The following is a 57,306-nucleotide window of genomic DNA, read 5'->3' as shown; positions in this document are numbered from 1 at the left end:
TATCAAGACTATAATAAATTATTACTTATTTCAAAATGAGGATCGTGTAAGCTAAGGCGAGAGAAATTTAATTAAAGGATTTTTGTGTCAGTATCAATATATAACTGCCTTGAGCGTTTGTTGAAAGGCTTTGTACTAATTTTCTTGATTCAAACAATATGCTAGACTTTAACTTAAAAATCTTTGTAAGTGATCACGACTGAAAGGTGTTTTCATGCATTTTTTACCTGAGTGCAATAAGTGTAGTTCATTGAGTTTCCAAAATTGATAATGAAGAAAAGCATTACTCGTCTAATAAAAGCAATTCAATACTCCTGTGAAGGAATAAAATCAGCTTTTGTATCAGAAGTTGCGTTTAGACAGGAGTTACTGCTTTTTATAATATGTGTTTCAACTTTGTTTGTTTTAGATGTAAGTAATTTAGAACGTGCAGTAATGGTAAGTAGCCTATTTTTGGTGTTAATTGTAGAAATTATTAACACTGCTTTTGAAACAACAATTGAGCGTATTTCCAGTGAACAACATATACTTTCAAAAAAAGTGAAAGATCTAGGTAGTGCAGCAGTTTTTCTCTCATTAATTAATTTCTTGATAACATGGATGATAATATTGATATGAATGTTGTTAAGATATATTTTCAAATTCACCGATTAAGACTTGCATGTCTTGTGGTAAATCAGAAACAAATTCTATATATTCTTTACTTTTTGGATGATATAAGCCTAGCGTGTGAGCATGTAGTGCCTGTCTATTGAAATTACGGATAAAGTCAGAGTTTTTAGCATGTTTTTCACTTTTACTACTATTTTTTCCGTAAACTTGATCACCAACTACAGAATGTCCTATGTGGCTCATGTGTACTCGAATTTGGTGTGTTCTGCCTGTCTCTAAAGTACATTTAACCAGGCTTGCTTGCCCTATAATTTTCTTCACTGAATAATGAGTGATTGCTAATTTACCTGCTGTTTTTGTGACACACATCATTTCTTTATTACTGCGTTTTGGAGCAATATGGGTTTTTACTGTTCCTTGCAGATTAGGTAATGCTCCCCAAATTACTGCTAAGTATTCCCTTTTTATTTTACGATTTGATAGCAGTTCAGACAAGAAGCTGTGGGATTGTTCATTTTTTGCAATTACCATGAGTCCACTAGTATCTTTATCAAGCCTGTGAACAATTCCTGGTCTTGTATTTGTATATGGAATTTTGCCAAGGTGAGCGATCACTGCATTCAGGAGTGTATCATTGTTTGTTCCAGCACCTGGGTGTACTGTTAATCTACTTTGTTTACTCAGAACTATAATGTCCCCATCTTCGTAGATGATATCAAGCTTTATATTATAGTTAGGTTCAATTGATGTGGATATGTCAGGTTGAACGAGATGTACTATATACTCTTCACCTGGTTTTACTATGTGGTCATTATTAATTATCGGCGTGCCAAATAATGTTACCCGCTCATCTTGTATCAATCTTTGCGCTTTACTGCGTGATATGTTGCACTTTTTAGCTATGTAAGTATCTAGCCTTAATTTTTTTTTCGTCACTATTAACATTTAAGGTTATATCTATGGTCACTACCCTGCGCAAGCTACTTTGAATGCTGCATGAACATCTGGATTCACAAAATCAACTTTTGTACTAGGTTGAATTTGAAGGCCGTCTTGTTTTTTAATATGGCAAATTATTTGAGAGCCATCTTTCCAGTAAATTATTATTTTATTATCAAAATCCCGTAGCGTTAACTCCCTCTTTTCCTCTTTTTTATCTTTTTCTTCTAGCTTAATAGACTCTAATAAATAATATAGAAAGTCACTTGCTTTACCGTTAACTTTTTTTCTCCATTCATCCATTTTTTCTTGTTCAGATAATTCTTTTTCCAATTTTGCATTTTCTTGCTCCAGCTCTTTCATCCTTTTTTTTGATTTTAATAGTCTATTTTTTTCTTTTGCTTTTTTCTCTTCATCCCGTTGTTTGTCAAAAGGAGTAGCAGTAATACTGCCTTCACTGCTATTAGGTTCATTTGATTGAGTCTGTTTATTCTTTAATTCCTCTAGTTCATCTTTTACTTTTTTTAGTTCTTCTTCTAATTCCTTCTTTATCTTTTCCGCCTCTTTTTTTTGCTTTTCCAACATATCTATAAACAAAGGATCATCACTAACTGTGCTTTCCCCAGATTTAAAAAAGCCAACAAATCTGCTTGGTTCAAATCGCTCAACCTTATCTTCAGCGATTTTAATAGCATTATCTAAACTAGAAAAAATACTTTCAATGTTTAGTGAACTTGCTCTTTTTACCAGCCCTTTAGCTTCACTTAAAATGGGCGAGATTTCCTTGTGCAACTTATCTAAATCTTTTTTGATGTCTCCTCTAATTCCTTGTAGATGAACAAGTGTTTCTTGAATTTCATCATTTGCAGGCTTTAGAAGGCTATTATCAAGTAGATCTTTAACTTCATCTAGCTGCTTATCAAATGAAGCAACAATTTTATCTGTAAAATCAGTCAAGTGCTTATCAAGTAATTTTATCAATTGAGATATAGAATCATTTTCTTCCTCATCTTTTGTCTTTTTTTCTATTACCGATACAACCCCACCTCTTCTGAATGGAAAGAGAATATCCAAATTGTTAAACTTTTTAACAATATTATGATTATTGTTTATCTCATTGTTTTTTAGCTTGCTGAATGTTATACATATCCCAACAATAGCAATGATACTAGCCAGTGCAACTATGGCCCATTCCAAATCCTGAATATTGGCAAAGCTCAGTCTATTTTGTATTAACGCACCAACTATAATTACAGCACTAATTACATATGGTATGGTAAGAAAAATTGCCTTATTCTTATTCTCTTGTCTTTGATCATCTAATATTTTTTTTTGATTTTCAGAGATTGGCAAAATTATTGAAAAGCTTGCTTTTTTGTGACTTGTAAAACTTAAATTTGGTTTTATCTCTATTTTTAGAGCATTTTCAGCAAGTTCACTTATCTCGTTGTCTTTGCCACCTCTAATTTTATCATTTATTAATTCCTCTATCGGCTTTTTTCCTTCTTTTATCTTCTGCTTATGCATATATCTCATAGCAGAAGAGGCTGCAAAAGTTGTTAAAAGAATAATAGAAACCAAAGTGTAAATTGGCATGAATGTTGGGTTAAAAATATCTGTAATAAAGCTTAAATTATTACTAGTTATTATTATTGCAGCTACATAAGCCAAAGAAAATTGAAGCCAAGTATTTACAGCTGCTATAGGTAGAGTGTTACTTACGGAATATTTCTTTGCTGCATGCCATAATCTAGGGAAAAAACCAATAGCATCATCTATTTTGGCAAAATTATGATCTACTTTAACACTTAAAGGATTTATTATATCTAAAGGCATAAACTTCCTAGCACCTAATTAATTATATACTAATAACACTTTTAAAACAAGTTTTTTGGCTTATGCCAAGGACGATTAGAACGGACTTTGCTAACCTTTATGCCACTATTTGCTAGCCAAACAGAGTGTGTGCCATATGCCTCTAAGTCAGAGTATTTGATGATTTTAGTATTGCAAGCTGGATAGTTAAACTTGCTTAACTGAATTACTAGATCGACATTGTTACAATTTTCTAAAATATCTTCTCTTTTATGAGCTAGCAACACTGACTTATTATTTCCTTTATTATATGTACAGTCATAATCATTACATTTTAGCCTTTTGTTTGAATTACTGAATTTAGTGTGATTCAAAATTTGATTCTGCCCGTTTTGTTTAGCCCATGTTTTGACAACAAAGTTCCTATTTTTCCTGGTAAGAGAATATAGTAAACTGTCATCTTCTTTTACAGCAAGATTATCAATACTGACCAGGATGTCAGGGGTTCTATACATAGCGCTAGAGAAAATACCCAGCACAATAAAGAAAATTCCAAAAAAACGCCAATTCCTTTCCCACAAGCATAGCCACAATAACCCAAGTGTTATTATAATAATTGATGAGCCAGGAAAAGTGCGAGTGGGAATAACCAAATACTGAAGACTAGCGATTGCATTTGTTATACACAAGATACTGTCAATTGGGCGCTCTATAAATGGCGCTATAATCCATTCAATACCTAAAGGAATCAATAAAACATAAATTATTCCAAGTGGAATAATAATGAGTGTAACTATTGGTATAGCAATCAAATTTGTGATAATGCCACTGATTGAAAAATAGTTAAAATTGTATATTGTGTACGGAACAGTTGCTAAACTTGCTATGACTGAGCTGATCATTATCGACACAAAATATTTTATTATTTTTATTTTGAATAACTTATTAGCATTGATCTGATAGCTGGCAACTAGTGCCAAAACAGCAGAAAATGACATTTGAAAACCTGGCTTTAAGATTGCTTCTGGCTCCACTATGAGTATCACCGAAGCAGCAAACGCAATTGCTATTAATCCTCGATATTTCCTTTCTATGATTATTGCAACAAGTACCAAGATCACCATGATGTAGGCACGCTGAGCAGAAATTTGCATACCGGTAATCAACAAATAAAAGGTAGTTGGCAAGATAGTAAAGAATGCAGATATTTTTTTAGTGTTATATTTAAGAGTCAAAGTTTCAGATATTGCAAATAAATTACGGAATACTATAAAAAATAGACCAGCAACAAACGATAAATGTAAACCAGATATAGCGAATAAATGTGCTATACCTGAATCTCGTATCGCATTCATAGTTTTTTGATCTATCCCGTCTTTTTTGCCAATTAATAATGCAGAGATTATGTCCGCGTGTGGCTTTTTGGTATTTTGCTGTAGGTTTTCATAGATATATTGACGGAAAGATTCTATATACTCTTGAAATTTTCTTGCTTCAGCCTTTTTGTACAGGACTATTTTGCTTGTTGCAAAGCCTGTTGCACTTATTTTCTGATAATATGCTATTCTTGCAAAATCATATGCATATTCCGAAGGCGCAATTTTTGGAGGAAAGAGTTTTGCTGATAATTTTACTTGATCCCCTATTTTAATGCCTTCTTCCGCTTTTGTTTTAACTGATATTCTGATGTTATCCAGCTTGAACTTCGTGTTTTTTATTTCATAAAGCAAAAATTGTTTATATGAGCCCCTATCGTTAATATCCTTCACTGTAGCAACAATATCTTTCACATACCTTTCCTTATCAAGAATATGAGTATTAACTGAATCTGTTCTGAATTTGCTGGCTGTAAATCCTATGAGCACTGCAATTAAAGAAATGCATAATATTGCGTATTTCCTGTATAATATTGCAATCAGAATTAGTATAGGTGAAAGCAAGAGAAAAATAGATATAGTGAAAGCACAGCTTGGTTCAAAATTTAATGAGAAATAGGTTAAAATTCCTGCACACTGAAAAATAGGGAACCACAATATCAAGTTATATTTTTCATTGCACAGATTGTTATGTATATAATTTACTATCATGTTAAGAAAGGTTAATAGATATATAAATATATGTAATAGTGTGATTTTATTCTTTTATTTATTATTATTACGCATATAATAATAAATAAGCAACGACGCGGGATGGAGCAGCTCGGTAGCTCGTCAGGCTCATAACCTGAAGGTCGTAGGTTCAAATCCTACTCCCGCAACCATCTTTCAATTGTACAAATATTGCGATTTCTTTTATTATAATAGCAATGTTATTTCTAACTCAAAGCTTGTTTTTGACCTGTAGGCTCAATCGTAACATTCAGTAAAAAACTCAGGGTATTTATTGACAAAATTATAGCGGCTGCATGCCTTTTTTCTTTTTTCTTATTACATCAATAATTTCACTATACACTTTATTGTTGTCTTTATCTGCAATTCCAGTAATAACATTACATCTATTAGATTCTTTTATAGCTATTTCTTGAAATCCTTTTCGAATTTTATGATAGAAATCAATGCTCATTTCTTCATACTTATTTTTATCCTTTGCTCTGCTGAGTCCAACTTGAACATCAATATCTAAAATAAATGTGATATCTGGATATTTAATTTCCACTAATTTGTGTAAGTCTCTTATTAGACTCAAGTCAACACCTAGTCCATACCCTTGATACGCAATAGTTGAGTCAATAAACCGATCACAAATCACTATTTTCCCTTCTAAAAGAGCTGGCAATATTAATTTTTTCATATGTTCGTGCCTCATCGAGATAAGCAGCAAGAGTTCAGAAATAGGATCAATATTATCCTTAAGTAGTAATCCTCTTATTTTTTCTGCAAAATCAGTACCACCTGGTTCTCTAGTCAATACGACATTATTTTCACCGTGAATTTGCTTGAAATAATTTGCAAGTAACTCAGACTGTGTTGTTTTACCAGAACCATCTATTCCTTCAAAGGTTATGAACATAAATTTTATAATTACAATGCTAAATGCAAACAGTTTACATAGAAACCATTTGACATTTAAGCAATAAGATCATAAATTATGGTGTACAATTCTCTATGAGCTATGGTTACGCTAGACACTCCTAAGATAAATTTAGACTTTACTGCAAAGAATTTCAATCTCCTGGGAGTGGATAACAAATATTATACATTAAGTGACTGCTATGGGGAAAATGGTCTCATTGTAATGTTTATATGCAATCACTGTCCTTACGTTCAATCAATTATTAGCAATCTAGTAAACGATGTTAATTTGTTAAAAAAAGATTATCAGGTAAACACCGTTGCAATCATGCCAAATGATGTAAATGAGTACCCAGAAGACTCCTTTGAAAACATGATTAATTTTGCCAAGGAAAATAAGTTTACATTTCCATATTTGATTGACAATAACCAAGAAGTAGCTAAAGAGTATGGTGCTGTTTGTACCCCTGATTTTTTTGGCTTTAATTCCAAACTAGCCCTCTGCTATCGCGGGCGTTTTAACAACACAAAAAAAGAGAAAGTTCAAAATTACGAAGTAGGAAGTAGTGATTTATTTCAAGCCATGAAATTTATTGCAGAAACTAGCAATCCTCCAGTTGACCAAAAATCAAGCATTGGTTGTTCAATAAAATGGTCTAATTCTACAGGTTGAATATTATGCACAGCGGCTCTCAGCATTTGTTTGATATTATAATTTTACTCTCTGCTGCTGTGTTTATAGTCATAGCGTTTTGGAAAATGAATATTAGCCCAGTACTTGGTTACTTTGTTGCAGGTGCGTTGATTGGTTCTCATGGGTTTAATCTGATAAATTCAGTTGAAGTAATGGATAACTTTGCAGAGTTTGGCGTAGTTTTCCTATTGTTCATTATAGGTCTTGAATTGACATTTGAACGCCTTATCGCTATGCGTAGGCATGTGTTTGGGTTTGGTTCCCTTCAAGTTATAGTTACCATGATAGCAATATGGTGCATTGCTCTTGCCTTTGGAGTAAATACAAACATGGCAGCAGTTATCGGTGGTGGACTTGCACTATCCTCAACAGCAATAGTGTTGCAGGTTCTGCAAGAAAAGGGTTCTCAAGCAAGCCAAGTTGGTAGATTGTCAATAGCAGTGCTACTAATGCAGGACTTTGCAGTGGTACCTCTAATAGTACTAGTGCCTCTGCTTACTGGCAATTCTGAACACAGCTTAATAAGCTCGTTGGCAGGCTCATTAGTGCAAGCAGCTATTGCATTGGTGTTGATATTTGTAACTGGTAGGTTATTACTGAGGCCATTGTTTTCGGTTATTGCCAAAATGGAGAGTAATGAGATCTTTATATCAACAACACTTCTGATAATATTAGGATCAGCATTTATTACTGAACAATTTCATTTATCAATGGCATTAGGCGCATTTGTTGCTGGGTTACTAGTTGCAGAAACAGAACACAGGAATTCGGTAGAGCATGCAGTATTGCCATTTAAAGACTTATTTCTTGGTTTATTCTTTATGACTGTTGGCATGTCTATTGATATTGACCTTTTACTCAATAAGTTACCACTCGTTACTTTATTATCAATTATCCTTATCGTTTTAAAGACGTCCATTATATATACATTGTGTAGATTTTTTGGATTTAGAAGTGCACCTGCAATACAAGCTGGATTACTGCTTGCACAAGGCGGTGAATTTGCATTTATTTTATTCCGTTTAGCAGATGAATTAGATGTACTATCAAGTGAAATCGCTCAAGTGCTTATGATGGTAACTACAGTAACTATGGCTTTTACTCCTCTTTTATCGGGAATAGGAGACTGGATAGCAAATTCATTTAGCACTGAAAAAATAATACTAGACGATGAAGCAATCGAAACAGACACACAAGATCTTTATAACCACGTAATAGTTGCCGGGTTTGGTAGAGTGGGATATATGGTAACGAAAATGCTTACTGCAGAGCATTTAAGTTATGTTGTTGTAGATATTCAATCAAAAATAGTGAAAGAAGGAAAAAATGACAGTTTCCCTATATATCTTGGAGATGCTACAAGATATGAAATTTTAAAATCAGTAGGAATAGAAAGAGCTCAAGCTCTTGTGGTTTCAATAAAGAACGAAGTCACTATAAAGAAAATAGTTTCTCTAGTTGCAACAAACTTCCCGCATGTAAATATTATAATACGTTTACCAGATTTGAATAATGTGGAGGTTTATAAAGATCTAGGGGCTAGTAAAGTTATTCCCGAAACGTCTGAAATTGGATTGCAGCTAGGTGGAGCAGCATTAAGTTTAAGTGGTATTAGCGAAAGCGGAGTTACATCTTTAAAAGGTAAATTCAGAAAAGGCAACTACAGTATGTTAAAAGACCTTGGTAGTGATAAAGATGAATAATCCTCTATCACTTTAATTAGTGATCAGAAAAACACATTTAATTAAGCAACTATACTCTCTAGAAAGGTGAAATTGACCTTATTGTAACTATGAACAAAATAATAATAAAAAAATTTGGTGGTACTTCGCTAACTGACTTAAATCGAGTTGCAAATCTAATAAAAAACGATATTGAAAAAGGTTATAATGTAATTGCTGTTGTATCTGCTGCTGCAGGATTCACTGACCAAATGGCTTTTCAAGCCAGGCAAATTTCAAATTTAAATTGTAGACAAGAGTTATCAGAGTATGATGTCCTGCTTTCAGCAGGAGAACAAATCTCTTGCGGGTTATTAGCTATCACTCTTCTGTCTGTTGGAGTTAATGCTAAATCATGGCTCGCCTGGCAGTTACCAATTGTAACGGATAATTTTTATTCTGAGTCTAAAATAAAAAAGATAAAAATTGACCATGTAAAAAGATCTTTTGCTGAGGGTTATACTGCTGCAATCATTGCTGGTTTTCAGGGTATACACGATGATAGAATCACTACTTTTGGTAGAGGAGGATCTGATATCTCAGCAATTGCCTTTGCTGTAGTCTTTGGTATTAGGACTTGTGAAATTTTTACTGATATTGACGGAATATATACAGCAGACCCAAAAATTGTTCCAAGGGCACGCAAGCTTAAATCTATCTCTTACAATGAAATATTGGAGATGTCGTCATCTGGTGCTAAAATATTGCATAATCGTTCAGTACAACTTGCAATGAAGCATAATATTAAGGTGCAAGTGTTATCCACTTTTGAGGAAGTAGAAGGCACTACAGTACTACACGAAAAAGATGTACTGGAAAGATACTTAATTACTGGAATAACTTATAGCACTCACGAAGCTCTTGTAACTTTTACTAACTTTGCAAATACTCTGGATACTTTAAGAGATATAGCAGGAGCAAACGTTAAAGTTGACATGATACATGGGTCAAGCTTTTTGATTTCTAAATTTGATGTTGATTTAATGACAAAGTTATTGAACAAAAATGAAAATTATGTCGTAAACAATAATATAGCTAAAATTTCAATAATTGGTATTGGTGTTATGTCTAACACTGAAGTGATGTATCGCACACTCAAGGTTTTAAGCGAAAAAAAGATAGAAATACTTGCTGTCACAATGTCCGAAATCAAGATCAGTATAGTTGTTCAAAAAAAACACGCTGAGGCTTTAATTAGAGATTTACATACCGAATATGAGCTTGATGTATGACAGCACGCTTGAAATTTATTTACTTGATAATTCAAAAAACTTGAAAGAGCAAAGATAGTTATTGAAATTATCTTGATTTACATCGGTTATCCAAGTTTGACATTGAATGCTTAACACCTCCTCCATTAACACCTTTCTGTAATCTTTATCCAGATGCGACATTATATCGTCAAGCAGAAGAAGAGGTGCTTTATTGTAATGAATACACCTTGCTTTTACACTAGATAAGATGATAGAAAGCAGTAATAGCTTTTGCTCTCCAGTAGAACAAAGATTTATTGGCATGTCCCCTTTTTGGCAAAAAACCCAAAAATTATCATTATGTACAGAAAAGGTTACTCTACCAGTTAATGAGTCTTTTTCTCTGTTTTCCTTTAGACGATTCTGAAAATATTCTGCAGTATCGTTCAAAGTTAGCTGACTGCTAAATTTCAAACTTGCCTTTGGAAAAAACTCACAAGAATGGTTATCAATTGTGTCTTGTAATATCTTTAAAACAGATGATCGCATACGTAAAATATCAATTGCATTGGTAGCCATGACGTTTTCAAGACTAGAGAGCCAACTTTCGTCCAAAATATTCTCTCTAAGCAATTTACTTCGCTCATGCTTAGCTTTTCTATATTTCATGTAGCAATAGGTGTAATTTTCTTCAAATAGTGAAACTATACGGTCTAAAAATTTTAACCTGTCACTTGGAGAATTAAGAAGAATATAGTCCATTTGTGGAATTAGCCATATTACATTAGATATTCTATACAAAGATGAGTAGCTTGACTGCGTTTTCCCATCAATTTGTATTAATTTCTTATTAAGATTCTTTCCTATACCAATTGAGTTAAGCTCTGCTCCATTGAAAAAATCATAATACACTACCCAACTTTCATTACTGCGCCTATTTTGCATCTCATTGATTTTTGCTTTTTTCATTCCGTTGCTTTTAGCAAGCAATGAGATTGCTTCAAGTATATTAGTTTTTCCAATACCATTTTTGCCAGTTACTACAACTGGTCTATCATCTAAATCCAGTTCAAAGTTTGAATGACTACGAAAGTTATATAATTTCAGTTTTTTTATATAGCAATGGGTAGTCATTCTTTAATTTATATTCTCCTTACTTCTTCTAGAACCTCATCAACATGTCCACTAACTTTTACGTTTTTCCAGATCTTCACTACTTTACCTTTTTTATCGATTAAAAAAGTAGTGCGCTCTATTCCCATATACTTTTTGCCAAACATGCTTTTTTCTACCCAAACACCATATTTTTCCAACATTTCAGCATTTTCATCAGAAACTAAAGAAAATGGCAAAGAATATTTTTCTTTGAAGTTAGCGTGGCACTTAACGCTATCTTTTGATACACCAATTATCACTGTGTCAAGAGAAGAGAAATTTTCTATTTTGTCTCTAAAGCCTTTTGCCTCCATTGTACAGCCCGGAGTATCGTCTTTAGGATAAAAATAAAGGACTACATTTTTTTTATCAAAAAATTCACTCAGCGATAAAATTTCGCCAGAATCTGTTGGCAAACTAAAATCAGGTGCATTATTTCCTACTGTTAATTCCATACTTTGCTCCATTATTAACACTTTTATGGTACTATAGTATATTGTAATAGGAAGGGAGGATAAATGAAAGTAGCTTTTCAAATGGATGAAAATATAAATTTTGAAACTGATACTACATTTGCATTAATAAAAGAAGCGCAGAGGAGAAAGCACGAAATTTTTGTCTATGTTCCTAATAATCTAGCACTCAAGTTAAATCAGTCAATTGCTCTTGCTCAGAAAGTCAGCGTTGATGATTTTGGTTTTACTTATAAAGAAGATGTAACTATAGATTTGAATGAAATGGATATCATACTTATCAGGCAGGACCCACCTTTTGATATGCGGTACATTACAACAACCTATATCTTAGAAAAGACTACTGCGTTAGTAATAAATAATCCAACAGAAATAAGAAACTGTCCTGAAAAATTAATTACTTCACTATTTCTAGAGCTAATTCCTCCAACTTTGATCACTGAAAATATATCGATGATTAGAAATTTTTGTCACGACTATCAAGATATCATCTTGAAACCACTATATAGCTATGGAGGAAATGACGTAATAAGAATACAAGACCAAAATAGCATTCAAGTGGTAGTCGATCTCATGATTGCAAAATATGAATGTCCTGTAATTGCACAAGCATTTTGTAAAAAGATAAATACAGATAAAAGAATACTGCTACTGGATGGAAAGCCAATAGGAGTAATGAAGCGAGTTCCAAAGTCTAGCGGAGAAATCAGAACAAATATGAGGCTTGGAGCAAGTTTTGAATCTATTGAAATGAATGATAGAGACACTGAAATATGTAATAAAATCGGTCCTGAGCTAAAGAAAAGAGGGCTAATATTTGTTGGTATTGATATTATAGATGACTTCCTTCTTGAAATTAACACAACTTCGCCTACGGGAGTAGTTTATATCAATAAGTTGTATAGTAAATCACTAGAAAAAGAACTATGGGATGCATTTGAAGAAAAAGCAATTCGTCAACTAAGTTCTTGAGCTATTGCCTTAATAAATTCAGTAACTCCATTCCTTATTCTTGTTTTCTTAGTATTATTAGCCATATCACGCAATTTTTGACAATTTTGCAATAAATCAACTAGCAACTCTCCTAGATTCTTTTTCGCGTTACTATTTTGCTCAACCATTACAGCTGCTCCCGAATCTTCAATATGTTTTGCATTATAAAATTGATGGTTATCTTTTGAGTGAGGATAAGGAATATATACAGCAGGACGCTCAGCAAGAGTAATCTCTGCTATTGAAGTTGCCCCCGCTCTGCTAATTACCAAATGAGCATTGGCCAGTTTATTTTCCATATCATCGAAAAACTCACTTAACTCACAATCAATTCCTTCACTTTTGTATAGACTCTTGACCTTGTTTATATTTTTCTTCGTACATTGCTGCGTTACTCTAATCCTCTCTTTTACTTCAACAGGTAGATCACAAATTACGCTGCTCACTACATCATCAAAAAAATTTGCACCCTGACTGCCTGCTATTATTAACACGTTTAAAACTGTTTCAGCTCTAGAATAGCCTTGTGCTTCTATATCGACAAAATTTCCTGTAAAAACGCATTTACTACCTTCTGCATACTTAGTCTCTGGAAAGCTAGTTGCAATTAATTTTGCACTCTTGAAAAAGAATCTATTTACTCTCCCTAAAACTGTGTTTTGTTCATGTAAAACTATAGGTATAGAAAGAATCTTTGCTGCAAGAAGAGTTGGAAAAGAAGCGTAGCTACCAAAACCAATGATTAGCTTTGGTTTTAATTTTCTCGTTTGATACAGTGCTAATACACAACTATACATTAACAAAAAGAGAAACTTCAATTTGTTGCCACTTGGCTTGCACAATGGTAAAATATAACTTTCTATATTGATGGTTTTTTGATCAGTGAATAATATACAATTGTGCCCTTGTACCTTTAGTGCTTTTGCTAAGGTTATAGCTGGAAAAACATGCCCACCTGTACCGCCTGTTGCTAGAATAATAGTCATCTGTAAGTAGTAATTTGATAATAGATTGTTAATTATTTTTTAATACTTTGCATGTAAAATTTTATCAAGCTTTATGATAGTTGAGTTAAAAATGCCTAAAAGTAGTGACAGTAAAAAAGAATCTAACGTAAAAAATAAGCCTCAAGAGCAAAGCAGAAGCGGAGGTTTATTAAAAAACATAATAAAAGCTCTCTTCAATTCGGTTGTTGATCTACCTCAACAAGAACAACTCAATAAAAATATTGATAGACAACAAGGTTTAGATAGTAAAAGAAAAAGCCCAGAGGATCTTAATCGGGAAAAAAAGCTTGAAGTGAAAGAAGCAGCTGAAGGGTTAAAAGAAAAGTTAGAAAAATCTGATATTGGTAATCAATCTATTAGAATTGAATCGCCTAATCAGGATACTTGTAGCTCCAAAACGATAGAACGTTAGTTCAACTATTCAGCGATTCACCATCTGCAGCAAGTACTGACTCATGTATCATCTCTGAAATGGTTGGATGAGGAAAAATCGTAGATTTTATGTCGAAGTCTGTTCCTTCTAGTTGCTTTGCAAGAGCAAAATTGCTAATTAACTCTGTTACTTCCGCACCTATCATGTGGCTACCCAGAAGTTCGCCTGTTTTTTTGTCTATAATTGTTTTCACTAAACCTTCAGTTTCACTTAGTGCAATAGATTTACCATTAAAGTTGGAGTGAAATTTTCCTACTTTTATATCGTATCCACTTTTTATTGCCTGTTCCTCAGTAAGGCCAACGCTTGCTACTTGCGGATGAGAGTAAGTGCAATTTGGTATGCACTCTTTTTTTAACTTATGAGCATTTTTACCGGCAATTTTCTCAACACAGATTACAGCTTCATGACTTGCTTTATGCGCTAAACATGGGGGACCAGCTACATCACCTATTGCATACACACTTGATTCACTTGTTTCATACCACTCATTCGTTTCAATGAAACCAGAAGAACTCAACTTAATTTTTGTATTTTCTAAACCTATATTTTCAGTGTTTGCTTGAACGCCAACTGCAACAATCACCCTGTCAAATTCTTTGCTCTCACCACTACTTAGTAACACTTGAGCAAAGTCTTTATTTTTAGTCAAAGCTTTTACGCTACTGTTTGTATATATTTTTATCCTTTGTTTTGTGAATATTTCTTGTGCTAAATTTGAAATATCTTTATCTTCCAGCGGCAAAATAGTGTCTTTTACTTCTATAATTGTTACATCAACTCCCAAAGTACTATAAAAACTTGCAAACTCTATTCCTATCGCACCAGAACCTATGATTAGTAGAGATTTTGGTAACTTCTTTGGAGTCATAGCGTGCTGCGCATTCCATATTAAATCTCCATCTACTTCGATTCCAGGAAGATTTCTTGCCCTTACACCTGTTGCTAAAATGATATGCTTGGAAGAAATTTCCTCCTCCTTTTTGTCATTAAGAATTTTTATAGTACGATTACCTGCAAGTTTACCGAAGCCTTGATGGACTTTGATGTTATTTTTTTTCATCAAATACTCAACACCACTTGATAGCTTATCAACAACGTTCCTTGAATATTTCACTATTGATTGTATATCAAAACTTGTATCCTTTACTTTTATGCCAAATTCTTCTGATCTTCTTATTAATCTATAAACTTCAGACGCTCTAAGTAGCGATTTTGTTGGTATACATCCCCAATTTAAGCATATACCACCCAAATTTTCCTCCTTTTCAACAATTGCAGTTTTAAACCCAAGCTGCGCCGCCCTAATTGCTGCTATATAACCACCAGGACCGCTGCCTATAACTGTAATATCATACTCATTCATCAGTTTTTTTCGTGTGTAAAAGACTATATATAACAGATGGAACCCGTATGATCAATGCTCAGGTGTATAGAAGCGACTTGACAAACCTTCCCACGTTCCTTATCATATCAATAAGAGTATTTATCCTTGTTTTTAATCTCTGCAGATTTAACAACAAAATTCAGTAAAAAACTCAGATATTTATTGGCAAATTACAAAAAATTATAGCGGCTGCATGTCTTTTTTTATTTTTTCTACATTCAGCCAAAACGCGCTTTAAATAAGCGTTAGCACATTATTACAACGCCAATTTACATTATTATAGGGTCAAAACTCACTACTGGGGGATTCTTTTGCCTTTTTTCTATTTGGTAAATTTCTTAATATTTGTAGCTAAAATTTCAGGATGTCATTCCAGCACTTCTTATTACCTGTTCTGGATCCCAGTATCTGGGCACTGGGATGACAAAAACATAAGATGACACCGAAGGGGCTACTCGCATCTTTTTAGCCCAAATCACAATGTTCGTACAGCTGTGACTAGTATGACACCTTCCTTATACAAAAAATTTTTTGATAAAAAAACTGGATTTCAATACTGAGATTACATCCTTTCTAGTGGAGATTGCTCTCAAATCACAATGTTCATACAAATATACTTTATGAATTGCGTTTATAATCTCTAAACACTTCATTAATAGTGTGCCAAGCTTCGACAGCGTTCGTGTTTGTGGTAATATCAGCAAGAGCCTTCCATAAAGCCCAGGCACGGCCACGAGTCCAAGTGCTAGCATCCAACGGAAGCATTGCACGGAAGATTTTTCGGCTTTCTCCTCTAAGCAGCGTCCAAGCAATCATTAGATCGCAAGCGGGATCGCCGATCCCCAATCCTCCAAAATCAATGACGGCACTCAATTTTCCTTCTTGCACCAATAGGTTGCCAGCGCTAACGTCACCATGGACCCACACTGGCAAACCTTTCCAAGCGCTTGCTAGCGCTGCTTACCAGAGCTCGATTGCAGCATTGGCATCTATTCTATCTTTTAGAACGGCAATTGCTTGCTTTGTCTCAGCATTATAGGTTGTTAGTACCCCTCCACGATAGAAATTATGTGGTCCGGGAAGAGGCCCATCTGTAGTATCTATGCGTTGTAAAGCAGCGAGAAATTGAGCAAGGCTGGTTGCAAAGTTATTCAGATCTGCTATGTGCACAGATGCAGCGGTGTTGCCATCAATCCATTGGTAAATAGACCATTGCCATGGGTAACCCTCACACGACTCTCCCATTGCCAAAGGCTTTGGAATTGAAAGTGGCAGTAAAGGTGCCAACCTGGGTAACCACTTTTGTTCCTTTTCCACCTGCATTGCATACTTTGCAGCGCTTGGCATACGCACAAGCATGTGATCACCCAGACGAAATGTTCTATTGTCCCATCCACCGGGCACGATTTGGCAGATAGACAGATCTTTAAATTGCGGAAACTGGGTGACAACTAAGCGGTGTACAAATGCAGCATCTACTCTTGCTACTTTTTGCACCAATTGTGCCTTAAATTTCTTTCTTTACAATATATCCTACCTGATACAAACAGGGCTACTATAAGATAAATAAGATTCCATGTTGCTAATGAAACACCAAAAATATAATGAGGCCTGTCACAAGACGGAGAGTAATTGGGGTTTAATAGATTATTTCTCAACTCTTCTATGCTAACGTTACCACTTGCTTGCTCTGTACAGCCTAAAACATCATGAAATAAGTGGAGTTCAAGACCTACATGATAAAAAGATATTATTGCACCAATGAGATAGCTGCAAAACATCGCATAGATTAGGATTTTGTTGTCTTTGAACATGTACGCAACTGCAAGTAGCCCTGTAACATAGTAAACTACTCGCTCGTATATGCATAACTTGCATGGTAGCATATTGAAGAAATACTCTAGCACATATGCAAAAATCAGAGCAGCGGCACTTGACAGCAAAAAGATTGTAGAACTGTTATTTATATCTGACATAATTAACGAATTACCACAACAACCGAAAAAGTCAACTTTTGTTTAATAATGTTCTATATAATTATAAAGCGACACATATCACTCTATAACTTTTTTATCTAGCCTCTATGTATGTATTCACAGCTAGATACTGATTTAGTTTGCATACTAGTTACAACCCTAGTATCACTATCTATTTTTGCAATTTCTTCTTTGGTATACAATTCATCCTTGTTTTTCGTCCAGCTATTGTCATATTGAGTATCAACTTCTCCTCCATTGGTTTTAAACCCAAATGTTTCTTGCATAAGCAATCTTGCTTCTTCCAAACGTCTGTTGTAACGTTTGTTAGAATCTTGATAGCTAGATATAAGAAGAAGAACGTCATTAGAAAGAGTGAAATATACTATCTCTTCCATAATTTTGTAAATCTCATGTTCTGATAACTTAAACAAAGGATAATCTTTTTGAAACTTATTCTTTACTTCATTGTAAATTTCCATAATTTTTACTCTACCATCATAGCTTAGAGCAATGATAGCATTTTCAATACTTGCTATACCATCATAGTCATAACCTTTTCTGTCATTTTCAGCAACCAAAAAGCCATGCACAGCCTGAATCTCACCAACTTTCTTATCTTCTTTAGGTAAGATATCAAAATCAAAATAGATCATAGGAGATTTCAATACCAACAACATAAATATACGCATACTGTCTATCTCAACACCAAAATTTTACTTTCTGGAATAGAGTATAGATCTTTGAAATATTGAGATACAGTGTATAAAGGACATTTAGATAGTTCTGTTTTCTTATCTGTTTGTAAGTGAAAGCTAAATTCATACTCTCCTAAATCCAGCTCATTAAAGTCTATAAGCTCTATGTTTTTGTTTGGGTTAAACTCTCTGTTTGATATTTTATTCTCCAACTCTTTACGTTGCGTAGGAGTAAAACCAGATCCATTTATTACTAATTTCACTACACGCGTATCTTCCCTTTTTGCCCAATTGCTCAATCTTTCCAAATATTTTTCTGGAATCGGGTATCCATATCTTTTTGGAAGCTACTGAAATACTAAAGGTGTATCAACCGTGAAAGTATGTGGAGATCCAGGCCTTAAATCTTGTCCTTTATAATTCATAGCAAAAGTACTAAACAAGTTAATACTTTACTATATAATATTAATTTATCAACTACTTATTTAAGTAATATTATTTACTTATTAATAATATTACTAAGATAAAAAAGTATATTATTAGTAAAACAAGATTATCTACTTTACATAGGGGTTTTTATTCTTTTTCAAAAGCAATCTAACTGGTACACCTTCAACAAAGAAGTTTTTTCTAAGACCATTAGTCAAATAACGTTTATAACTCTCATCAACACTTTCCGGGACGTTGCATACCAAAGAAAAAGCTGGAGGTTTGGTGCCAATTTGAGCAATATACTTCATTTTAATCTCTCTACCTTTTATAAGTGGGTGAGAATGTTTTTCCACAGCATCTATTAGCCAATTATTCAGTTTTGCAGTGCTGATCTTCTTGTTTAAGGATTCACTCACTTCAAGACACTTATCTATCACATCACCACAGCGCATACCTTTCAATGCAGAAATTGTTACAGTTGGCACTTCCAAAAATAACCGAGTCACTTCCTGTTGTTTGACAAATTTTATTAACTTACTTCTGTCATCCTTACCTATTAAATCCCACTTATTTAAAACAATGATAATTCCCTTCCCCCCTTTAATTGCAGCTTCAGCAATTGATAAATCCTGCTGCTCAATGCCAAGCAAGGAATCTAACATTAAAATCACTACATGAGAGCGCTTTATTGACTCTATACTTTTTTCAACAAATCTTGATTCTAAGTTATCAACAACATTTGCCTTTCTGCGGATTCCCGCAGTGTCGATGAGAGTGATTAATTTCCCATTATGGTCGTATGAAATATCCACAGAGTCACGCGTGGTACCGGGTTCTGAGCTTACTATTAGTCTATTTTCTGCAAGTAAACTGTTTAAAAAAGTTGATTTTCCAACGTTTGGGCGACCGATGATTGCAATCCTCAGTCTAATGGACTCACTTTCAGGCAGCTCAGTGCCTTCGCTAAGACCTTCAATAACACTAGCTAATGCATCATAAAGATCAATCATACCAAGATTATGTTCGGCTGAGATGTACACCGGACCTATGAAGTTGAAGAACTGCAAATAATCAACATTTTCCGATTTATGACTTTCGCATTTGTTTGCTATTAGTATTACAGGTTTGTTCGTTTTTCTCTTCAGCCACTTTGCAAACTCTTTGTTCTGCTCGTTTTGCACTTTTGCATCAACAAGAAAAAAAATTACATCTGCGCTTAATAAAGAAAACTCTATTTGTTCAATAACTTGTAGTGAAAAACTGGTTTGGTCATTCCATCCTCCTGTATCTATAACTTTAAACTCTAAATCACTAATTCTTCCAATTCCTTCACGCCTATCTCTCGTTACTCCTGGAATGTCACTAACTACCGCTGCTTTTCTTCTTACTAGCCTATTAAATAGAGTTGACTTGCCTGCATTTGGAAGGCCTATTATGACTATTTTCAGCATAGTTTAAGAGCGTATTTTATAAATAGTAAATTATAATCAAAATTTTTTAATTTAACTATTGACTTGATAGATTATATACCTATCCTAAAATTAGGATATTTTATCTTAAGTTTATTATGTAGAATTGGAGGCGCTATGCATAATGCAAATGAAACTTTAATAATGAATTTCGATCAAGTTGCTCAATTAACTCCTAAAATTTATAAATTAGGGACACCTTATAACAACAGGACACGTATATATAACTATATAACTTTAGCTAAAGCATTGGAGAATCTCAATGATCCATCCCGGTCACATGAAAATAAGGAGCTTTTTTTGAGTGACAATGATGAAGAAACTAAGAAATTTCTGAGTGTAATTCGAAAAGGAATTGCTGAATATACAGGTAATGATTCTATAGATGTGAGGTTGAGAGGAAAAGAAGATAAATCATTTACTGCATGGGTATCGTTAAAAGAAGGCAGAGGTGAGTTAAAATTTGATAACTCATTTCCTGGTAAAGCCTTAAAGGATAGTAATCCAAAAATTGGAGCTTTTACATTGGTATCTCCAGAAGATAAAAGGTTGGTGCGTGTTTCACAAAGTGATGATGGTGTAAGGCTTTATCAAATACTAAATGAGTCTTGTATAATTAAATTTAACTGGAAAGTGGGTGATAGAGATTGCAGTATTGCTTTAAATATTAGTGGAAATGATAACGTATTTTGTACTGATTTAAGTGATAATATAAGTCCTGAGGACTTCGAGGAAAACAAAGCTGTAAAAATAAAAATTGGCTATTATGAGAATAAGAAGATGGATAAATATAATGACATGACTCTAGCAAAATTGGTCTCATTGGCTTCAAACTTACAAGGAATTGAAAGAGAAGTTATAACAATTAATCCATCAACAGGTGTAACAAGTGCAAGTGCACAGAATGTTAGTGAGTCTCAGCATTCTCAAAATATTAAATAGAAATTGCTAGCGCATTAATTATCGTACACATACACCGTTGCATGCAGTAACGGTGTATGTGTATAATCAATAGGATTTGTAAGCTCAATAAAGTTTACAACCAATTTGAAAGTTATTTTACTACATGCAAGACTCTGAAATACTAGAAACTCTAAAGATCAAAACATTAGAAGCCGAAAAAGGAGGAGGTCCTGATAGAGTTAACAAGCAACATGAAAAAGGAAAGCTAACCGCTAGAGAAAGGCTGAGTATATTGCTCGATGAAAATTCATTTCAAGAGTATGATAAGTTTGTGAAGCATCACGCAACTGATTTTGGCATGCAAAATGCTGATTTTTTAGGTGATGGAGTTGTAATTGGCCATGGTACTATTCATGGCAGAAAAGTTTTTGTTTATTCTCAGGATTTCACTGTCTTTGGTGGATCACTTGGTGCATCACATGCAAAAAAAATATGCAAAATTATGGATATGGCAATTAATGCCAGGATTCCAATTATCGGACTAAACGACTCTGGTGGAGCTAGAATTCAAGAGGGAGTAAATTCCCTTGCTGGTTACGGAGAAATTTTTCAAAGGAATGTAAATGCATCAGGCGTTATACCACAAATCTCTCTAATCATGGGCCCATGTGCTGGCGGTGCAGTTTACTCTCCAGCGCTAACCGATTTTATTTTCATGGTAAAAAATAGCTCATACATGTTTATAACCGGACCAGATGTAGTGAAAAAAGTTACCTATGAAGATGTAAGCCACGAAGATCTTGGTGGAGCAAAAATTCATACAAGCAAAACAGGAGTAGCAGATTTTGCGTTCAATAACGATGTTGAAATGCTGCTGAGAATCCGTGAATTCCTTACCTTTTTACCAGTAAATAATCAAGAGTCAACGAAATCTGTACCAATCTGCAACTTAATTGATGATGTTGATGAATCTTTGAACACTCTAGTTCCTAGTAATCCTAATACTCCTTATGATATGTATGAACTTATTGAAAAGGTGTGTGATGAAAGGAAATTTTTTGCACTAAAACCCGATTTTGCCCGTAACATCATAATTGGCTTTGGCAGAATTGGAGGAAATACTATTGGTGTTGTTGCAAATCAACCTATGCACCTTGCAGGATGCTTGGATATTGACTCTTCAAGAAAAGCTGCGAGGTTTGTAAGATTTTGTGACGCATTTAACATTCCCATCATCACACTTATTGATGTTCCAGGTTTCCTGCCAGGTACAAATCAAGAATACAATAATATAATACAACACGGAGCGAAACTGCTTTACGCTTATGCTGAAGCGACCGTGCCGAAAATTAGCCTTATCACTAGAAAAGCGTATGGTGGTGCATATATTGTTATGAACTCAAAGCATTTAAAAGGTGATATAAATTATGCTTGGCCAACTGCTGAAATAGCTGTAATGGGCCCTGAAAGTGCAGTTGAAATTATATTTAGGCATGAAAAAGACCAGCAAACGTTAATCAAAGAATATAAAGAGAAATTTGCTAATCCATTTTTTGCTGCATCACATGGATACATTGATGACATTATAGTGCCAAGTAAAACAAGGCATCACTTTCACAAAGCACTAGAGCTACTTAAAAACAAGAAAGTAGAAAGAATATGGAAGAAGCATGATAATCTTCCTTTGTAACTTTCCTCTCAGTCTTTATTGTAAGGTCTACAGTGCCGTTACACCAAGTTGGATTACCAATAACGCTAACTTTTGGGTTCCTTTTTTCTATAATATATTCTTATAGCTAAAAAATTACTTCCGCATATTCTAAATCTGATTATAATGACAATTAGAGATACTTTTAGAGCTCAAAAATTTATCTTTGTCTGCAGACTTTTTTTTATTAAACAATCAAACTCATAAAAAAATGTAGCGTATCCTCTTCAGCGTATGTGGGTGCATACACACATACTTAATTTCTGTCGTATGTGCATTGCATTTTTTTCTAATCTTTTTTTTCAAAGGAGGATTTTATGTCCAGAATTCCAGATATTTGACGTTTACTTTAGCTAATAAAAACCAACTGGTACCTGCGGTTTTTATAGCCTCAAAATTTCAATCAAAATTCAACTATCATTCAAAGAAACTTATAGTTATTCTTAGTGTTATTACTGTAGTAACAGCGCTATGATGATAAGAATATACAATCCTTTGTAACTTTCTTCTCAGTCTTTATTATAAGGTGTTCAATAATATGGGAAGAGTAAAGTTTTAAAGAGATAATTAAAATTATCCTTATCACCTACTTAGCAATAAATTATATTTGCTTAATCGTAATTACTTACACTTCTTCAATGTCCTGTTTTATTTATGGCAAACATTAAGCTTAAAAATGTACACAGTCTATTAAATTATATTATTTGTTTTTTCCTTATATACATTCAGTATATGCATTCTGCTATTGCTTTAGATAACTCTTCATCACATTTAAAAAACTCACCTGATTTTTTACCTTTTAGAAAACCTTTTGATAATATAGAAAAAATTATTAGAACTGACAATTTTAGAAGTTTTGATCTTGATAAAAGAAATAAGCTTTATACCAATGCTCATAATAGTATCAGTCTTGTAAATATTATTAATAAAATTATCTTAGCTCAAGATAACTTATTCATACTAGAAAGTAAGCCGTATAATATAGTACTTGTTGATAATCCCAATCTTAGTAGAACTACAGGTGCTGCAGGAAAGGACTATGTAATTATTGAGGGAAGCTTAAAAAAAAATATCAAAGATTATACTAGAGTGATATCACATGAATTAATTCACAGATATATAGGACATATAATAGAGCAAGACAACGATAAGAAAAATGAAATAAAATATAAGTGGTTTTTTGAAGGATTTACGGAATTTTATGGAGTGAAAACCTTACTTGACACGAAACTTATTGATAAAGATGAGTACTTAAAAATAATTAATATTACTTTAAAAGAGTATTTTAATTCTTTAATACCTAATATTGATTTCGAAAAAACAAATCAAAAGCATTTACTTGATCAAAACATAAGCATGTTGAGTTATAACAAAGGTTTTATTCTTGCAATGATAATAGATGAGAAATTAAATGAGGTTAGTAATGGAAGGTATAACTTATTGACTACTATAAATAATATAATAAGTGAAATAACTTCAAAGAAAGTTAATTTTAATGTTGACTTATTTGCAAGTCATTTAAAACATTACTTACCAGAGTCCCTTATAAAAGACATCATAGCCTCTATAAGAGATTCTAGCATACTTCTCAGTCTATTACCCAGTAGATTACTAAATAAAAATTTAACTTTCCAAGATACTGATAAGTATAGTGATATATGCTTTAACTTAACCAGAAGTCTAGAGCTACAAAAGATACGTGGGGTTAAATTAGGTAGTGATTGCCATAATATGGGACTCAAGGATGGTCAAGAACTAAAGTGTTATAGTATTGACTTTAATAGTGGTAATATTAAGTTAAAAGTCCTTGAAAACAAGATACCGAAAGTTATACATTTGAAAGCAAATAAAATGACGAGTAGCATTCCAATATATAAATAGCTCAGATAAATGCTTGACAAAAGCTATAGTAAACCTAGACTTTGCTATTTTAAGGCAAAATAATTATGGTAAACAATAAAGAAAAACAAGTGGATTTATTATTAGAGCTTCTTAGCGCTAATATCGGTCAAGTTAGTAGTAGTGTCATACTTAAAAGAATAGAAAAGCTTTCAGATAATTTTCATGGTAGAAATAATCACAATAGCCATTGTCAGTTTGATAGAGATGGTGGAGGGCATGGTAATATATGCTGGGCAGATAAGATAAAAGAAGACCTGACTGAGAACTATCATAAAAAGGATAGAGAAATTTCTATATAACTTTTCATTAGAGCTATTTTACGGTAATTATTCAAGAGTTGAAGGATTTGGCAAAAGAAGTCCTTTTGTATTACCGTTAATATGTGTTTCCAATAATGGTAATCTCGGCCCACTAGATGATTTGAGAACATGTGTCCCTCATAAGTTTGTTGAATATAACATAAGCAATACTAGTTGGGCTAAGTTCTCATCAGATAAATTTTTTAATAACTTTTTGAGTGATATGGAAAACAGGCCTGACGATTGTAAGCAGTGTTGTTATGAAAATATTTGTGGTGGGGGAAGTTATGGTAACAGGTTTAACCCTGCCAACGTAAGTTTTAATAATCCTTCAGTATATTGTGAGGGATTTTTGGCAAAGGATTATACAATTTCTTTTAATGCATGGATTTTCTAAAGAAAAATTACGGCAGGTATTATTGAATAGTAATACTGAAAAAGCAGCTTAATGGTAGTGTATAAAAGGTATTTACTAGACGTTTTTCTATAATCTAATTAGCATCTAGAGGATTGACTTTATGAATATCGTCCTCTAAACTGCCGTTACCAAGATTCGAACTTGGGACCTCGTCATTACCAATGACGTACTCTACCACCTGAGCTACAACGGCAAGTTCACGTATTATGATAATGAATAACATGAAAAAAAATAAGGAAAAAGAAGAAGAGAGAAAAAGATTGGCAAAAGCTTTAAAGCAAAATATTCTAAAAAGAAAAAAACAGCAACAGAGTAGACAAGATGCCAGAACTCCCAGAAGTGGAAGTCATCTCTAACTTCTTATTTGATAAAATCAAAAATAAGAAAATAAGCAATGTTACAGTCAATAATTGGAATTTGCGTGTACCAATAACAAAAAATATTGATGATTTGCTAAAGGGCAAAGTTATAAATGATATCAAGCGTAGAGGTAAATATATAATCTCGAATATAGATGCTAGTATGGCTGTAATCATACACCTTGGCATGAGCGGAAAGCTTATATATGTTGAAGACAATCAAGCACAGAACAAACATGATCATGTGATATTCTTATTTTCTGACAACACTTCACTAATCTTTAATGACCCAAGAAGGTTTGGATTAGTGATTGTTTTAAACAGAGAGCAAGAACTAAATTTTTTTAATAACCTAGGAATAGAACCCCTCACAGATGAATTTAATGGAAATTATTTACAGAAGTTGCTACAGAGCAGAAAAGCAAATATCAAATCAGTATTAATGAATAATAAGCTAATAGTTGGCGTAGGTAACATATATGCTTCTGAGAGCTTATTTAGAGCTCGCATATCACCACTTAGGCTAGCACAAGATTTAACATATATAGAGTGCGAAAAACTTGCTATCGAAATAAAAAATACTCTGAGTGATGCAATTGCTGCTGGTGGTTCAACACTGAAAGATTATGCACAACCATCTGGATCTGCTGGATACTTTCAAAATAACTTTTACGTATATGGTAAAGTGCAAAAACCTTGCAGAATCTGCAACAATATCATAACACTTATACGACAAAATGGTCGTAGCACTTATTTTTGCAATGCATGTCAGAATTAAATTTTATTTTTGCATATGACACTCTTACCTGAAAAAGATCCTTTTGATTTGTTTTCAAAGTGGTATCAAGAAGTACTTAATTCTCCGTGTAAGGAGCCAACTGCAATGACGCTAGCAACGTGTAGCAAAGACTGCATTCCATCTGCAAGAGTGGTATTACTAAAGGAGTATAGTAAAGAAGGTTTTGTGTTCTTCACTAACGCAAACAGTAGAAAAGGAAAAGAATTGACTGAGAACCCCAAAGCTGCACTCGTATTTCATTGGACAGAATTTTCTAGACAAGTACGAATTGAAGGAGAAGTTAGGCTTCTAAGCGGCAAAAAGGCTGACGAATATTTCTCCTCTCGAGCACGCGATAGTCAAATTAGCGCGTGGTGCTCAAAACAATCAAGAGTTCTGAAAAATTGGCAAGATTTTGAGCAGGCTATAGAATTGAAAGAGAAAGAATTTCACAATACACAAGTTTCTCGTCCTGACTTTTGGGTGGGATTTTGCGTAATCCCAAAGGTAATTGAATTTTGGCAAGAAGGTGAATATAGGAGACACACTAGATTTAGATATACTCTTGTTGAGAAAAGCAATTGGAAAGTGGAACAATTATATCCCTAACGTTAGAGAAAGCTACTCTGCAGATCAAAAATAAAGATTTATTGTCATCCTGATCAAGTAACTTTTTATGGTTTAAAAACTTGTTGTATGTAATGTATTGTAATACTTACGCAAAATATTTTAGTGCATTCTCAAATATGAGCATTCCATCACCATATTTTGGCATAGCCACTCCTGAACGTTTACATTTTTCTTTTTCAAGAGGCCAGTTGTCCTGCTGAGTAAAAAATATTCCTCTCTCTGGGTGAGGCATTAAAGCTAAAACTCTACCACTTTTGTCTGACAAAGCTGCCAGGTCGTATATAGATCCGTTTGGATTGTAAGGAAATTGTAAATTTGCATAGTCACCATTTTCATCAACGTAACGCAGTGCAACGGAATTATTTTCAATCAATTGATTCAAAGTATCTTGATCCATAAAAAATTTGCCTTCCCCATGAGCAATAGGGAGATATAGTTCACTCAGGCCCCGTAGCCAAACAGAATTACTCTGCGGATTAACTCTCACTCTAATCCAACGACATTGGTAATTACCTATATCATTAGAGGTTAAAGCTAGATTAGAGAATTCTGGAACTAACTTTACTAATATCTGGCAACCATTACATATCCCTATAATAAGCTTATCCTGAGATAAGAAATTTTGAAATTCGTCTAACAAGTTGTTTTTTATACGCAAAGCAAACGCATTACCAGCACCAGTGTCATCACCATAGGAAAAACCTCCTGGAATTGCAAGTATATTGCTTAATTTCAGTTCACTTGGATTATCTATAATATCATTAATGTGAACGATTTTTACTTCAATATTATTAATACCAAGCTTTCTGCTACATTCCATAAATGCAAATGCAGTTTCTTTTTCGCAATTTAAGCCATAACCAGATAGGATTGTAATTTTCATGAATCAAAAAACTCGAACTTTCTTTTTACAAAATTTGCTATTAAATTCAAAGCAAATAGCATTAACAATAAAGCTATAATTGCAATGGCAGCAAGCTCAATAAATGCAATTTCAGGACTACTTGACCATATGTATATTTGTACAGGTAAAACAGTTGCCGGATCGAAGAAGGATGTAGGTGTATCAGCAATAAATGCTACCATGCCTATCATAAGTAAAGGGGAAGATTCGCCTAAAATCCTTGCAATTGCAAGCACTGCACCATGTATTATCCGTGGCAACGCAATCGGTAAAGAGTGATCCAATATCACCTTGATGTGAGGTGCACCTAGCGCAAACGCTGCATCTTTTATTGCAATAGGAACGTTTGTAAAGGCATTTTTTGTTGCAATAATAATATTAGGCAGCATCATAAATGAAAGAGTCATCCCGCCAACAAGCGGTGAAGAACGGGGTAAACCAAATATGCCCAAGTAGAGAGTCAGTCCTACCACACCAAATATTATCGAAGGCACTGCAGCAAGGTTATTCATGCTAATTTCTACAATACTGGTTATTAGCCTATTTCTAGGCATAAATTCATAAAGACAGATACCTGACATAATTCCTATTGGCAATGCCAACGCTAAGCATACTATAATTGTCATTAATGAACCGATAAATGCCCCTAAAATCCCTGCATTCTCAGGCTCACAAGAATCAGACTTAAGAAACAGAGACTTATTAAAAAATTTTCTTACTCTTCCCTTCTCTTTTAACCAATCAAGTAATTTAGCATAATGATCATTCAAATGTTTATATTTATTTATTGAATTAATTATACTTGACGCGGTAAACCAGATCTCATATTCACCACTATCTTTTACTTTCTTATGAAAAAATTTCTCTAGTTCTTTGTAAGAATTACGACTTAAAATTTCGTCACCGTCTTTAAAATCAGTTCCTTCAAACACCTTACGTAAAGAATTGTTGAGTAAGCCAATGGACTTATATCGTAAATCACCAGGATTATTAGTTAAAATAAGATCAGCATTTATTTCAACTGGTAATAAAATTTTCGTTACTGTTAAAGCACTGTAAGAGTTAACTAATATACTTAGTAATATACATATAGGACACCCAATTGAGACAATCAGTGCTGTAAAAGAGCAAAAGCATAAAATGTTGTTCTTTTTATTTTTTCTTTTTACACGAGCATGTACGCGCTTAGATTGAAGTAACTTAAGAAAGTTTTTCTTTATTATACCCATTTACTTTTCTTTACATGAGGATTTGAAAAGACTTTCCCCTTTTTCCAGTGCTTGAACTGAGATCTAACAGGCTTTGCCTGCAAATAATTTTTATATTTTCCATGAAAGCACAAACCAAAAGGAGAATCTGGATCCCAGTGTCAAACATTGGGATGACACCACAGCAGGAGGGAAAGTACAGTTGTGCGCCACACACTGGGATAATAAGAGAGAGTTTTGAGATGATACAATTGACATCACTCCCTATTGTATCTACTTAGATTTTTTTTTAACATAAGTAGTACGTTCTTTGATCCTTGCAGCTTTCCCAAATAGCTTGCACAGATAATATAATTTTGCTCTACGGACCTTTCCCTTTCTCATCACTTGTACTGAAATTAATGCAGGAGAGTAAACAAAAAATTGTGATACTATACTTTCTCCATGACTTACCTTTCTAACTGAAAAAGAAGAGTGTAATCCACGATTTCTTTTTGATATACATACGCCCTCAAATATCTGTATACGCTCACCCGTACTATCAACTACCTTAAAAGTGACCTTCAAATCATCGCCAGGACAAAAAGCTGGCATCTCTTTGGCTAACCTTTGTATTTGTTGTTCGTTAAATTTTTCAAGTAAGTTTGTCATTTATCATCTCCATTCAACAATTCAGGTCGACGTTCCTTTGTTCTAACATATGACTGTTCCCTTCTCCAATCACTTATTTTTCTGTGATTGCCAGACAACAGAACCTCAGGAACTTTGTACCTACTCCACTGCTCAGGTCTAGTATATTGAGGATATTCAAGTATACCACCACTATAACTAAAACTTTCTTCAGCAACGCTATCGAAATTATTTACTACACCTGGAAGAAGCCTAATACATGCATCAAGAACCACCATCGCAGCTGGCTCACCTCCCGAAAGTATATAATCTCCAATACTTAACTCATAAGGAGTATACACATCAATTACTCTTTGGTCAACACCTTCAAATCGACCACACAATATTGTTACATGAGGAATTTCTGTTAACTCCTTCGCAATTCTCTGATTAAATTTTGTACCAGATGGAGTCATATAAATAAATCTAGTATTTTTATGAGCAGAAAGCACATTATCAACTGCATTACCAATCACATCTGGGCGCATAACCATCCCTGCTCCACCTCCATATGGAACATCATCCACAGTTGAATGTTTATCTTTAGCAAAAGAACGAATATTTACTATTTCAAGATTCCATATTTTTTTTTCCAACGCTTTTCCGGCAAGAGAATAGTTCAAAAACCCGGGGAACATTTCTGGAAATATGGTTAATATTGTAACACTAAACGTCATTAGCAAATTTGTAGTAAACTAAGCAGCAATTTGATATTATCTTATAGTATACAGCTAAATTAATCATGTCACTGAATAAAACGATATACGAAGGTAAAGCCAAAGTCATTATTGAAACTGAAGACTCATCAACTGTTATACAGTACTTTAAAGATGATGTTACAGCGTTCAACAAGGAAAAATATGAAATTATTGAGGGCAAAGGAATAATTAATAATCATGTTAGTGCTTTTATCATGGAAAAGCTTGAAGAAGCAGGAATTAGCACGCACTTTATAAACACTCTAAACGAAAGAGAACAGCTAGTCAAAAAGCTCAAGATAATACCTCTTGAGGTAGTGGTTAGAAACATTGCAGCTGGCAGCTTTTGCAAACGTTTTAATATCAAAGAAGGTGAGGCACTTACATCTCCTATAATCGAGTTTTTTTACAAAAATGATGACCTAGCCGACCCAATGGTGAATGAAAATCACATATTATATTTTGGTTGGTTATCCCATAAAGAAATGGAAGAAGTTAAAACTACAACTTTAAAGATCAACAAAATCTTAGTCGACCTATTTTCAAATGCAAATATATATTTAGTTGATCTCAAGTTAGAATTTGGCAAATTGATAAACAACAGCACTAAAATCATTTTAGCCGATGAAATCAGCCCTGATAATTGTAGGCTATGGGATAAAAATACTCATAAAAAGCTAGACAAAGATGTTTTCCGTTTAAATCTAGGAAACTTAAAGGAAGCATACTCAGAAGTTGCAAAAAGACTGTCGGTAAAGTTAGACTAACTAAATACTACTCTATCAAGTGGAGGCTGACATGCTTCATCAAGTTTTCCAATAATCTCAATTTTTTCTCCACGCTTTTGGAAATGGCTTTCCACATCCTTCATATTATCGGGATCTACAATCAGTACTATACCTATGCCGCAATTAAATGTTTTTAACATTTCTCTCTTTTCTATTTTACCTTCTTCTTTCAGCCATAAAAATATATCTGGCCATTTCCAAGAATTAATATTTATGTCTACAAATAAATTTCCTGAGAGAATTCTTGGAATATTGTCTATTAACCCGCCACCTGTTATATGCGCAATGCCTTTTACCTTTGGCATAATAGGCAACAAAGAATCAACATATATCTTTGTTGGCTTAAGTAATATTTCACCCCAAGATTTATTATTCCATGGAGATATATCATTATAATTTATACCTAAGCTTTTAAAAATATGGCGCACCAAAGAAAATCCATTTGAGTGAATTCCATTTGATTCTAAACCAACTACACAGTCACCTGCTTTCATTATACTACAATTTGGAAGAATTTGCTTTCGATCAACAACACCAACCACAAACCCTGCAAGGTCATAGTGATTGTTACCATACATTCCAGGCATTTCTGCAGTTTCTCCACCAACTAATGCTATTTTAGATTCCTTGCACCCTTCTGCAATGCCCTGGATTACAGACAATAAAACGTTTTTGTTTAAAACGCCTGTTGCAAAGTAATCAAGGAAAAATAAAGGTGTTGCTCCTTGTGCAAGTAAATCATTTACACACATTGCAACTAAGTCTATACCTATAGTATCATGCTTATTCACCTCTTGAGCTATTAATAGTTTTGTGCCCACTCCATCAGTTGAGGAAACAAGTACTGGATGGTCGTATTTCTTACTCAGCGAAGAAAAGTCAAACAATGCGGAAAATGATCCTACTTCACTAATTACTTCTTCTCCTTTAGTCTTTTCAATAATAGGTTTAACTTTTTTTATTAGTTCATTATATAGTTTAAGGTCTATTCCAGATTTAGCATAAGTATTCATAACGCCTTCACAAATCTTATAATTATTAATACTACATTAATGCTTTGACACAAAAAGCGCAACGAAACTTTCTCTTAAATTGACTACTACATGCCTACCAATATAGGGTTAACTTAAATCATTTATACTTTTATCCAATGAATAAAAACATAATGTTAATAACAGAGTGCCTATCAGGACGAATTCTTCATGATTTTGCTAGTTCTATGCAAGGAATAGTGGGTGGATTGGAAGAGCTTGAAGAAAACAACCCTAATATGCAAAACGAAGCATTGTCATTGCTTAAAGAAAGCTCCGATGATTTAATATATAAATATAAAGTTATGAAGCAAGCGTATTCTCATTCATCAGATAATTGCAGCTTTGTTAAGACTAAATCCAATATAGAAAATTATTTATTAAAAAAAAAGTAAAGCTTCAGTGGAGAGTAAGTGAATGTCCTACAGAAAACTTAATTGAAAAAATAAATAAGATAATTTCCAATATGGTGATAACTATAATCAGTGCAGTGGCACAAATTGAATTAGTGTCTATTTTACTGACTAAAACAGAAGATAAAACACTACTCACTATAAAAGTAGTAAATGAACATAAATCAATAAGTACATTATTAGTGAGCAAATTAACAAAAAAAAATGATATTCGTTTGGATACAAAAGACATTATTATCTATATGACTTCTTTACTGTTAGAACAGTATAACACTAAAATCAATTGCACTTGTGAAAGTAATTCACTGAATATAGGCTTAACTATAACTTGAGATGGCTTCATATTTCATAAAAGGGAATCGATACTATAAATTTGAATCTTGGATAAGGAAAGGAAAAATTTTGTGGAGTAACTTAGACATAAAATCTGTAGTTAATTTCTTTGCAGGGAGTGTTAAATAAACTGTGTCAAACCGAGAAGTAAAAATAAAATAGAAACAAAAAATGGAGGTTTGACACAGTTTATTTAACACTCCCCTTTTTCCTGCAGTAATGAATTATTATGAAGCTTGCATTTTCTGTCGCTTACTACTGGGATAGCTTAACAGTTGCAGTGCATGTCTATCAATGATAAAATGAAGATCAGTTTATTTTGATACTATGATTAGGGTACTCTTTGTTGCACTATTATTTTTTTGTGGTGGTTATGCACTTGCAAAACAGGAACCAAGACCAATAGCTGGTGATAACCACATAAAGGTAATGAATTATAATCCACAGGCTATACATAAGTACACGGGCTTTTATGGTTATCAATCCAGCATATTGTTTGAGCCAGGGGAGGTAATAGAGAGTCTTTCAATGGGTGATGCAACCGGTTGGCAACTCCTTCCTCAAGGTAATAGATTATTTATTAAGCCTATAGATGATATTGCCGATACTAATGCAACTATAATTACCAATAAAAGAGTTTATTATTTCGAATTTCATGCTGAAGAAGCAAACGGGCTAGATGATCCAAGGTTAGCATATGAAGTAAGGTTTCTTTATCCACTGTTCAACAGTGATGAAATTTATTCAACGAGTAACGGTGATATTCTAGAGCAAGCTAGTCATACCACTATCCCTGATATAAGTGATATTGAGGTTATAAAGAAAGGCTTGAATTTTAACTATTCCATCTCGCACGTTAAAGGCAGTCAATCAATAATACCAATTAAGGTTTTTGATGACGGAAAATTTACATATCTACAATTTAATAAAATAAACTCTGATTTCCCGGCAGTTTTTATGGTTGATTCTGCAGGATATGAATCCTTGATAAATTTTCGTACAGTTGATGACTACCTGATAATTGAAAGAGTAAGCTCGGTATTTACCTTAAGAAACGGATCAAGCACAGTCTGCCTGTTTAATGAAAACATACCTTTCAAAAAAGGTAAGTGATTAAAGGCTATAGTATTCTTATAGGTGCAAAATTCTTTCTATGGTGCTTCGTAATTCCATGAAGGCCAATAGCGCTGAGGTGTTCTTTTGTTCCATATCCCTTATTTTTATACCAATTATATTGAGGATGTTTATTATGCAATTCTTCCATAAGCCGATCTCTTGTAACTTTTGCAACGATTGAAGCAGCTGCGATTGATATACTTAAGCTATCACCATTCACTATAGATTTTACTTGCCATTTTACTTCAGGTGGTTGATTACCATCAACTAGCACATAATCTAGTTCTAGATTCAAGTTTGCCAACGCACGTTTCATTGAAAGCTTTGTTGCTTGCAAAATATTGTATGAGTTTATTTCTTCTACGCTTGCCATTCCTATACCAAATTTTGCAACAGACGTTATTTTTTCGTATAGAACTTGCCTACACTTAGGGGTTAGCTTTTTTGAGTCGTTTATTCCATCAATAACCGTATCTCTATCAGTAAATATTACAGCTGCAGATATCACTGGACCGGCAAGCGGACCTCTTCCTACTTCATCTACTCCTGCTATAATTCCTGATAATGTATCTTCTAATGTGAAATCTGGATATTTCATAGTTCCTATAATAAGAAAGTTAAAGCAAAAATCGAACAAGCAATAGAAATTATCCAAAATTTTATAACTATTGTATTTTCTGACCACCCTTTCTTTTCAAAGTGATGATGTATTGGTGTCATAAGGAAAATTCTTCTTCCTGCTCCATATCTAAATTTTGTATATTTAAAATATGATACCTGAATAATCACAGATAAAGTCTCTATTACAAAGATTATTCCAATAACGGCAAAAAGCATTTCTTTTTTAATTAGAACACTAGTGAGTCCTAAAGCTGCACCGATTGATAGGCTTCCAACATCACCCATAAATATTTTTGCTGGATGTGTGTTAAACCACAAGAAACTTAAAATAGCTCCTATAAATGCAATGCAGAATAAAGTAATGTTTACATCTGTCTGAGTGATGTATGCAATTAGCCCCAAAAAAGCAAAGGAAGTAATGGCTTGAGTTGCAGCAAGGCCATCTAGGCCATCTGTAAGATTCACAGCATTAGAAGAGCCGACAATTACAAATGCAGCAAACGGAAGATATAGATAGCCAAGGTCGATTGCTACTTCTCTAAATAGAGAAATTTTTGTAAAACCTTCAGCAGATTGTAGCTTAAGTATAAACATACAGACCAGAGTAACGACAAACTGAATAAGTATTTTGGTTTTTGCACTTAAACCTCGGTGGTGATTTGTCTTCAATTTTAAATAGTCATCAATAAATCCAAGTAGAGCAAAAAATAGAGTTATAAATACCAGCAATGAAATTTCTGGTGTTAATTGAGTCCAAAGCAGGATTGGTAATAAAGCAGAAGTTAGTATTATTATTCCACCCATAGGTGGTATATTCTTTTTTGTTATTAAATGACTTTCTGGTCCATATGATCTGATTGGTTGTCCATCTTTACTTATCTTTTTTAGAAGTTTTATAAAATAGGGAAAGAGAATAAACCCAAAAATAAATGAGATAAAAAACGTCTTTGTAGCTAAGATCACCTGCCTATTCAAAATTAACTAGATATTATACCAAAAGCTTTACCTAATCTCAATTTATACCTTTTTATCAGCTCATTTTATTTGGAGTAAATTTAGTTATTGATTAGTTATAGCAAAGTTTGCATACTGATATTTAGTTAATGGTAAGAGGTGGCATATGTTAGATTATATTAAAAAGCTTTTGTGGGCTACTACAGTACCTGATAATGAGAGTAGAGTTAAAAGTTCTTACACGCATATAGTAGAGAAACCTTCTTTTGGTGATGCAGCTTCAAAGTTGAGTAAGGAAGAAAGGTCAGAAGAGCATCTTGTTCTTCTAAAAGGTAAAGGCAATAGCTCTGGTACAACTGTAACAGAAGGATCGTCTAGTATTCAGAATGCAGTATCAGGCAAGAACAAGCGTGAATATATCAAATTAGACAGTGATGAAGAATGGGATAAATTCTTTGAGTTACAGAATGATCCAGACACTAATACTACAAACAAAGAACCTTTTTCTTCGAAGAAAGGAGAATCTCACTATCATGGTAAAGAGATTGTAGGCAAGATTGCTGACCAAATTAAGGCAGAGATATCGAAGGTATATACCATAGAGTCCATAATGATAAAAGAAGGCAAAAGGGAAGAGAATATTGTTTATCCTACTGTGAGAGTTGTGCTACATGCCAATAAAGAAGGAGTAGATATAGCTAAACTTCTAGGCGGTAGTATATGTAAAGAGTATGGTGTAAGAACAATTACATTTTGTCATCCTAATCAAGAAAAAAAGAGAGGGGCATGTTGCTATATTAATAATGATAGTGATAATGAGGAAAGAGTTTATGAAATAATTAGTGGGTTATATGAAATGACTTTAAAGTGGTATGTTGATGGAAGAGAATGCAAAATTAAAGTTAACATTGATGGTAATAATGGTGTAACTCTCCTTGAAGGCAACGGTGTTACTGCAGAGCAGTTGCGTGCAAATAAAGAAGTCAAAATAGGTAAGAGACGTGAACCAAAATCTTTATATGAAGCGTTAGTACCGCAATTGCAACAAAAGAGCTCTGAATCAGTCAAGGTTTTACAGCAGCCTTCAACAGATGTAACAAATGTGACAACAACACCAACTTCTACTTCTCAGAGATGTAGGTATCCTCTTATCTAAATAAGGAAAAGCGAAAATAGTATGAGTTGCTTGCAAATGTAAGTAACTTGTACTTCTATGATGAATAACACAATATTACCAAGAAATTTCTATGAACGGCCAACTTTAACCGTAGCTGGGGAGCTGCTAGGCAAGATGCTGAAATTTTCTAATTTTAGTGGAATAATAACTGAAGTTGAAGCGTATATAGGAATGGATGACCCAGCTTGTCATGCAGCAAGAGGCTATACTAATCGAACCTCAGTAATGTTTGGTACGCCAGGGTTTTCGTACGTATATTTTATATATGGAATGTACTATTGTCTAAATATTGTAACAGAAGCAGAAGGATTCCCAGCAGCAGTGTTAATACGAGGATTAAAGCTCACTGAACCGCTTGAAGCAAATTTAGGCGGGCCAGGCATACTGTGCAAAAAATTAAACATTACAAAAGAACATAATAAACAAGACCTTACTATAAGTCATGAATTTTGTCTCTATGAATATCACCTCAAACCAGATTATGTGTGCACTCCAAGAATCGGAATTAGTAAAGGCAAGGAGAAATTTTGGCGATTTAAAAGTTGCGTTTTAGCAGACATGCCTAAAATCACACTCAACAATAAATATTAGACCTCCTGCATAAACTAGATAAAAAGGCAAATAGCCTTTTATGTTTACCAACAATAGACTTCTTGGATAACCTAAGGATATTTTTTGATCTTCTATGGGGGAGTTGAACATTCCCTTTTTATAAAACTTTTGCATACTCCTATTTAACTTTAATAGCTCTTTATCTTCCTGAAATCTGGATGTTTTATCAATGCATCTTCTATTCAGCCGTTAGCAAGAACTTTCACTTATTCCATAGCTTTGCACTATATGGAAATATGTACGGTATTTACACAAATATTCGAGTGCTATTAATAAATATATTTGGTTTTCCTCCTCTTGCCTTTTTCTTGGCCTCTTCCTCTATTAAAATTTCTATTATTTTTCCAATGTTTTTCTTTTTACTCCTCTTAGTCTTCGAAGCTTCTCTTCATCAAGTTTACTTATCTGCTCAAAATTTATACCTTCCCTAATATTGCTTCTACTACTTGTTTCTTAAGTTATCCAAGAAGTCTATTGTCTGTTCAGATACGAGGTAGCTGCTGCCATTTGAAATATTTTATTCACCTAAAATTACATTCTACCTATTTTAAAAGTAGTTTAAAAAAACTTTATAGACTGCATACAAAAGACCTAACATCTTTAGCAATGCCTTCATAAATCCTTACTAAATCCTCACTTAGTATTGAAGGATTTCCACAATCAGAAGCACTACATATTTGCGGATCTAGAGGAACTCTGCTCAAGAGTTTGACTCCCAGCTCTTCAGACATTTTTTTTGCACCACCTTTTCCAAATATGTGTATTTTTGAATTATCTTGAACAAAATAGCTCATATTTTCCACAATGCCGATAATTGGCACGCTGAGCTTTGTGAACATATCATAAATTTTTTGTGCATCGATTAAAGCAAGCTCCTGTGGAGTTGAAACTATTATTGCTCCAGTTAAACTAAAATTCTCCATCAGACTTAAATGTACATCGCCAGTGCCAGGCGGTGTATCAATGATTAAATATTCTATATCAGACCACCTTGTTCCCATTAGCAAATTGTAAAGTGCTTTTGTGATCATAGGTCCACGCCATATTACTGCGCGGTCCTTATCAATAAAATAGCCAATTGAAATAGTATAGAGACCATGTTTCTCTATAGGCATTGCTTTACCACTCTGTATTTCTGGTTTTAATTTCTCAGTGCCCAACATTTTAGGAATCGAAGGACCATATATATCTGCATCAACTAGCGCAACTTTATGTTTTAATTCTGCTAACGAAAGAGCTAGATTTAGTGCAACTGTCGACTTACCCACACCTCCTTTACCAGAAGCAACGACAATTATATTTTTCACTCCTTCGATATGAAGTTTAGCTTTTTGTTGCCTAGCTTGTTTTTGACCAGTAGCAACTACAGTAACCTTTCCTACTCCCGGTATCGCCTTAACAGCTTGCTCACAATTTTTTCTTAATTCTTCATTTGGCTCAGTAACTTCAAGAGCAAAAGCAACATCTTTACCCTTAATAACAATTGAGGATACTACACCAACATTCTTACCACTTTTCTTCTCTATAACCTTTTTTAGGCTCTCTCTTACGATTTCCTCATTAACCTGTGTAAAATTTTTCCAGAACATATGATGAAATTTTTTCTATTGGTGTATACTAACATAGAATAATTAAACTGCACTGACTTTAAAACGAGGTTACAAGAATATGCTAAATCATCAAAATTTAACACGAAAACAAAAAGATTTGTATTTTTAGCTAAAAAGATCTATATGGAATGGAAGGAGCATCAGCGATATCTTGGAAGCAGTTTCAGGAAATGATTTACTAAAGTTCTTATCACTTGATATACTACACAATTTCCAAGAGGTGGGGAACGCACTTTAACACTACTTAGCCTAGCTATACATAGAGACAATAATGAATGTGTTAATTCTATTTAGAACAAGCTCAAAACAATGGTATACTACAAGATATTCTTACTGCTCCAAATATTATAAACTATCAAAATGGTTTGATGTACACCTTAACATCGCTTGGCTTTGCCATACATCATAATAAGGGAAGGTATATTAATGTTATTTTAACAACAGCCCAAGAAAATGGTATATTACAAGATATTCTTTCTTCTAGAAATATTGTACAGTATTTAAGTATTATAGCGTGTACTTTAACGCCACTTAACTTTGCTATATATAAAGGCAATAACGAATGTATCAATTCTATTTTAATACGAGTTCAAAACAGTGATACACTACGAAATATCTTTACTTCTAAAGATATTGTGCAGTTTCCAGGCGTGACGTATGTCATTAAACCATTTGCCTTTGCTATATATAAAGGTAATAATGAATGTGTCAATTCTACTTTAATACGAGCTAAAAATAGTAGCATGCTACAAGATGCATTTACTGAAGTAAGTACTGTACTGTTTCCATATGGTAGATATACTTTGAATGCTTGTGAGCTAGCTGTAGTTGTTAATGAGAACAATGCTAGTATTAGGACTGCATTAGATAATGTATCTATTTCTTCTAGGTATGTTAGAGAAAATAGCAAAGTTAATTAATTTCTTAAGTAACTCTTTCTTGCAAGTACTACTTTTTTATGTATCTGTTCAGGCAATGGCGTTAACTTAAGAGAATGAATTAGCAAGCTCTCCTAAAGACATTATGGCGTTTAGGCTTATCTACTTTATTGCGGCTATACAATCTTCACGTTAACTTTAGTGCGTATTTTAAAAAGGGCTTGAAAGTTTTTTGGTGCTAATAAGCACCTGATAAAGTTTCTGTCTCATTACACCAAATAAAACTGAAAAATTTAAACGATACTCAGCAATTTGATCTGGGTTCCAAGGCTCTTGTGCATTACACATATGAAGTATTGCACATGACCAAGTTTGCACAAAATTCTTGTTTCTAAATTTATCCCAGAAAAATTCTCTAATTCTGCTTCTACTTTGAGTCGTTTATAGCACTCCTCTATGTGACACTTAATAGATAAGCTTTACTGATATCTTCTTTATTGAAATAAAATAGAAACCAAAGGTCCTATTTTTTACAGTATTTTATTCCTTAACATCTTTTCTTAAGTTGACGCTATTGGGCTTTGTTGCATCGCTATCTACGATGAATAAAAGATAAAATGTAGAATATCAGTAGCTTATTATTCTAGCATTTATAGTAAGGACAATCAGTAAATATCTAAATTTAAGTAAAAGAAGTTTTACTATCATTCACTAATCTAGCTAGAATTCAAGAATTTCAATGCTTTAGCTATTTTAAGTAGAATTAAATTTACTAGTACAAACAATAAATTACTATTCTTAAATTTAATCAGATAGATTGCAAAAAATAAGATTTTCAATAAGCTGCTTGTATAGTTAGCCTTTCATAGATAGTGATGCAACAAAGCCCGCTGGAATCTAGTTCATATTATATATTTATCTGATAAGTTCCATGTATGTGTAATTTATTTAAATTGACTTCTTATCATATAATTAAATACATTATTGAAAATTAAAGGTAAGGTTATAGCAATGGAAATTTCAAATTGGCACGAATTATTGAGTTTAGTTAATGTTGACAAAGATTTAAGCAAAGATAACGTAATTGAAAAAATACAAAATGAGCTGAAAAGATATTCAAAGGAATATGAAGAGTGGGAAAAGTCTGGCTTTGATATAAATTATGTGTTTAAAGATGGTGAAAAAGCGACTCTTTTGCACTTGGTGGCTTCCTTTAACCTAGAAAATATAGCGAAGGCTCTCATGGAAAAAAGGGCAAATGTTAATGAAAAAGATGTAAAAGGAGATACTCCTTTACATAATACTACTTATCTTGATAGTATAAACATAGCAAACGCTCTCATAGAAAAAGGTGCAGATGTTAATGCAATAAATATATGGAGAAGGACTCCTTTACACTATGCTGCTTTATTTCGCAGTATGGCCATAATAGATGCTCTTGTGGAAAGAGGTGTCAATGTTAATGCAGTAGATATGTGGGGAGAGACTCCTTTATACTATCTTAATTGTCCAGCAATTAAGAAAGGGTGGATTGCCGGTGGAGTAACTGCATTATTAGGTACTGCTATATCTATAGCACTTTTTACAGCCGGAGCAATTACAGCTGAGTTAATACCTATAGTTATAGCAGTAGTTGCAATTACAGCAACAGCATTAATAGTTGGCAATGCTATATATAAATTGTCAAAGCCTGACACTCAAGTTGATAAACCAATCTCAGCAAATCGACAGCAAGAAACTGCTAGCGATAGTAGGGTTGCCTAGCGATTCTGCCACAGTGTCAGCTGCTTTAATGATATCCATTTGTTCCTATAATTGTCTTTTCTTGGCTACCTTATTTTGCTATTCTGCTGAACAGAGACAAATTTACTTTCTTACTTCACTCACTAAAATTTTAATATGTCGTTTCTTTCCTGCAGATAATTTTATAAATGGCTGACCTTTAAAGCTTTCAGAGTTTATTGTATAGTTAACATCGTTTATAGTATTATCATTAACTTTGCATCCATTGCCTTGTATTAAACGCTTTGCCGCACCTTTTGAAGGTTCAAAACCGGTGTCATACAGCAGGTCTATCAAGGGTATACCATTTGCAATTTGTTCTTTTGTAATAGTGTAACCAGAAAGCAATGAACTGTCTTCATTTTCAAAAGCAGAGATTGCAGCAGATCGTGCAAGTTCGGCTTCTTTGCAACCGTGACATATTTTCGTCACTTCTGTTGCCAAAACCTTTTTTGCTTCGTTTGTTTCTTGATCCTTCAAGGACTCTAGTTTTTTAATTTCATCAATTGGTAAATCAGTGAAAAGTCTCAAGAAACGACCAACATCTTGATCATCAACATTGCGAAAATATTGCCAGTAATCATAAGAATTTAGCATGCTGCCATCAAGCCATACTGCCCCACTTTCAGTTTTGCCCATCTTTTTTCCTTGTGCGTTTAATAAAAGAGGTGTGGTAAGACCAAACAGCTCAGGTAAATTTAACTTTTTGCTAAGTTCAATTCCGTTTACTATATTTCCCCATTGGTCTGACCCTCCAATCTGGAAACGACAGCCATACTTTTTATTCAACTCGACAAAATCATAGGCTTGTAACAACATGTAATTAAACTCGAGAAAGCTTAGATTTTGCTCCCTATCTAGCCTAATTTTCACACTATCAAAGCCTAACATGCGATTTACAGAAAAATGTGTCCCTATATCACGCAAAAAGTCTATATATTTTATGTTATCTAACCAATCTGCGTTGTTTACTATGATTGCACCAGTTTTTCCATAATCGAAAGATATCATCTTCTCGAGGGTTTTCTTTATACCAAGTATATTTTGATTGATATCTTCTATCGGCAAGACGCTTCTTGCTTTGTCTTTACCAGATGGGTCACCAATTTTTGTTGTGCCACCTCCAAGTAGAACTATTGGCTTATAACCGAATTTTTGTAGGTGACGGAGCATCATGATTTGAATGAGACTGCCAATATGCAAACTTGGTGCCGTACAATCAAACCCAATGTATGCAATTATATAATTATCTTGTGATAATAGCTGGTCTAACCTATCAATGTTTGTACATTGATATAGGTATCCTCTTTCTTGAATGAAGTTTAAAAACTCGGATTTATGTTTCATAATATGTTATTTTGTGTGTAAACGGTGTTGTTAACGATGGTGTCATTCCAGTGCTTGACGCTGGAATCCAGTTTATTATGAAATTTCATCAAAAATGTTGTATAGTGTGCTCGTTTATGATTAAGTTTTCTAGATTCCAGCGTCAAGCACTGGAATGACACCACCAACTTCATAAGGGTTGCCTTCAAAATTACAACATTTGAAAGTGTATACCAGCTACCTGGATAATCAATTCCATAACTCTTCTATCTTATAATATTCTCTTACTTCTGGCCTGAATAGGTGAACCATTATACCTTGAAAATTCACAATCACCCAGTTACCTTCATCCATACCTTCTACATCTATTTTATCATATTGCTTGAGATTTTTCATCACGTGCTCAGCTAATGCTTTTACATGGCGGCTCGAATCACCGGATGCAATGATCATATATTTTGCAATGACAGTTTTATTCTGTACATCAAAAGTAACTATATCTTGACCTTTGTTTTGATCTATTACATCTACAATTGCATTTTTTATTGATTCTGTATCACCATTCATTATTCTAAATTATATAATTTATCTGTAATGATACACTCAAAATTTCTGAATATGAACTATTTTTGATATGTTTCTAGTGTAACGTTTATAATACATATATTTGTAATATATGATAGTTTTCTGATGGTATGATCATTTACTTAATCGGATTTCCGGGTAGTGGCAAACTTACGATTGCAAAAGAGCTGTGTAATATTATTGATGGGGTGATAGTAGACAATAACCTGTTTAATAATATTATATTTGATATGATTGACTTCAGAAATGCTGAGGTTACAAGTGAAATATGGGAAAAAATTTTTGTGATTAGAGAGAATATGTTAGCAATATTGGAAAAATACCATATAGAATCAAAGCATTATATATTTACAAACGAATTGATAAAAGGTGATTCCTATGATCAAAAAGTATACAACTCAGTGGTGAATTTAAGTAAAAAAATGAACGTGGAGATTCTCCCTGTGGTGTTATATTGTAATAGTGGAGAACTAGTAAAGCGCGTTCAATTAAAGGAAAGAGAGCAGGAGAGAAAAATTACTGATTCAGATTTTGCTATGAGAAGAATTAAAGGAAAGAAACTATTTGTCCCTCAAGGTTCACTTGAAATTGATAGCTCAAACTTAAGCGCAAAAGAAGTTGCAAAAAAAATTGTTGAAAAAATGAATAGTAAAAAAGTAGTTGGAACTTCTATGATAGATAATTTAGCAACAGAGAGTATTTGTGATTAGTGAGGAGAAAGAGTATCGCCCTTGTGTTGGCATAATGTTATTTAACAAACAGGGAAATATTTTTATTGGAAAACGTTTTGATAGTGACTCTTATTGGCAGATGCCACAAGGAGGAGTTGATGAAGGTGAAGAGCTAGAGCAGGCAGCGCTACGTGAGCTATTGGAGGAAGTTGGTACTGATGAAGCAGAAGTTGTGGCTCAAAATAAAGAGTGGATATATTACAACTTACCCGAGGAAGTTATACCGATATGCTGGAATGGGAGATATTCTGGCCAAAAGCAAAGGTGGTTCTTAATGAAATTTTGTGGGAAGGATAAGGATATTAATATTAACTATACTGATCATCCAGAGTTCAAAGAGTGGCGTTGGCAAAATGTGGATGATTTGGTAGCCAGTGCTATACCGTTCAAAAAAGAAGTTTATAAAAAAGTGATAGAAGAGTTTTCTTCTATCATAAAAGGATCTATTTATGATAGTTGATTCTCATTGTCATCTAATTTATTTTTCTGATGATGAAATACCAAAGGTAATTTCAAGAGCAGAGCAAAATGGTGTGAGAATTTTGCATAACATATGTATAAGCATTAATGATATCCCTAAATTATTAAAAATCTCTTCATCCTATGATCAAGTCTACTGCTCCGTTGGTATACATCCGCTTGATACTACTGTGGAAAAAGGTGAGTGTATAAATGCTGATGAATTGATTGAATTTACTAAGGGCAAAAAGGTAATTAGTATCGGTGAAACCGGATTAGATTTTTATAAATCTGATAACAAAAGCAATCAAAAAAAAAGTTTTGCATCACACATAGAAGCGGCAAAAGTAACAGGATTACCTTTAGTTATTCACACTAGAAGTGCTGATAGTGAGATGATTGATATGTTAAATTCAGAAATGAAGAAGGACGCTTTTAGTGGAGTAATGCATTGCTTTGCTTCTTCTAAAGAGCTTGCTTATAAGGCTATGGACTTGGGATTATACATTTCATTTTCTGGAATTATTACTTTTAAAAATGCGAACTTACTAAGAGAAATTGCACAAAATGTGCCACGTGAGCGTGTTTTAGTTGAAACTGATGCACCTTACCTGTCACCTGAGCCTTACAGAGGAAAAAAAAATGAACCAGCAATGGTGAAATACGTTGTGAATTGTTTAGCGAAATTATGGAATGAATCGCCAGAAGAAGTAGCAAAAATAACTACAAATAATTTTTTTAGACTGTTTTCGAAGCTTGAGCTCAAAGAAATTCTATAGGGCAATTAATTTAGCTGACAGAGCTCTTTTACTGCACTTACAGATTTATAAAACATCTCTTGTTCACTATCGTTCATTTTAACTTCTAGAACTTTCTCAACTCCATTTTTGCCAATAATAGTAGGAACACCAATGAATAAGTCTTTCACACCATATTCACCATTAAGATAAGCAGCGCATGGTAATATACGCCTTTTATCTTTTAAGTATGATTCTAGCATGCTTATGGCTGAAGATGCAGGAGCATAGTATGCAGATCCAGATTTAAGTAGATCAACTATTTCTTTTCCACCATTACGAGTGCGCTCAACTATTTCATCAACTTTTCCTCGCGTAATCACACCCATCTCAATGATTTGGGTAAGTGGAATGCCAGCAATTGAAGCATAATTGATTAGTGGTACCATAGTGTCACCATGTCCTCCAAGCACAAAAGCAGATACATCTTCGACAGAAATATTTAACTCACTTGCAAGAAAATAACGAAAACGAGCAGAGTCAAGCACTCCTGCCATACCAACAATCATATTAGTTGGCAGGCTTGAAGATTTGTATACTACTGAAACCATAGCATCTAAAGGATTGGTAACCACTATTACAAATGCGTTTGGAGAATGTTTTTTAATATTTTCCCCAACCTCTTTCATTACTGCAGCATTAGTTTGCAGAAGGTCATCTCTGCTCATTCCAGGTTTTCTGGCAATGCCAGCAGTTATTATAATTGCGTCAGAGTTTTTTATATCTTCATACCTATTTGTACCAGTAATATTGACATTAGATCGATCAATAGGAGATGATTCTGTAATGTCAAGTGCTTTACCTTGTGGTATTCCATCGCTTACATCAAGCAAAATAACATCTCCTAGCTCTCTTAGTGCAATCATATGGGCAAGAGTCCCACCGATATTTCCTGCACCAATCAAAGATATTTTTTTTCTTTGTGCTGTCATTTTCTACTCCTTTATATTTACTTTTGTGGCTTTACTAACTTCCCAAGGGGATAAGCTGTCAAACATACGAAAATCTTGTGGTAAGTCTATAGGATTATATACAACCTTTTTTGCCTCTATATCGTATCTTACTTCCTCGTAGCCAGTGAGAGGAAAATCTTTTAACATTGGATGACCTTTGAATCCATAATCCGTTAAAATCCTACGTAAATCTGGGTGATCAGAAAACTCTATTCCATACATATCAAATACTTCACGCTCAAACCACGAAGCTGCGTTAAATATCTTTGCTACACTTAGAGGTATATCACCTTCACATAACTGAAGCTTTATGTGCACTCTGATATTGTGTACAACGCTGAGCAAATTGTATATTAGCTCGAAACGTTTTTCTCTATCTGGGTAATCAACCCCAAAAACGTCAACTAATAATTCAAGCCTACACTTTTCATCATCACGTAGAAAGAGTAAGTGATTTTCAATGTCATTCAAAGCTGAATATATTACAATAGTGCCATCATTTTTCTGAATACATTCACATTTAGTCTTTTTTTGTATGTATTTTGCAGTTTTATCCATGCTATATATTTTTAGTTCGTTTTATTTTATTTTGTAGACATAGCATTCCATATAGCAACGCCTCAGCAGTTGGAGGGCATCCAGGAACATACACATCAACTGGCACAATTCTATCGCAACCACGGACTACTGAGTAAGAATAATGATAATAGCCACCGCCATTTGCACAACTTCCCATAGAGACGACGTATTTGGGATCTGCCATTTGATCATAAACTTTACGCAATGCTGCTGCCATTTTATTAGTTAACGTGCCAGCAACAATCATAACATCTGCTTGCCTTGGGCTTGCACGAAAGATTATGCCATATCTATCAAGATCATAACGACTGGATGCAGTGTGCATCATCTCTACTGCGCAACATGCAAGACCAAATGTCATTGGCCACAATGAACCAGACCTTGCCCAGTTCATTATATAATCTATTAAATCGCCAAATTTAGTGATAAGAAAACCTTCTTTTTTGTAACGATTCCAGTCGCCATTAGATAAATTTATTCCCATTCCAACGCACCTTTACACCACTCATAAAGAAAGCCTATAGTAAGTATTGCAAGGAATATCATCATAGACCAAAATCCGCAATAGCTTATTTTAGATAAAGAAACGGCCCAAGGGAAAAGAAAAGCAATTTCTAAATCGAATATTATGAACAATATTGCAACTAAGTAAAATTTTATGTCGAAACTTTTTCTGGCTCTTGATAAAGGATTAAAGCCACACTCATATGTAGAAAGCTTTTCACCATCTGGGTTACTGACTGCAAGAAACATAGGTAATACACCTAAAGTAAAGGATACTACAATTGATACACAGATAAAAATTAATATGGTTAAATATTCACTCATTTAAAAAACATATAACACTATGAATTTACATGCTTTCCTAATCTTTTACCACCTAAAATATGTATGTGAAAGTGCGGTATAACTTGCTCTCCATCTTTACCGTGATTAGTAACTAATCTATATCCTGTTTTTTCTAAGTTATATTTATGTGCTATTTCTCTAACAGTTTTAAAAAAACTTACTATTTCCTCTTCGGAAGCTTTCAGAACAAAATCATCGTATGAAACGTATTGAGCTTTTGGTATAACTAGAATATGAACTGGTGCATCAGGATACTTATCACGAAAAGCCAGCACATTTTCATTTTTATGTATTTCCTCATAAGACAACTCACCTCTTAATATCTTAGCAAAGATATTAGTGTCATCATAAGCTGTACTACCCATACTTTATTAAATTCCTGGTCCTCTTCTATTTTGCTTATGATTTGGTGTAGAAGGTGGGCTTATTGCTGCTTCGCTAGAAGCATCTTCAAGACTTGAAACGTCGTCTTTTAGCTGTATATCTTGTCCACGCAAAATTGACCCATAGTCCATTTGGTGTCTTTTTGAAAAAGTTTCTATTCTATTTGCCCTTCTTGCAGCAATAACTTCTGGTTGTAAATGATACATATCTCCAGGAACAGTTAGGCTATGATACCTTTCCTCTATTTGAACTTCTTTCATAACACTCTCCATAATTTATTTCCCCCTACCTCTTATGCTTTCGCAACTTTCAAAATCTTGTTTAATAGCTTTTTGCCAATTATTTAAAATTTTCTCTGATGACTTTTCTTTATCCATAGGCCTTACAACTTCCTGTGACTTCTGCTTTTTACTATCATATCCACTATACAACTTTTCTGCAATACCATACAGCAATTTCCGATCTGTGTGAACTTTAAACTCTCCACCAGTAATTTTTGCCAAATTTTTAAGATCACAATCAATCTTATTATAAATTCCTTCAAGAGCGTACTTTTTCATTACTTTTTCATCCATACCTAGATTTTTATCTTTTATTTCTTGGATAATTTTTTCAACATCAACTTCAATTACAATTTTGTTTTCTTCTCTAAAAATAGTTATATTGGGCAGATCTTCCCTTATTTCATCTAATTTCTCTGGACTCAAGTAAGGTATATCCCCCGTTAAAGTTCTTGACGCTAAAAAACTTACCTTACCTTTTTCTTGTTTTGTTATTTGTATGCCGAGGTACTTACTAGCTTCTGTGGTTTTTATAGGTGGGTCATATTTCTCTTCTTCTTTAGGCAAATCACTCACAGCGTTTTTTAATGAAACTTTAGCATCATGCTTCATTTCATCAATTGAAGCAAACGGTTTCTTCATAGGATAAATAAGTGCTTTAGGCACAAGAAAAAACACGCCTTTTATCTTAGCCAAAATAGACTTTTTATTTGACTCACCTTTTGCCATACATACCTCCAAGTCACTTTCTACAATCAGATAGTAAAACACACTCAATTATAGACGAAAATATTTAAGCTTGTATATCTATTATAAGATGAAATTATAGAAATAGCAATCATTATTTGTACATTACCAAAGTATGTAGTATTTTTGCTGCTTTTCTTGTTCAAATTACCTTTAAAGATAAATTATGTTAAAATGGAACGCAAATAATATTATAGATGCTACTGGCGGAAGAGGGGAGGGTGTTTGTAATTCGGTGTATAGCTCAAATATTTCAACGGATACAAGAAGCATAAAAAAAGGTGATTTATTTATTGCTCTCAAGGGAAAGAAATTTGATGGGCATGATTTTCTACATGAAGCATTTTTAAAAGGAGCTGTTGCTGCGGTAGTAAGCGAAGATAAATATAGAAATTTTCCTCTAATTATTGTGCAAGATACTCTAAAAGCTTTGCATAATATGGCATCATATTACATTAGAAATATTCTTGTTAATGCTAAAGTTATCACAATTACAGGTAGTGTTGGGAAAACCACTACAAAAGATATGCTTAACACTGTTTTGTTGCATTATGGAGTATCTCATGTAAATGAAGGTAACTTGAATAATAATATAGGATTGCCTTTTACGATTCTAAAAGCGCCAGAAGACTGCCAGTATTTAATCCTTGAAATAGGAATGAGTAGAGCTGGTGAAATAAAAGAGTTATCGAAGATTAGCAATCCGGATATTGCAGTTATTACCAACATTGAACCTGCGCATGTTGAAAACTTTTCATCTCTACTTGATATTGCGCAAGCGAAATTAGAAATTCTACATGGTATGAAAAATAATGGTACTTTGGTTTTGAATAAGGATAATGAACATTATGATTATCTCTTATCAAATGCTAACAGAAATGTAGTAAGCTTTGGTAAGAATGAAAGTGCTACTGTTTGTTTGTTAGAACTAATAAGAGACGATAACGGTCTAAATTTAAAAATCAAACTGAACAGTGGTCAAATTATGAACTGTAATTTACCTGTAAAAGGCGAACATTTTGCATACTCTGCATTAGTTGTTACAGCAGTTTTGCAAAGTCTCGAACTTGATTTATCTAAATTACCACTAGCACTTGAGAATTTTACTGTAACAGAAGGTAGAGGTAATGTTCATCAAGCTAAATACAATGGAAAATTAGTACATTTGATTAACGACTCCTATAATGCTAACCCTACTTCAATGAAGGCTGCAATAAGAACTTTAGGTACATATTCTAATTTAAGAAAAGTGGCACTACTTGGCGATATGTTAGGACTTGGTAATGAAAGCATAGTATTTCATACAGAATTGCTTGACTCTATAGTAGAACAAAATGTGAATAAAGTTCATACAGTTGGTAAATTTATGTTAGAATTGAATAAACTTTTACCGGAGAATATAAAAGGCATGCATTTCGATGATTCTAACCAATTGAAAAGTAATTTAGCTAATATTGTTCAAGGTAATGATGTAATTTTAGTTAAAGGTTCTCATGGAATGAGAATGGACCTTATAGTGCAGGAATTCACAATAGAATATTAAATAAAACTATTGTATTAATTTAAAGTTAAGTTATTGGAAGTTTTAACTGTGATAAAACGTATAATTATTTTTGGTGGAACGGGATTTATAGGAAAACACATCGTAAGACGCTTGGCAGCGGCGGGGTATTTAATAAGAATATTTACTCGTGATCAGGAAAAAGCTGCTTGTCTGAAGTTATGTGGAAATTTAGGACAAATATCAATAATTGAAGGAGATTTTTTTAATGAAAGATCAATTTTAGAAAGTATGGAGGGGTGTGATGTTGTTATAAATTTAGTAGGAATATTATATGAAAAAAGAAAATACGATTTCTATACAGTTCATGTTGGAATAGCTGAAAGAATAGCAAAAGCTGCGCAAATAAAAAATGTATCCATGATGATACATTTTTCTGCCATGGGAATAGAAAATGATAAGTTATCAAAATATGCCCAAAGTAAATTGAAAGGTGAGAAAGCTGTAGCTTCGGCGTTTCAAGGAGCAATGATAATTAAGCCAAGTCTTGTATTCGGTAAAGAAGATAGTTTCTTCAATAAATTTGCAAGATTAGCAACAATTCTTCCTTTTTTGCCGTTAATCGGTAGTGGAATAACGAAGTTTCAGCCGATATGTGTAACAAACTTAGCTGAAGTGGTATACCGTATTATCAGCTTTAATAAGCAAGATAAAAAAATTTATAATATAGGTGGACCAAAAGTTTACTCTTTTAAAAGCTTATTAAAGTTTATTCTGAATGTGACTAACAGAAAGTGTCTACTGATCAATGTACCTTTTCCAATGGCAAGATTGATAGCCTTTTTCTTAGAAAGTAAAGTTGTTTCTGTACTGTTAAAACCTATAACCGGAGATGCAAGCCCTATACTTACTCGAGATCAGGTGAAAGTTATGATGAGTAGTTCAATCGAAAAGTCAGATGATCTCGGAACAATGAAAATTAGACCACTAGCAATTGAAAATGTGGTGCCAGAATACTTGAAAATTTATAGAAAGCATTGATAGAAGAATGTGCCCGGTAGGATTCGAACCTACGACCCACAGCTTAGAAGGCTGTTGCTCTATCCAACTGAGCTACGGGCACACATCATATATAAAATGCTTCTTAGTACACGTGAAGTCAAGTATTTCTTGTGAATATAATGTTTGTGATAATATCTCAAAACTTTGTCAGTACAGCATGTAACGATAAAACTGAGAAAAAAGAAGCGTGGGTAATAGGAAGTCTAATAGCGCAGTAACACAGAACCCCAGGTCAGGCCTGCACCTATTGAAATCAGCAGTACCAGATTTCCTGATTTTATTTTTGATTCTTGTATTGCATAGTCTAAGGCCAGTGGAATTGATGCTGCTGAGGTGTTTGCATGCTTATCAACGGTATTAATCACTTTCTCTATAGGAAAATCTAATTTCTTTACTACTGCTTCAATAATACGAATGTTTGCTTGATGGGGAATTAACCAGTCAATATCAATGATTTTCAAATTATTGCATTTCAGAGTTTCCTCTACTGAGGCTGTTAACTTATCCACTGCATGTTTAAACACTTCTCTTCCATTCATAAGTATCTTTCCAGAATCACGAGTAGAGGATACCCCTCCGTTCGTACATAGTATGTCCACATTGCCATCAGAGTGTAAGTTTGTTGATATGATGCCGCTGCTACCCATTTCTGATTTTATTATCACTGCACCAGCACTATCACCAAAGAGTACACAAGTTGACCTATCTTCCCAGTCAACAATCCTAGACATTATTTCAGCACCAATAACGAGCGCATATTTTATTCTATTGTGAGATTTTATGAGCGAATCAGCAACTGTAACTGCATATATAAAACCAGAGCATGCTGCTTGTACATCAAAAGAAAATGCATTTTTACATTTTAACTTACTTTGTACAATCGTTGCACAGCTAGGCAAAGTTTTGTCAGGTGTTGTTGTTGCAACTATGATCAAACCAATTTCATCTATTGAAATTTTCGCTTTTTCTATAGCATTTTTTGCTGCATTAACAGCTAAATCTGACGTTAGTTCTCCTTCATCTGCTATATGTCTTTGAACTATTCCTGTTCTTTGCCGTATCCATTCATCGTTTGTTTCAACTATCGATGCAATTTCGTTATTACTCAAAATTTTTTTTGGTAGGTAAGAACCAGTGCTCAATATGAAACTTTTATTCAATATGACTTACCCCGTTAATTATCTTCTGGTTCAAATTTTCACTGATTGCATTTACTGCAAATTTTATAGCGTGAGCAAAAGAAATAGCATCAGAATTTCCGTGGCTCTTTATAATGATACCATTTAGCCCTAAAAACATAGCTCCACTTCTAATTTTAGGATTAAAACGCTCTAATGCTTTATTTAGCTTGGGTTTTAACAATATGCCGACAAGCATTTTTGTCATCCATGAATTAAATACTTCCTGTTTTATTAGACTGATAAAAGTACCAGCAGTTGCCTCAGCTGTCTTGAGCATTACATTACCAACAAAACCATCAGCAACAATTACGTCTATATTACCATCTAAAAATTCACTTGCCTCTATATATCCTTTGAAGTTAATACTTGGAGCATTTTTGAGTAACTCAAAAGCTCCTCTTACTGAGTCAGTACCTTTCACTTCCTCTGTACCAATGTTTAGCAAAGCGACTTCAGGATTTTCAACTTTTAATGCTATTTTTGCAAATATACTCCCCATTAATGCAAATTGAAATAATGAGTCAGTATTACAGTCAACATTTGCACCAAGATCAAGCAATGCAAAGCTTTTTGTCTTAGTTGGACAGACAGATGCAATAGCAGGACGATAGATATTGGGTAATGTTCCTAAAATAAATCTGGAGATAGCCATCAATGCTCCAGTGTTGCCTGAAGACACCATCCCAAAAGCTTTACCTTTTTTCACTGCTTCAATAGCTGCCTTCATACTTGAATCTTTGCGATGTCTAAGTGCAAAAGAGGGTTTATCATTTGGAAGAACATTATCAGAGCAATGGGTAAATTCGGAGTTATCGCTTACTTTTTTGTATTTTGGAAGCAAAGGAGATATTTCTTTCTGATCTCCATAAATATGAAAAAAAACTTCAACACCTGGGTCAACAAGATTATCCAAGAAAAAACTAGCACCTTGAATTACGGAAAGAGGTGCAAAATCCCCTCCCATAGCATCAAGTGCGATAACTATGTTGTTGTTGACCGTGGGTAACATATCATGAGTTACTCCGCCTTTTGTTTAATGAAAACACGTTTTCCTTTGTAACTATTGTCAACTGCTATGTTGTGAGGCAACATGAATTCTCCAGTTGTTGCACATACTACAATATTCTTAGGCTTAATAGCATGATGAGAACGATGCATATTACGCCTTGACTTTGACTTTTTTCTCTTCGGAACTGCCAAAACTTACTCCAATTCAATTATATAACACAATTTATTAGTAGCATGTTTTTTACAAGGAGTAAATAGCAAAATAAATAAGGTTTTCTTATACAATTCAGTCTTATAAACTTAAACTCAAGCATTTTGATCAAAGTATATTGAACTTAAGACATATCTTGACTATACTCTGGCGAAGTTAATAAAAATTTTAATAAAATCAGTAAAACTAATTTTAGCTAAGATAAATGTAAAGTGAGTTCCTTTAATATAGACAGCGTTAGAATAATCGGTAGATGCTTTATGAACTTTCTGTTGAGGATTGGTAACGCATTTGTATTTTTTATTCAATCTCTATACCACTGCTTTATTCCTCCATATTATTTTAGCAATGTGGCAAGACAAATTATAGAGATAGGCTTTTTCTCTTTGCCAATTGTTGGGCTCACTGGAGTTTTTATAGGAGCAGTGATAGTTTTACAGAGTAGCTTAAGTGGTATATTGATTAATCAAGAACAAGTAGTACCTAAACTTGTTACGATCACTATCATTAAAGAGTTAGGGCCAGTTTTGATCAGCTTAATAATGGTAGGAAAGGTTGGGTCCTCAATTGCAGCAGAAATTGGCACGATGCGCATCACTGAACAAATAGATGCACTTACAACTTTGGACATCAATCCTTTCAAATATTTAATTGTACCAAGAATTCTAGCGTCAGTTATAGTATTTCCAATACTTACAGTATGTGCAGATCTAATAGGAATATTTGGAGGGTATGTCACCGCAGTCTTTGAATTTAACCACAATTTAAATATATACATAAAATATACAGCTCAATTCTTTAATATGTACGATTTTATTGTTGGGCTAATGAAAGCGACTGCTTTTGGAGCCATAATTTCTGTTTCAAGTTGTTATTACGGTTACCATTGTAGGGAAGGTGCACGAGGAGTAGGTGTTGCTACAACATCAACTGTTGTTTTTTCGTCCATATTGATCATTTTAGCAAACTACTTGATTACTTTGATACATGTATAGCCCCATAATATCAATATTGAACCTAAGCTTGTCTTTTGATGATAGAACGATATTAAACAACATAAGTTTTAATATATCGAAGGGGGAATCATTAGTCATACTTGGCGGCTCAGGAAGTGGTAAATCTGTATTAACAAAAATAATCATTGGATTGCTAAAACCAGACTCAGGGTCTATTAAAATAAATAGTGAAAGCAAAAATAAATTTGGAGTCTTATTTCAAAATTCTGCTTTATTTGACTACGTTACAGTGTGGGAAAATATATCTTTTAATTATAAAAAGCGCTTTAATATCAGCGAAAAGGAGGCAAAACAGCTAGCAATCGAGAAGTTAAATGATGTTGGACTGGAGGAAAGCATAGCAGATATGTTTCCAATCGAGCTATCAGGCGGAATGAAAAAAAGAGTAGCACTTGCAAGGGCGATTGCGCACAATCCAGAAATTATTGTATTGGATGAGCCAACTTCAGGATTGGACCCAATTATGTCAGATATGGTAAACGAGATAATAATAAAATTATCTAAAGACTTTAACCCTACAATTATCACGATTACACATGATATTCATAGTGCATTTAAAATAGCTGATAAAATAGCAGTATTATACGAAGGGAATATTATCTACCACGGAACTGTCCAAGAAATACAAAATACTAATAACGAATATATAAAAAAATTCATTCATTATATATAGCTATAGGTTTACAAACGATATTGTGAATGCCACATCTAGCATAACTTGAGCTACTGACAATTGTCGTTCTGTTACTAGTGTAGTGCCACGGTGGTATGGTGTGTTAGCTATAAAACAACGCATTAAATATAGCTAAAGTAACTTATATCAATTTTTATTATTATGCCAATTCCAACTGCGGAAATTTATTGAATTTGTTACTTCACTACTCAACAGCAATTACAACTGATGATTTTATTTCATTCTACTACCTGCTGATTTATTTTCTGCTCAGCATATCCATTAAATCAGATTCTTTGAGTTTATTATGATCAACTTTACTGAATTTATTCACCATAGAGCTCATTTGATTATACTGCTTAATTAGAAGATTAACGTCAGTTACACTTGTTCCGGACCCCTTAGAAATTCTAAGTCTTCTTTTGCCATTTAAAATATCTGGATTTTGCCTTTCTTTTTCGGTCATTGAGTTTATGATGGCTATATATTTTTTCACTTTATTGTCGTCTGGCACACTGCTACTTAGCTTTTTTGTGAATGAACTAGGGATGAATTTCATTATGTTGCTAATGCCATCCATTTTACTCAGAGTTTTTAACATTCCCACTAGGTCGTTTAGATCGAATTTACCCTTTTTTACTTTCTTTTGTAACTTATCAATTTCTTCCTGACCAACAATCTCAGCAGCTTTTTCAACCAATGATACAACATCACCCATGCTAAGTATCCTTTTTGCAATTCTATCGGGATAAAAATCATCGAGGTCACTTAATTTTTCACCACAAGCAATAAATTTAATTGGACAATCGGTGATCATTTTCATAGAAAGAGCAGCACCACCACGTGCATCACCATCAACACGGGTGAGAATAATGCCGGTTACACCTATTACCTCATTGAATGATTTGGCAATGTTGACCGCATCCTGGCCTATCATTGCGTCGGCTACTAAAATAACTTCTGCAGGTGAAGCTATTTCCTTTACGGCTTTCAACTCATTCATCATATTATTGTCAATATGAAGCCTGCCTGCGGTGTCTAGTATTAATACATCATAATTATCGTTCTTTGCTGCTGCCAGTGCCCTTTTTGTAATTGCAATAGGCTCCTCATTTATTACTATAGATAAAGTTTGTACGTCTATCTGTTTACCTAGCACCTCAA

At 33.7% G+C, this 57,306-nt stretch carries 62 protein-coding genes, 3 tRNA genes and 3 pseudogenes (1 of these 68 only partly in view); 30 read left to right on the top strand and 38 right to left on the bottom strand.

What is annotated here, in order from left to right:
- The first annotated feature begins 270 nt into the window (after positions 1–270).
- The gene (locus tag OPR37_RS05620; protein WP_007302306.1) at positions 271–618 is read left to right on the top strand and encodes a diacylglycerol kinase; all 348 of its coding nucleotides are present in this window, start codon (positions 271–273) and stop codon (positions 616–618) included.
- Positions 619–624: 6 nt separating this feature from the next.
- Here the strand turns inward: OPR37_RS05620 and OPR37_RS05615 are convergent, their stop codons facing one another.
- From OPR37_RS05615 to OPR37_RS05605, 3 genes are read right to left on the bottom strand one after another with little or no spacing between them, the layout of a single operon-like run.
- Positions 625–1,557, bottom strand: a complete 933-nt coding sequence (locus OPR37_RS05615; RefSeq protein ID WP_264684877.1) for an RluA family pseudouridine synthase — start codon at positions 1,555–1,557, stop codon at positions 625–627.
- Positions 1,558–1,578: 21 nt separating this feature from the next.
- Positions 1,579–3,387 (bottom strand): bZIP transcription factor, encoded by a 1,809-nt coding sequence (locus tag OPR37_RS05610; RefSeq protein ID WP_264684876.1) that lies wholly within the window; start codon positions 3,385–3,387, stop codon positions 1,579–1,581.
- 41 nt (positions 3,388–3,428) lie between these two features.
- Positions 3,429–5,453 (bottom strand): ComEC/Rec2 family competence protein, encoded by a 2,025-nt coding sequence (locus tag OPR37_RS05605; RefSeq protein WP_026097260.1) that lies wholly within the window; start codon positions 5,451–5,453, stop codon positions 3,429–3,431.
- A gap of 96 nt (positions 5,454–5,549) precedes the next feature.
- Between OPR37_RS05605 and OPR37_RS05600 the strand changes: the two genes are divergently transcribed.
- Positions 5,550–5,626 (top strand) — tRNA-Met (locus OPR37_RS05600).
- A 131-nt stretch (positions 5,627–5,757) separates the two neighbouring features.
- On the opposite strand, the gene tmk is transcribed toward OPR37_RS05600, so the two are convergent.
- Positions 5,758–6,375, bottom strand: a complete 618-nt coding sequence (gene tmk / locus OPR37_RS05595) for a dTMP kinase (protein WP_264684875.1) — start codon at positions 6,373–6,375, stop codon at positions 5,758–5,760.
- Positions 6,376–6,477: 102 nt separating this feature from the next.
- Here tmk and OPR37_RS05590 point away from each other — a divergent pair, with 102 nt between their 5' ends.
- From OPR37_RS05590 to OPR37_RS05580, 3 genes are all read left to right on the top strand, one after another.
- On the top strand, positions 6,478–7,050 hold the full coding sequence (locus OPR37_RS05590; RefSeq protein WP_264684874.1) for a thioredoxin family protein: 573 nt from the start codon (positions 6,478–6,480) through the stop codon (positions 7,048–7,050).
- Positions 7,051–7,055: 5 nt separating this feature from the next.
- On the top strand, positions 7,056–8,774 hold the full coding sequence (locus OPR37_RS05585) for a monovalent cation:proton antiporter-2 (CPA2) family protein (RefSeq protein ID WP_254230050.1): 1,719 nt from the start codon (positions 7,056–7,058) through the stop codon (positions 8,772–8,774).
- Positions 8,775–8,863: 89 nt separating this feature from the next.
- Positions 8,864–10,024 (top strand): aspartate kinase, encoded by a 1,161-nt coding sequence (locus OPR37_RS05580; protein ID WP_007302299.1) that lies wholly within the window; start codon positions 8,864–8,866, stop codon positions 10,022–10,024.
- A gap of 15 nt (positions 10,025–10,039) precedes the next feature.
- Here the strand turns inward: OPR37_RS05580 and recF are convergent, their stop codons facing one another.
- On the bottom strand, positions 10,040–11,119 hold the full coding sequence (gene recF, locus OPR37_RS05575; RefSeq protein WP_007302298.1) for a DNA replication/repair protein RecF: 1,080 nt from the start codon (positions 11,117–11,119) through the stop codon (positions 10,040–10,042).
- A gap of 8 nt (positions 11,120–11,127) precedes the next feature.
- Positions 11,128–11,595, bottom strand: a complete 468-nt coding sequence (gene bcp, locus OPR37_RS05570) for a thioredoxin-dependent thiol peroxidase (protein WP_265016845.1) — start codon at positions 11,593–11,595, stop codon at positions 11,128–11,130.
- 63 nt (positions 11,596–11,658) lie between these two features.
- Between bcp and gshB the strand changes: the two genes are divergently transcribed.
- Positions 11,659–12,585, top strand: coding sequence for a glutathione synthase (gene gshB, locus OPR37_RS05565; RefSeq protein ID WP_264711263.1), 927 nt, complete (start codon positions 11,659–11,661; stop codon positions 12,583–12,585).
- On the opposite strand, the gene OPR37_RS05560 is transcribed toward gshB, so the two are convergent.
- Positions 12,570–13,592: a UDP-N-acetylglucosamine--N-acetylmuramyl-(pentapeptide) pyrophosphoryl-undecaprenol N-acetylglucosamine transferase gene (locus OPR37_RS05560; protein WP_007302295.1), complete on the bottom strand. Its 1,023-nt coding sequence runs from the start codon at positions 13,590–13,592 to the stop codon at positions 12,570–12,572. The genes gshB and OPR37_RS05560 overlap by 16 nt on opposite strands.
- Positions 13,593–13,665: 73 nt before the next feature.
- Between OPR37_RS05560 and OPR37_RS05555 the strand changes: the two genes are divergently transcribed.
- Positions 13,666–14,025, top strand: a complete 360-nt coding sequence (locus OPR37_RS05555) for a hypothetical protein (RefSeq protein WP_012481944.1) — start codon at positions 13,666–13,668, stop codon at positions 14,023–14,025.
- 1 nt (position 14,026) lies between these two features.
- Here OPR37_RS05555 and lpdA read toward each other — a convergent pair whose 3' ends face one another.
- From lpdA to der, 6 genes and pseudogenes are all read right to left on the bottom strand, one after another.
- Positions 14,027–15,412 carry a dihydrolipoyl dehydrogenase gene (gene lpdA, locus OPR37_RS05550; RefSeq protein WP_264684870.1) on the bottom strand — a complete coding sequence of 462 codons (1,386 nt, stop codon included), beginning with the start codon at positions 15,410–15,412 and terminating at the stop codon, positions 14,027–14,029.
- 639 nt (positions 15,413–16,051) lie between these two features.
- Positions 16,052–16,792: pseudogene (locus OPR37_RS05540) on the bottom strand (aminoglycoside phosphotransferase family protein).
- 125 nt (positions 16,793–16,917) lie between these two features.
- Positions 16,918–17,409 (bottom strand): disulfide bond formation protein B, encoded by a 492-nt coding sequence (locus tag OPR37_RS05535; RefSeq protein ID WP_012481943.1) that lies wholly within the window; start codon positions 17,407–17,409, stop codon positions 16,918–16,920.
- 98 nt (positions 17,410–17,507) lie between these two features.
- On the bottom strand, positions 17,508–18,101 hold the full coding sequence (locus tag OPR37_RS05530; protein WP_019236858.1) for a hypothetical protein: 594 nt from the start codon (positions 18,099–18,101) through the stop codon (positions 17,508–17,510).
- Positions 18,102–18,106: 5 nt separating this feature from the next.
- Positions 18,107–18,415, bottom strand: a complete 309-nt coding sequence (locus OPR37_RS05525; RefSeq protein ID WP_012481941.1) for a hypothetical protein — start codon at positions 18,413–18,415, stop codon at positions 18,107–18,109.
- Between the two features lie 249 nt (positions 18,416–18,664).
- Positions 18,665–19,990, bottom strand: coding sequence for a ribosome biogenesis GTPase Der (gene der, locus OPR37_RS05520; RefSeq protein ID WP_213863876.1), 1,326 nt, complete (start codon positions 19,988–19,990; stop codon positions 18,665–18,667).
- A gap of 135 nt (positions 19,991–20,125) precedes the next feature.
- Between der and OPR37_RS05515 the strand changes: the two genes are divergently transcribed.
- The 5 genes from OPR37_RS05515 to OPR37_RS05495 all read left to right on the top strand — a co-directional run bounded on the left by OPR37_RS05515 (position 20,126) and on the right by OPR37_RS05495 (position 25,217).
- A complete protein-coding gene (locus tag OPR37_RS05515) occupies positions 20,126–20,950 on the top strand; it encodes a hypothetical protein (protein ID WP_264684869.1) in 825 nt (274 codons plus the stop codon).
- Between the two features lie 124 nt (positions 20,951–21,074).
- Complete coding sequence (locus OPR37_RS05510) at positions 21,075–22,601, top strand: acyl-CoA carboxylase subunit beta (protein ID WP_007302285.1); 1,527 nt, start codon at positions 21,075–21,077, stop codon at positions 22,599–22,601.
- Positions 22,602–23,273: 672 nt separating this feature from the next.
- Positions 23,274–24,500 carry a M61 family metallopeptidase gene (locus OPR37_RS05505; RefSeq protein WP_265013668.1) on the top strand — a complete coding sequence of 409 codons (1,227 nt, stop codon included), beginning with the start codon at positions 23,274–23,276 and terminating at the stop codon, positions 24,498–24,500.
- A gap of 65 nt (positions 24,501–24,565) precedes the next feature.
- Complete coding sequence (locus OPR37_RS05500) at positions 24,566–24,820, top strand: hypothetical protein (RefSeq protein WP_019236861.1); 255 nt, start codon at positions 24,566–24,568, stop codon at positions 24,818–24,820.
- A 121-nt stretch (positions 24,821–24,941) separates the two neighbouring features.
- Entirely contained in the window at positions 24,942–25,217 is a 276-nt protein-coding gene (locus tag OPR37_RS05495) for a hypothetical protein (RefSeq protein WP_149168765.1), read from the top strand.
- 141 nt (positions 25,218–25,358) lie between these two features.
- Here the strand turns inward: OPR37_RS05495 and OPR37_RS05490 are convergent.
- Positions 25,359–25,431: transfer RNA gene (locus OPR37_RS05490), tRNA-Thr, on the bottom strand.
- 19 nt (positions 25,432–25,450) lie between these two features.
- Here OPR37_RS05490 and OPR37_RS05485 point away from each other — a divergent pair.
- Genes OPR37_RS05485 through pdxH form a run of 3 tightly spaced genes read left to right on the top strand, consistent with a single transcriptional unit; the run spans position 25,451 to position 26,984 of the window.
- A complete protein-coding gene (locus OPR37_RS05485) occupies positions 25,451–25,594 on the top strand; it encodes a hypothetical protein (RefSeq protein WP_264685792.1) in 144 nt (47 codons plus the stop codon).
- Complete coding sequence (gene mutM, locus OPR37_RS05480) at positions 25,560–26,375, top strand: bifunctional DNA-formamidopyrimidine glycosylase/DNA-(apurinic or apyrimidinic site) lyase (RefSeq protein WP_149168767.1); 816 nt, start codon at positions 25,560–25,562, stop codon at positions 26,373–26,375. The genes OPR37_RS05485 and mutM overlap by 35 nt, the downstream gene beginning before the upstream one ends.
- A gap of 15 nt (positions 26,376–26,390) precedes the next feature.
- Positions 26,391–26,984: a pyridoxamine 5'-phosphate oxidase gene (pdxH, locus tag OPR37_RS05475; RefSeq protein ID WP_264376694.1), complete on the top strand. Its 594-nt coding sequence runs from the start codon at positions 26,391–26,393 to the stop codon at positions 26,982–26,984.
- 106 nt (positions 26,985–27,090) lie between these two features.
- Here the strand turns inward: pdxH and OPR37_RS05470 are convergent, their stop codons facing one another.
- From OPR37_RS05470 to trmD, 4 genes are all read right to left on the bottom strand, one after another.
- Positions 27,091–27,888: a phosphoribosylformylglycinamidine synthase subunit PurQ gene (locus tag OPR37_RS05470; protein ID WP_019236865.1), complete on the bottom strand. Its 798-nt coding sequence runs from the start codon at positions 27,886–27,888 to the stop codon at positions 27,091–27,093.
- Entirely contained in the window at positions 27,885–29,138 is a 1,254-nt protein-coding gene (locus OPR37_RS05465; RefSeq protein WP_007302279.1) for a PstA family ABC transporter permease, read from the bottom strand. The genes OPR37_RS05470 and OPR37_RS05465 overlap by 4 nt, the downstream gene beginning before the upstream one ends.
- Before the next feature lie 252 nt (positions 29,139–29,390).
- Positions 29,391–29,768, bottom strand: coding sequence for a 50S ribosomal protein L19 (rplS, locus tag OPR37_RS05460; protein ID WP_007302278.1), 378 nt, complete (start codon positions 29,766–29,768; stop codon positions 29,391–29,393).
- Entirely contained in the window at positions 29,765–30,463 is a 699-nt protein-coding gene (trmD, locus tag OPR37_RS05455; RefSeq protein ID WP_012481936.1) for a tRNA (guanosine(37)-N1)-methyltransferase TrmD, read from the bottom strand. The genes rplS and trmD overlap by 4 nt, the downstream gene beginning before the upstream one ends.
- A 65-nt stretch (positions 30,464–30,528) precedes the next feature.
- On the opposite strand from trmD, the gene purC reads away from it, so the two are divergent.
- Complete coding sequence (gene purC, locus OPR37_RS05450; protein WP_007302276.1) at positions 30,529–31,251, top strand: phosphoribosylaminoimidazolesuccinocarboxamide synthase; 723 nt, start codon at positions 30,529–30,531, stop codon at positions 31,249–31,251.
- On the opposite strand, the gene purM is transcribed toward purC, so the two are convergent.
- Positions 31,248–32,285 (bottom strand): phosphoribosylformylglycinamidine cyclo-ligase, encoded by a 1,038-nt coding sequence (gene purM / locus OPR37_RS05445; RefSeq protein WP_019236866.1) that lies wholly within the window; start codon positions 32,283–32,285, stop codon positions 31,248–31,250. The genes purC and purM overlap by 4 nt on opposite strands.
- 137 nt (positions 32,286–32,422) lie before the next feature.
- Here purM and OPR37_RS05440 point away from each other — a divergent pair, with 137 nt between their 5' ends.
- From OPR37_RS05440 to virB9, 3 genes are all read left to right on the top strand, one after another.
- The gene (locus OPR37_RS05440; RefSeq protein ID WP_012481935.1) at positions 32,423–32,698 is read left to right on the top strand and encodes a hypothetical protein; all 276 of its coding nucleotides are present in this window, start codon (positions 32,423–32,425) and stop codon (positions 32,696–32,698) included.
- Positions 32,683–33,048 carry a histidine phosphotransferase family protein gene (locus tag OPR37_RS05435; protein ID WP_125855783.1) on the top strand — a complete coding sequence of 122 codons (366 nt, stop codon included), beginning with the start codon at positions 32,683–32,685 and terminating at the stop codon, positions 33,046–33,048. The genes OPR37_RS05440 and OPR37_RS05435 overlap by 16 nt, the downstream gene beginning before the upstream one ends.
- A 328-nt stretch (positions 33,049–33,376) precedes the next feature.
- On the top strand, positions 33,377–34,162 hold the full coding sequence (gene virB9 / locus OPR37_RS05430; protein ID WP_007302273.1) for a P-type conjugative transfer protein VirB9: 786 nt from the start codon (positions 33,377–33,379) through the stop codon (positions 34,160–34,162).
- A gap of 7 nt (positions 34,163–34,169) precedes the next feature.
- On the opposite strand, the gene OPR37_RS05425 is transcribed toward virB9, so the two are convergent.
- Both OPR37_RS05425 and mraY read right to left on the bottom strand, forming a co-directional pair.
- Complete coding sequence (locus OPR37_RS05425; RefSeq protein WP_213863879.1) at positions 34,170–34,763, bottom strand: ribonuclease HII; 594 nt, start codon at positions 34,761–34,763, stop codon at positions 34,170–34,172.
- A gap of 5 nt (positions 34,764–34,768) precedes the next feature.
- The gene (mraY, locus tag OPR37_RS05420) at positions 34,769–35,749 is read right to left on the bottom strand and encodes a phospho-N-acetylmuramoyl-pentapeptide-transferase (RefSeq protein ID WP_264684868.1); all 981 of its coding nucleotides are present in this window, start codon (positions 35,747–35,749) and stop codon (positions 34,769–34,771) included.
- A gap of 157 nt (positions 35,750–35,906) precedes the next feature.
- On the opposite strand from mraY, the gene OPR37_RS05415 reads away from it, so the two are divergent.
- Positions 35,907–36,896 carry a hypothetical protein gene (locus OPR37_RS05415; RefSeq protein ID WP_264684867.1) on the top strand — a complete coding sequence of 330 codons (990 nt, stop codon included), beginning with the start codon at positions 35,907–35,909 and terminating at the stop codon, positions 36,894–36,896.
- A 60-nt stretch (positions 36,897–36,956) separates the two neighbouring features.
- On the top strand, positions 36,957–37,508 hold the full coding sequence (locus OPR37_RS05410) for a DNA-3-methyladenine glycosylase (protein WP_012481934.1): 552 nt from the start codon (positions 36,957–36,959) through the stop codon (positions 37,506–37,508).
- Between the two features lie 213 nt (positions 37,509–37,721).
- On the opposite strand, the pseudogene OPR37_RS05405 reads toward OPR37_RS05410, so the two are convergent.
- Together OPR37_RS05405 and OPR37_RS05400 are read right to left on the bottom strand one after the other, a co-directional pair.
- Positions 37,722–37,949 (bottom strand): annotated as a pseudogene (locus tag OPR37_RS05405) (helix-turn-helix domain-containing protein); the annotation flags it as partial.
- Between the two features lie 149 nt (positions 37,950–38,098).
- Positions 38,099–39,118 carry an Mrp/NBP35 family ATP-binding protein gene (locus tag OPR37_RS05400; RefSeq protein WP_019236868.1) on the bottom strand — a complete coding sequence of 340 codons (1,020 nt, stop codon included), beginning with the start codon at positions 39,116–39,118 and terminating at the stop codon, positions 38,099–38,101.
- Positions 39,119–39,507: 389 nt separating this feature from the next.
- Between OPR37_RS05400 and OPR37_RS05395 the strand changes: the two genes are divergently transcribed.
- On the top strand, positions 39,508–40,059 hold the full coding sequence (locus tag OPR37_RS05395; RefSeq protein ID WP_052264676.1) for a WD_0033/WD_0034 family tandem repeat-containing protein: 552 nt from the start codon (positions 39,508–39,510) through the stop codon (positions 40,057–40,059).
- Positions 40,060–40,138: 79 nt separating this feature from the next.
- Here the strand turns inward: OPR37_RS05395 and OPR37_RS05390 are convergent.
- Positions 40,139–40,519: pseudogene (locus OPR37_RS05390) on the bottom strand (IS4-like element ISWosp8 family transposase); the annotation flags it as partial.
- 509 nt (positions 40,520–41,028) lie between these two features.
- On the opposite strand from OPR37_RS05390, the gene OPR37_RS05385 reads away from it, so the two are divergent.
- Positions 41,029–41,781, top strand: coding sequence for an ankyrin repeat domain-containing protein (locus OPR37_RS05385; protein WP_007302265.1), 753 nt, complete (start codon positions 41,029–41,031; stop codon positions 41,779–41,781).
- Between the two features lie 102 nt (positions 41,782–41,883).
- On the opposite strand, the gene tyrS is transcribed toward OPR37_RS05385, so the two are convergent.
- Both tyrS and rsfS read right to left on the bottom strand, forming a co-directional pair.
- On the bottom strand, positions 41,884–43,146 hold the full coding sequence (tyrS, locus tag OPR37_RS05380) for a tyrosine--tRNA ligase (RefSeq protein ID WP_012481931.1): 1,263 nt from the start codon (positions 43,144–43,146) through the stop codon (positions 41,884–41,886).
- A 228-nt stretch (positions 43,147–43,374) separates the two neighbouring features.
- Positions 43,375–43,692, bottom strand: coding sequence for a ribosome silencing factor (gene rsfS / locus OPR37_RS05375; RefSeq protein ID WP_264684866.1), 318 nt, complete (start codon positions 43,690–43,692; stop codon positions 43,375–43,377).
- A 128-nt stretch (positions 43,693–43,820) separates the two neighbouring features.
- On the opposite strand from rsfS, the gene OPR37_RS05370 reads away from it, so the two are divergent.
- Genes OPR37_RS05370 through OPR37_RS05360 form a run of 3 tightly spaced genes read left to right on the top strand, consistent with a single transcriptional unit; the run spans position 43,821 to position 45,679 of the window.
- A complete protein-coding gene (locus tag OPR37_RS05370) occupies positions 43,821–44,420 on the top strand; it encodes an AAA family ATPase (RefSeq protein WP_052264674.1) in 600 nt (199 codons plus the stop codon).
- Complete coding sequence (locus OPR37_RS05365) at positions 44,413–44,901, top strand: RNA pyrophosphohydrolase (protein WP_007302261.1); 489 nt, start codon at positions 44,413–44,415, stop codon at positions 44,899–44,901. The genes OPR37_RS05370 and OPR37_RS05365 overlap by 8 nt, the downstream gene beginning before the upstream one ends.
- Positions 44,891–45,679 carry a TatD family hydrolase gene (locus OPR37_RS05360; protein WP_007302260.1) on the top strand — a complete coding sequence of 263 codons (789 nt, stop codon included), beginning with the start codon at positions 44,891–44,893 and terminating at the stop codon, positions 45,677–45,679. The genes OPR37_RS05365 and OPR37_RS05360 overlap by 11 nt, the downstream gene beginning before the upstream one ends.
- 5 nt (positions 45,680–45,684) lie before the next feature.
- Here OPR37_RS05360 and mdh read toward each other — a convergent pair whose 3' ends face one another.
- From mdh to OPR37_RS05325, 7 genes are read right to left on the bottom strand one after another with little or no spacing between them, the layout of a single operon-like run.
- Positions 45,685–46,629 carry a malate dehydrogenase gene (gene mdh, locus OPR37_RS05355; protein WP_007302259.1) on the bottom strand — a complete coding sequence of 315 codons (945 nt, stop codon included), beginning with the start codon at positions 46,627–46,629 and terminating at the stop codon, positions 45,685–45,687.
- Positions 46,630–46,632: 3 nt separating this feature from the next.
- Positions 46,633–47,208 carry an NADH-quinone oxidoreductase subunit C gene (locus OPR37_RS05350; RefSeq protein WP_007302258.1) on the bottom strand — a complete coding sequence of 192 codons (576 nt, stop codon included), beginning with the start codon at positions 47,206–47,208 and terminating at the stop codon, positions 46,633–46,635.
- A 1-nt stretch (position 47,209) separates the two neighbouring features.
- The gene (locus tag OPR37_RS05345) at positions 47,210–47,713 is read right to left on the bottom strand and encodes a NuoB/complex I 20 kDa subunit family protein (protein WP_007302257.1); all 504 of its coding nucleotides are present in this window, start codon (positions 47,711–47,713) and stop codon (positions 47,210–47,212) included.
- Positions 47,704–48,057, bottom strand: a complete 354-nt coding sequence (locus OPR37_RS05340; protein ID WP_012481929.1) for an NADH-quinone oxidoreductase subunit A — start codon at positions 48,055–48,057, stop codon at positions 47,704–47,706. The genes OPR37_RS05345 and OPR37_RS05340 overlap by 10 nt, the downstream gene beginning before the upstream one ends.
- A 17-nt stretch (positions 48,058–48,074) precedes the next feature.
- Positions 48,075–48,443, bottom strand: a complete 369-nt coding sequence (locus OPR37_RS05335) for an HIT domain-containing protein (protein WP_006014413.1) — start codon at positions 48,441–48,443, stop codon at positions 48,075–48,077.
- 6 nt (positions 48,444–48,449) lie between these two features.
- Complete coding sequence (locus tag OPR37_RS05330; protein ID WP_019236871.1) at positions 48,450–48,734, bottom strand: hypothetical protein; 285 nt, start codon at positions 48,732–48,734, stop codon at positions 48,450–48,452.
- Between the two features lie 3 nt (positions 48,735–48,737).
- Positions 48,738–49,472, bottom strand: a complete 735-nt coding sequence (locus tag OPR37_RS05325) for a hypothetical protein (protein ID WP_264684865.1) — start codon at positions 49,470–49,472, stop codon at positions 48,738–48,740.
- A gap of 184 nt (positions 49,473–49,656) precedes the next feature.
- Here OPR37_RS05325 and OPR37_RS05320 point away from each other — a divergent pair, with 184 nt between their 5' ends.
- Positions 49,657–51,033, top strand: a complete 1,377-nt coding sequence (locus OPR37_RS05320; protein WP_019078639.1) for a UDP-N-acetylmuramoyl-tripeptide--D-alanyl-D-alanine ligase — start codon at positions 49,657–49,659, stop codon at positions 51,031–51,033.
- Between the two features lie 48 nt (positions 51,034–51,081).
- Positions 51,082–52,032 (top strand): complex I NDUFA9 subunit family protein, encoded by a 951-nt coding sequence (locus tag OPR37_RS05315; protein ID WP_180708352.1) that lies wholly within the window; start codon positions 51,082–51,084, stop codon positions 52,030–52,032.
- Between the two features lie 8 nt (positions 52,033–52,040).
- On the opposite strand, the gene OPR37_RS05310 is transcribed toward OPR37_RS05315, so the two are convergent.
- The 4 genes from OPR37_RS05310 to rpmF all read right to left on the bottom strand — a co-directional run bounded on the left by OPR37_RS05310 (position 52,041) and on the right by rpmF (position 54,434).
- Positions 52,041–52,114, bottom strand: a tRNA-Arg gene (locus OPR37_RS05310).
- 142 nt (positions 52,115–52,256) lie between these two features.
- Positions 52,257–53,213, bottom strand: coding sequence for a beta-ketoacyl-ACP synthase III (locus tag OPR37_RS05305; protein ID WP_264684864.1), 957 nt, complete (start codon positions 53,211–53,213; stop codon positions 52,257–52,259).
- Positions 53,206–54,243 (bottom strand): phosphate acyltransferase PlsX, encoded by a 1,038-nt coding sequence (plsX, locus tag OPR37_RS05300; protein WP_264684863.1) that lies wholly within the window; start codon positions 54,241–54,243, stop codon positions 53,206–53,208. Before plsX ends, OPR37_RS05305 begins: the two co-directional genes overlap by 8 nt.
- 8 nt (positions 54,244–54,251) lie before the next feature.
- Positions 54,252–54,434, bottom strand: a complete 183-nt coding sequence (gene rpmF / locus OPR37_RS05295; protein WP_006014434.1) for a 50S ribosomal protein L32 — start codon at positions 54,432–54,434, stop codon at positions 54,252–54,254.
- A gap of 231 nt (positions 54,435–54,665) precedes the next feature.
- Here rpmF and OPR37_RS05290 point away from each other — a divergent pair, with 231 nt between their 5' ends.
- Both OPR37_RS05290 and OPR37_RS05285 read left to right on the top strand, forming a co-directional pair.
- Complete coding sequence (locus OPR37_RS05290) at positions 54,666–55,448, top strand: MlaE family ABC transporter permease (RefSeq protein WP_264376688.1); 783 nt, start codon at positions 54,666–54,668, stop codon at positions 55,446–55,448.
- A complete protein-coding gene (locus tag OPR37_RS05285) occupies positions 55,441–56,142 on the top strand; it encodes an ABC transporter ATP-binding protein (protein ID WP_010405332.1) in 702 nt (233 codons plus the stop codon). Before OPR37_RS05290 ends, OPR37_RS05285 begins: the two co-directional genes overlap by 8 nt.
- Positions 56,143–56,401: 259 nt before the next feature.
- On the opposite strand, the gene ffh is transcribed toward OPR37_RS05285, so the two are convergent.
- Positions 56,402–57,306 carry the 3' portion of a signal recognition particle protein gene (gene ffh, locus OPR37_RS05280; protein WP_264684862.1) on the bottom strand. The gene runs 439 nt beyond the window's last position, so 905 of the gene's 1,344 nt are visible here — the last part of the coding sequence; its start codon lies beyond the right edge, outside the window; the stop codon is at positions 56,402–56,404.

This window comes from Wolbachia endosymbiont (group B) of Lycaena phlaeas (assembly GCF_947251875.1).
GTDB lineage: Bacteria > Pseudomonadota > Alphaproteobacteria > Rickettsiales > Anaplasmataceae > Wolbachia.
Note: the sequence above shows the minus strand (reverse complement) of the source record. Positions and strands in the feature narration are given on the sequence as shown.

Coding starts and splice junctions, on each gene's coding strand:
- OPR37_RS05620 (WP_007302306.1), top strand. CDS start 271: ATGAAGAAAAGCATTACTCGTCTAATAAAAGCAATTCAATACTCCTGT.
- OPR37_RS05615 (WP_264684877.1), bottom strand. CDS start 1,557: ATGTTAATAGTGACGAAAAAAAAATTAAGGCTAGATACTTACATAGCT.
- OPR37_RS05610 (WP_264684876.1), bottom strand. CDS start 3,387: ATGCCTTTAGATATAATAAATCCTTTAAGTGTTAAAGTAGATCATAAT.
- OPR37_RS05605 (WP_026097260.1), bottom strand. CDS start 5,453: ATGATAGTAAATTATATACATAACAATCTGTGCAATGAAAAATATAAC.
- tmk (WP_264684875.1), bottom strand. CDS start 6,375: ATGTTCATAACCTTTGAAGGAATAGATGGTTCTGGTAAAACAACACAG.
- OPR37_RS05590 (WP_264684874.1), top strand. CDS start 6,478: ATGGTTACGCTAGACACTCCTAAGATAAATTTAGACTTTACTGCAAAG.
- OPR37_RS05585 (WP_254230050.1), top strand. CDS start 7,056: ATGCACAGCGGCTCTCAGCATTTGTTTGATATTATAATTTTACTCTCT.
- OPR37_RS05580 (WP_007302299.1), top strand. CDS start 8,864: ATGAACAAAATAATAATAAAAAAATTTGGTGGTACTTCGCTAACTGAC.
- recF (WP_007302298.1), bottom strand. CDS start 11,119: ATGACTACCCATTGCTATATAAAAAAACTGAAATTATATAACTTTCGT.
- bcp (WP_265016845.1), bottom strand. CDS start 11,595: ATGGAATTAACAGTAGGAAATAATGCACCTGATTTTAGTTTGCCAACA.
- gshB (WP_264711263.1), top strand. CDS start 11,659: ATGAAAGTAGCTTTTCAAATGGATGAAAATATAAATTTTGAAACTGAT.
- OPR37_RS05560 (WP_007302295.1), bottom strand. CDS start 13,592: ATGACTATTATTCTAGCAACAGGCGGTACAGGTGGGCATGTTTTTCCA.
- OPR37_RS05555 (WP_012481944.1), top strand. CDS start 13,666: ATGATAGTTGAGTTAAAAATGCCTAAAAGTAGTGACAGTAAAAAAGAA.
- lpdA (WP_264684870.1), bottom strand. CDS start 15,412: ATGAATGAGTATGATATTACAGTTATAGGCAGCGGTCCTGGTGGTTAT.
- OPR37_RS05535 (WP_012481943.1), bottom strand. CDS start 17,409: ATGTCAGATATAAATAACAGTTCTACAATCTTTTTGCTGTCAAGTGCC.
- OPR37_RS05530 (WP_019236858.1), bottom strand. CDS start 18,101: ATGCGTATATTTATGTTGTTGGTATTGAAATCTCCTATGATCTATTTT.
- der (WP_213863876.1), bottom strand. CDS start 19,990: ATGCTGAAAATAGTCATAATAGGCCTTCCAAATGCAGGCAAGTCAACT.
- OPR37_RS05515 (WP_264684869.1), top strand. CDS start 20,126: ATGCATAATGCAAATGAAACTTTAATAATGAATTTCGATCAAGTTGCT.
- OPR37_RS05510 (WP_007302285.1), top strand. CDS start 21,075: ATGCAAGACTCTGAAATACTAGAAACTCTAAAGATCAAAACATTAGAA.
- OPR37_RS05505 (WP_265013668.1), top strand. CDS start 23,274: ATGGCAAACATTAAGCTTAAAAATGTACACAGTCTATTAAATTATATT.
- OPR37_RS05500 (WP_019236861.1), top strand. CDS start 24,566: ATGGTAAACAATAAAGAAAAACAAGTGGATTTATTATTAGAGCTTCTT.
- OPR37_RS05485 (WP_264685792.1), top strand. CDS start 25,451: ATGAATAACATGAAAAAAAATAAGGAAAAAGAAGAAGAGAGAAAAAGA.
- mutM (WP_149168767.1), top strand. CDS start 25,560: ATGCCAGAACTCCCAGAAGTGGAAGTCATCTCTAACTTCTTATTTGAT.
- pdxH (WP_264376694.1), top strand. CDS start 26,391: ATGACACTCTTACCTGAAAAAGATCCTTTTGATTTGTTTTCAAAGTGG.
- OPR37_RS05470 (WP_019236865.1), bottom strand. CDS start 27,888: ATGAAAATTACAATCCTATCTGGTTATGGCTTAAATTGCGAAAAAGAA.
- OPR37_RS05465 (WP_007302279.1), bottom strand. CDS start 29,138: ATGGGTATAATAAAGAAAAACTTTCTTAAGTTACTTCAATCTAAGCGC.
- rplS (WP_007302278.1), bottom strand. CDS start 29,768: ATGACAAACTTACTTGAAAAATTTAACGAACAACAAATACAAAGGTTA.
- trmD (WP_012481936.1), bottom strand. CDS start 30,463: ATGACGTTTAGTGTTACAATATTAACCATATTTCCAGAAATGTTCCCC.
- purC (WP_007302276.1), top strand. CDS start 30,529: ATGTCACTGAATAAAACGATATACGAAGGTAAAGCCAAAGTCATTATT.
- purM (WP_019236866.1), bottom strand. CDS start 32,285: ATGAATACTTATGCTAAATCTGGAATAGACCTTAAACTATATAATGAA.
- OPR37_RS05440 (WP_012481935.1), top strand. CDS start 32,423: ATGAATAAAAACATAATGTTAATAACAGAGTGCCTATCAGGACGAATT.
- virB9 (WP_007302273.1), top strand. CDS start 33,377: ATGATTAGGGTACTCTTTGTTGCACTATTATTTTTTTGTGGTGGTTAT.
- OPR37_RS05425 (WP_213863879.1), bottom strand. CDS start 34,763: ATGAAATATCCAGATTTCACATTAGAAGATACATTATCAGGAATTATA.
- OPR37_RS05415 (WP_264684867.1), top strand. CDS start 35,907: ATGTTAGATTATATTAAAAAGCTTTTGTGGGCTACTACAGTACCTGAT.
- OPR37_RS05410 (WP_012481934.1), top strand. CDS start 36,957: ATGAATAACACAATATTACCAAGAAATTTCTATGAACGGCCAACTTTA.
- OPR37_RS05400 (WP_019236868.1), bottom strand. CDS start 39,118: ATGTTCTGGAAAAATTTTACACAGGTTAATGAGGAAATCGTAAGAGAG.
- OPR37_RS05395 (WP_052264676.1), top strand. CDS start 39,508: ATGTACACCTTAACATCGCTTGGCTTTGCCATACATCATAATAAGGGA.
- OPR37_RS05385 (WP_007302265.1), top strand. CDS start 41,029: ATGGAAATTTCAAATTGGCACGAATTATTGAGTTTAGTTAATGTTGAC.
- tyrS (WP_012481931.1), bottom strand. CDS start 43,146: ATGAAACATAAATCCGAGTTTTTAAACTTCATTCAAGAAAGAGGATAC.
- rsfS (WP_264684866.1), bottom strand. CDS start 43,692: ATGAATGGTGATACAGAATCAATAAAAAATGCAATTGTAGATGTAATA.
- OPR37_RS05370 (WP_052264674.1), top strand. CDS start 43,821: ATGATCATTTACTTAATCGGATTTCCGGGTAGTGGCAAACTTACGATT.
- OPR37_RS05360 (WP_007302260.1), top strand. CDS start 44,891: ATGATAGTTGATTCTCATTGTCATCTAATTTATTTTTCTGATGATGAA.
- mdh (WP_007302259.1), bottom strand. CDS start 46,629: ATGACAGCACAAAGAAAAAAAATATCTTTGATTGGTGCAGGAAATATC.
- OPR37_RS05350 (WP_007302258.1), bottom strand. CDS start 47,208: ATGGATAAAACTGCAAAATACATACAAAAAAAGACTAAATGTGAATGT.
- OPR37_RS05345 (WP_007302257.1), bottom strand. CDS start 47,713: ATGGGAATAAATTTATCTAATGGCGACTGGAATCGTTACAAAAAAGAA.
- OPR37_RS05340 (WP_012481929.1), bottom strand. CDS start 48,057: ATGAGTGAATATTTAACCATATTAATTTTTATCTGTGTATCAATTGTA.
- OPR37_RS05335 (WP_006014413.1), bottom strand. CDS start 48,443: ATGGGTAGTACAGCTTATGATGACACTAATATCTTTGCTAAGATATTA.
- OPR37_RS05330 (WP_019236871.1), bottom strand. CDS start 48,734: ATGGAGAGTGTTATGAAAGAAGTTCAAATAGAGGAAAGGTATCATAGC.
- OPR37_RS05325 (WP_264684865.1), bottom strand. CDS start 49,472: ATGGCAAAAGGTGAGTCAAATAAAAAGTCTATTTTGGCTAAGATAAAA.
- OPR37_RS05320 (WP_019078639.1), top strand. CDS start 49,657: ATGTTAAAATGGAACGCAAATAATATTATAGATGCTACTGGCGGAAGA.
- plsX (WP_264684863.1), bottom strand. CDS start 54,243: ATGTTACCCACGGTCAACAACAACATAGTTATCGCACTTGATGCTATG.
- OPR37_RS05285 (WP_010405332.1), top strand. CDS start 55,441: ATGTATAGCCCCATAATATCAATATTGAACCTAAGCTTGTCTTTTGAT.